This is a genomic window from Nonomuraea composti, from assembly GCF_012034275.1.
Classification (GTDB): Bacteria; Actinomycetota; Actinomycetes; order Streptosporangiales; family Streptosporangiaceae; genus Nonomuraea; species Nonomuraea composti.
In genome coordinates this window covers 169,989-224,350 of record NZ_JAATEP010000013.1, presented here as the reverse complement: position 1 = coordinate 224,350, position 54,362 = coordinate 169,989, and the positions used below count along the sequence as shown (strand labels likewise).

The following is a 54,362-nucleotide window of genomic DNA, read 5'->3' as shown; positions in this document are numbered from 1 at the left end:
CTGCTCGATCGCCACCCACGACCCCGACCTGCTGACCGAGCTGCAGCCGCACATGCGGCCGGGCACCGGCGCGTACGAGGTCGAGACGCTGCTGGGGCTCGACGCCGGCCGGCTGGCGGCGATGCGCGACCGCGGGCATCCCACCAGGCAGTACATCGTGTTCGGCACCCAGTGGTGGCTGTACGTCTGCAACCGCGTCGCCGAGGACCCGCTCCGCCTGCTGCAGGCCCTGATCGACGCCACCCGCGCAGGCAGTGAACTGACCAGTGGCGGCCTCGCCTGCGGGGCGGTCACGACTGCTGAGCCCTGACGCCTCTCGCCCTCTGACGCATCTGCGCAAGGTCTTCGCCAAGCTCGGCATCGCCTCCCGCAAGCAGATCCGCATCGCCCTGCTCGACAACACGGCGGCCACGGCATGGCGCTGAACGGTGCAGCCGATGTCGGACCCGCCTGCCATACTCACCCGTGATCACGGAAGGCGGAACCAGGGAGATCGACGCGGAAGATCATGCCCGCGGACTACGCGTGGGAGGAGGCATGGGAGGAGATCTACACCGTCACCTTCGTCCGTGGCCTGGACGAGCGTGAGACGCTGCGCCGGTTCGGCGTGGTCGACGGCAACGTCCATGTGGTGGCCGATGAGGAGGTCATGGAGCGCGTCGAGGAGACCGGCGGCCGCTGCGACATGGTGCTGGTGACCCGGGCCGGCGGCTGGACGATCGCGTTCGAGTACGGCGGCTGGGAGGGGACCCGTCCCGAGACCCTGCGCGAGCTGACCCGTGGTGGTGGTGAGGCCGTGTCCGTCATGCGGCACGACTACGCGGCTTCGCATGCCTTCGGACACGCCGCGGACGGCCGGGTTCGGACGGCCTTCCGCCCGCAGACGCCGCAGGAGCGCTGGGGCAGCCACCCCGACGCGCTGAACGAGGACCTGCGCGAGCTGGGTCTGGATCCCGACCCGGAGGGGGAGTTCCCGTACCTGTCCGGCTCCGTTCCCAAGGCCCTCGCGCTGGCCAGTCGTATCTCCGGCGTGCTGTTCACCCCCGCGCTGCTGGAGGGGCCGCTGCTGGGCGGGGTCATCACCGACGCGGCTCCCGACGATCTCCGGGAAGGGGACCCGCTCGCCCGGCACGCCCTGCGGGTCATCGATCGGCAGCTCGCCGAGGCCATCGACCATGCCCCGCCGGACCTGCGGCGGCGAGCCGCGGTCGCCGAAGCCCGGCGCCAGTGCGAGCTGGCCGGCGTGGCCGACCACCCGGTGCTCGCCGCCGCGCTGGCTTCGGCCGAGCGCGGCGAGACGGGCCCGGTCGGGCACGACTCGCCGCTCGCCGAGCTCATCCGCGGCTACGAGTCGCAGCTGACCGGCCATCCGATCGACGAGACCACCGGCGAGTGGCTGGCCGGCCCATTCGCGGATCCGCACCGCCGCCCGGACGTCAGGCGCAACATCTTCTCCGTCGACACCGCGACCGGCATGCCGGCCTGCCCGAGCTGCAGGTGGCATCACCGCCCGGGCGAAGCGGAGCGGGAGGCGGTCCGGCCACGCTGGCAGGCGGCGAGATCAGTACGGCACGCCCTGTCACCCGACGCCAGGACGGCCGCCTACAACACCCACTTCCCGCTGGTCCACGGAGATCAGCTCATGGCCGACCCCGACCACGCGGCGGCCGTCGCCGCGACACTGCGCGCGACCCCGACATAGCGGGCCCCGATTCCCCGGCTCAGGAGACAGGAAACGCGTGGCCCTCGACCACCACGGGTCATGAGCGATGGTGACGGGCGGCTGGTGCGGGCTTCGTCGTGACAACGTTGAGATCTTCATGCGCGAAGATCTTCCCAGCCTCCGTTCCGGACGGCACGGAACCGAGCGGGGGAGCAGCAGGGCATGGGGCGACGGACGATCGGGCTGACTGCCGTGCTGGCCGTATCGGTCTCGGTCATCGGCGCACCCGCCGGAGCCGTCACCCGTCCTGATCCGGTCGCGGCGCTGAAGCGGCAGCTCGACGGTCACGGCGGCGTGCGGCTGAACGCGGTGTATCGCATCGTCTGGGGGCCGAAGAAGGATCATGTCTCCAGCCGGTCGCGGGCCGTCTACAAGTTCGGCGGGGGCGGGATCGTGGCGATCGACGTGCGCTACTCGAAGTTCTCGCCCGGCGACTCCCGGAGCATCATCTTCCCCGACCGCGCCTACGGCTGGGAACGCGAGCACCCCGCCTATATGCCGGCGGGCAAGTCCTGGTTCTTGGAGACCAAGAAGAACGACCTGGAACTGGTGTGCGGGCAGATCAGGCTGAGCGATCCCGCCACGCTCCGGCACGTGCTGGCCACCACGACGGTCAAGCGGCCCGCCGGCGTCTACGACGGCACGCGCACCACGCTCTACGAAGGCAGCACCACCATCGGCGACCTGTACAAGCTGAACCCGGGCCTGCGGGTGGACGGCTTCGAGAAGCCCACGGGGCAGTACGCGAGCTACACCAAGCTGCCCGTGACGTGGCGGCTGTGGCTGGGCTCGGATCAGCTCGTCCGCAGGTGCCAGACGCGCTATGACGAGCCCGACTCGCTCTGGAACACCAAGGACCGCAGTGTCTCGACCGCCGACGTGCGGCTCTCCGGCTGGGGCGAGGCCGTCGACATCAAGCCGCCTCCTGCCGAGCTGGTGGCGACACGCGATGAGCTGGTTTTCCCCGACGACGACTGATAGGCGGGAACACCCCACGACGCAACTGGTGACCGCCCCGTGATCCCTCCGGCGGGCGGGGAAGCGGGAAACGCCTGCTCGGACGCGTCCGGGCAGGCGTTTCGTGCGGCTACTTGAGGCTGTCCGGGACGCCGGACTTGTCGCCGAGGCTGGTGAGATGGTCGGCGTACTCCTTCACGTTGTCCTTCGTGACCAGCTCGCCCCGCAGCGTCTCGTCCGGCTGCACCTGCTTGCCCCCCAGCACGTCACCCGCCAGGGAGATCACCTTCTGTCCGAGGGCGAAGGGCGACTCGGCGTTGGTGGCGTACATCTGGCCCGCCGCGACGGCGGCCAGCGCGTCGGCGATGCCGTCGTTGCCGACGACCTTGACCTTGCCCACCAGGTTGCGGGCCTTGAGTGCGGCCAGCACGCCCATGGCCATCTCGTCGTTGGCCGCGTACACGCCGTCGATGTCGGGGTTGGCCTGCAGCACGTTCGTCATCACGTTCAGGGCCTTGGCGCGGTCGAAGTCGGCCGCCTGCGTGGCGACGACCCTGATGTCCTTGTGGGTGGCGATCTGCTGCTGGAAGCCCTTGCTGCGGTCCTGGGCGACGTTGGTGCCGAGGATGCCCTGGATCTCGACGACCTTGCCCTTGCCGCCGTACGGCTTGCGGTCGAACGCCATGACGGGGATGCCGGCCGCGTTCGCCTGCGTGACGGAGCTGCCGGCGGACTGGCTGCCCACGGGGTCGAGGATGAGGATGCCGGTCTGCTTGGAGATGGCGGTCGTCGCCCTGGTTGAGGAAGGTGGCGCCCGAACCGGCCCGCTGCGATTAGACCAAGCGCTTGGTTGGAGATATCGTGACCTCATCAGCAAGCCCGGAGCCAGGACGTGAGGTCGGCGTGGTCGAGCAGCAGCGCAACAGGACGACGGCAAGGGCCCGGCTCAGCGCCGCGCTGCGCCCGTTCTTCCAGTGGCTCGCGGGCACCAGGGGTTTCGCCCTGGTCGCACCCAAGATCGTGCCGCCGCTCGACCGCCTCGTCAACCGGCTGAGCGGCGGCCGGGTGCTCATGGGTGATCAGCTGCTCCCGCACCTGCTGCTCACCACCACCGGCAGCAAGACCGGGCAGCCCCGCCAGAGCCCGCTGGCCTGCATGCCGCAGGACGACGGCTCGTTCCTCGTGGTCGGCAGCAACTTCGGCCGCGACCGGCATCCCGCGTGGAGCGGCAACCTGCTCAAGACCCCGCAGGCCACCGTGAACTTCCGCGGCCGCGTGACACCGGTGACGGCGACCCTGCTGACCGGAGACGAGCGCGAACAGGCGTGGCAGGCACTCGTCCGCTTCTGGCCCCTGTACCAGGGCTACACCGAGCGCTCCGGCCGCGAACTGCGAGTCTTCCGCCTGTCTCCACGCCAGACCTGACCTGCGGGACGAGCCCCTGTTCCGGCCGCTGTACGCGGCGCCCATGCCTGCCCCGCTCGTCACTCGCCTGCGTGACCGGTAGATGTCCGGACAATGCCCTGGGACCGGACCGGGCGGAGTGGCATCCACCAGTACCGCGTTGCCCAGCGGTCTCCACCGGCCAGGCCGGCCCGCGCGGCCTGGCCATGACGCCCGATGGACGCTTCCTGTTCGTCAGCCACGGCCGCCCGGCGATCACCCCGGAGGACACCGAGCCGCCCGGCTTCGTCGTCGTCTTCGCGGTCGGCCCGACGGGCACGCTGAGCAGGGTCGGCGAGCCCGTACCGGTCGAGCGCGGCGGGCTCGGCATGTCGGTCACCCCCGACGGCCGCCACCTCTACGTGGCCTGCGAGGCGCTGACCAGCGTGTCGGACCGCCAGCTCTTCGGCTTCTCCATCGGCGCGCACGGCTCGCTCACGCCCGTCCCCGGCTCGCCGTACAGCGCACCCGACGTACCGATCGGCACGGCCATCACCCCTGACGGCAGGCACCTCTACGTCACCAGCGGCGGCCTGAACGTCAACCCCGGCCTCGCCACCAAGGTGTGGGGCTTCACCATCGCCGCCGACGGCTCGCTGCGGCCCACCCCGCATGCCCCGTTCGAGGCGGGACGCGGCCCGGTCGGCATCGCGCTCAGCGCCGACGGGCGACGGGCCTACGTCAGCACGCTGCGCGCGGAGCTGTTCACGTTCGCCGTCGAGACGGACGGTGACCTGAGACGGATCCACGGCCCGATCACGACCGGCGGCGTGCGGCCGCTCTTCCAATCCGTGTCGGTCGGCCGGCCGGCCCGACCGGCCCGGTAGCCGGCCGGCGTCAGGCCACGGGCGGGCGTCGGCGGGCGAGGGCGAGGCTGGTCAGTGTCGTGATCGCCATGGCGGCGATGCCGGCCAGCGCCGCCGTGGTGTAGGCGCCGTCGTCGGGGAAGAGGTGGCCGGGGCCAGTGCCCGCGGCGAGGATCAGGCCGCCGAGGGCGCTGCCCAGGGAGTACCCGACGCTGCGGACGACGTAGTTGACGCTCATGGCGCTCGACGTCTCGCTCTTGGGGGTGACGGCCAGGATGACGCCGGGCATCGCGGCCGAGAAGCCGCCGACGCCGAAGCCGAGCACGCCCATCGCGACGAGCAGTTCGGCCAGGTTCGAGCGGGCCGCGGCGAACAGGGCGAACCCGCCGCCGACCACGACGGCGCTGCCGGCCAGGAGCACGGGGTCGGCGATCCGCGTCCGGACCCGCGGCGTGAGCTTGCCGGCGACGAACCCCAGCCCCGAGAACGGGACGAGGACCAGCCCGGCGACGAAGGTCGTCAGCCCGAAGCCGTAGCCGGCGCCGTGCGGCGTCTGCGCGTACCGGGTGATGAGCGTGAGCAGGAGGTACATGCCGATCCCGCCGACGAACGTGGCGAGGTTCGCCCCGGCGACCGCCGGGTGCCGCATCGCCCGCACATCGACCAGGGGCGTCGTGGCGCGCAGCTCGATGACGGCCCAGACGCGGAGCAGCACCACCGCGACGACGGCGAGGCCCGCCGCCACGGCGAGGTGCCCGCTCCACAGACTCCGTTCGCCGGCGAGGAACAGCACCAGGAGCAGCGCGGCGGCCAGGACGACCGCGCCTGCCACGTCCACGCGGGCGGAGCGGCCTTCGGGGGCTTCGGGGATGGAGCGCCAGGCGGTCAGCAGGGCGGCGGCGGTGACGGCCAGGCCGAGGCCGTAGGCGGCCCGTACGCCGCCGAGCTCGGCGAGCAGGGCGGCCAGCGGGTAGCCGACGCCGGCCCCGATGATCGAGACCACCGAGATCAGGGAGATCACGGCCGCGCCGCGCTCCTCGGGGAGGTGGTCCCGGGCCACGCCCATCATCAGCGCCGTCAGCCCGAGCCCGACGCCCTGGGCCGCCCGGCCGGCCAGCAGCCACGCGAACGGCAGCGGCAGCACGGTGAGCGCGCTGCCGGCGACGACGACCGCCAGTGTGGCGAGGATCGCGGCGCGCCGGTGCGGGCCGGCTCCGAGCCGGCCCAGGACCGGCGTGGCGACGGCGCCGCTGAGCAGCGCGACGGTCAGGGTCCACTGCGCGCTGCCGAGCGAGACGTGGAACGAGGTCGCCACGCTGGTGATGAGCGGCGTCCCGAGGCTGGCGACCGCCGCCACGACCAGCGCGATGAAGATCAGGGCCGGGACCAGCAGCCGCGTCTCGGAACGCGCCACCGGGAACGCCTTCACCGCGGCCGGCCGGCCGGCTGCCCGGTCACCGCCTCGGCCCTTCGCGGTCCTGGCTTTCGAGCTCCGCCAGATGCCGCAGCGCCGGAAGGGCCGCCACCAGCGCCTCGACCTCGTCGGCGGCGAGCCGGCCGATCAACCGCTCGAACGCGTGGACGCCCGCCTGGCGCCGCGTCCGGACGTAGGAGGCGCCGGCCTCGGTCAGGCACACCAGCGTGACCCGCTTGTCGGACGCGTCGCCCCGCCGCTCGACCAGGCCGGACTTCTCCATCACCCGGACCAGGGCGGTCATCGCGGGCTGGGTGACGCCCTCGACCGCGGCCAGGTCGGTGATGCGCCGCGGGCCGGTGCGGTCCAGGGTGGCCAGGGTGGCGGCGGACGTCAGGCTCATGTCGCGGGGCAGGCGTCTCGCGGCCCTGGTGGCCAGGCCGTAGAGGGCCGCCGCGATGGCGGCGCCCGCGCCAGGGCCGGAGTCGTGACGGCTCACGCGGGAAGCATAACAGTTTTATATTCATAGTTTATGTAAAGGCATCGCGGTGGGCTGGAACACGTCGAACTGCTGCCCGGTGAACCCGCTTCGTGGTCGAGTGGTTGCTATGGGGCATAATGCGGGCTGCTGCGGGCAGAAGAGGGACAGCAACCGCGAGCACAGCCCGGGGCGCGAGGCGCCCGACGGCATCGCGGACGGCGGCCGAGAACGGGCCGTACCGCTTCGTCGGGGGCGAGATCGAGCCGCTGACGAAGCCGACCCCTGGCTCCCCGGGTCCGGCGCGCGTACGACAGCCCGGCTCAGGACCGTCACGAGCGGCGGCCCGGCTTACCTCTGCTGGAGTGTCATGACGTCCCCGAGTAGTGACAGCGTTGCCCGGATCACGCTCATGGTGCACCCCTGCGGGCTGCGCCTGGGCGGCGAGATCGACCGCGCCGCCCACCCCCGGCTGGCCCGCGCGCTGGCCTGGGCGGTGGCCGTGTGCGGCGGAGACGTCCGTCTCGATCTGGGCGGGCTGCACTTCATCGACGCCGGCGCGCTGCGGCTGATCGGCCAGGTCGCCGCCGGGCTTCCGGCGCCGCGCAGGCTGATCGTCGATGCGGTTCCGCCGCTGGCCCGCAGGCTGCTGGGCGTGCTGGGCTGGAAGGTGGGTCAGGGCAATCGCCTGTGCCCGGCCCGCAACGGTCACGCCCGCCCTGGCCCGAAGGACGCCGCGCCACCCGAGCCCATCCCCTGATGGCCGCCGCTTTCACCCGGTGGAGTGGCTGTCCTCCAGCACGTCGTACAGGTTGACGGGGTGCTGTTCGGTGCGCGTCAGCGGCTGCTCGGTCCAGACGCATTTGCCGGTGGCGGTGTAGCGGGTGCCCCAGCGGTGGGCGATCGCGGAGATGAGCTGGAGCCCGCGTCCGCCCTCGTCGGTGGCGCTGGCCCGGCGGGGGCGGGGGGTGGTGAGGCTGCCGTCGGAGACTTCGCAGGTGAGTACGTTGCTGCGGAGCAGGCGCAGCCGGATGGGGCCCTTGGCGTGGCGTACGACGTTGCCGACCAGCTCGCTGGCCAGGAGCTCGGTGGTCATGGACAGGTCCTCCAGGTGCCAGGCGCTGAGCTGGGCCCGGACGTGCTCGCGGGCCTGCCCCGCCGCCTTGGGGTCGTCGGGCAGGGGCCAGGAGGCCATGTCGGCGGCCGGCAGCGCGTGGGTTCCGGCGATCAGCAGCGCGGTGTCGTCGGCGGTGCCCTGCCTGGTGGGCAGCAGGGTGCCGGTGAGGTTGTCGCACAGGGCTTCGAGGCAGGCGGCGCAGTGGTCGCCCGAGCTGTCCGGGAGGGCCGCGTGCTCCCGGCACGGCGTCGAGCGCAGTGCCGCGGGGGCCATGTCGCCGAGCGCCGCGGCGAGGTCGGCCATGCCCTGGTCGATGTCGAGGGTGGCGCTTTCGACCAGGCCGTCGGTGTAGAGGACCAGGAGGCTGCCGTCGGGCACCTCCACCTCCACGGTGTCGAAGGGCGGGGTGGCGGCGCCGAGCGGCGAGTTCGGGTCGGAGTCGAGGAAGTGCACGCTGCCGTCGGGGTGGACGACGGCGGGCGGGGGATGCCCGGCGCGGGTCAGGTCGCAGGTGCGGGTGGTGGGGTCGTAGACCAGGTACAGGCAGGTGGCGTAGAAGTCGTCGCCCAGCTCGCTGACCAGGTCGTTGAGGTGGGCGAGCAGCTCGTCGGGCGGCAGTTCCAGGTCGGCCAGGGTGCGGACGGCGGTGCGCAGCCGGCCCATGGTGACGGCCTCGGCCACGCCGTGCCCCATGACGTCGCCGATGACCATGGCGACCCGGTCCGCCGACAGCGGGATGACGTCGTACCAGTCGCCGCCCACCTCCATGTCCTTGCCGGCGGGCAGGTAGCGGGCCGCGGGGGTGACGGCGGGCAGGCTGGGCAGCTCGCGGGGGAGCAGCTCGCGCTGCATCTGGTGGGCGCGCATGTGCTCCTTGTCGTACAGGCGGGCCCGTTCCACGGCCTGGGCGACGAGCCCGCTGAGCGCGGTGAGCAGGGTACGCTCCTCGCCGGTGAACTTGTGCGGCTCGGCGAAGGAGACGACGCACGTCCCCACGGGGCGTCCTGAGGCGATCAGCGGAAGGAACGCCCACGCCTGCTTGCCGCCGGCGGCCGGAAGGTCGGCCACGACGGGGTAGCGCTCCATGTACTCCTCCGCCGAGCTGATGAACATCGGGGTCCGCTCGCGCAGGACCTGCGCGATCGTGAGCTTGCCCGAGGCCGGTATCCGCGTGATCCGGTCGATGAACTCCTGCGTGTAGCCGCAGAACGCGACCGGCCGCAGGTGGTCGCCCTCGACGAGGGCGACGATCAGCCCGACGGCGCCGAACAGCGGCAGGATGTGGGCGGCGGAGGCGTCCGCGACGTCCTGCACGGTGATGGCCTCGGCCAGCGCCCGGGTCAGCCGGCCGATCCCGGCGGCCCGTTCGGCGTCGGCCCTGGTCACGGCGGCGGGTTCGGCCGCCCGCGCCGGCGGTTCGGAGACGGTGTCGATGGCGTCGTGGATGGCGCTGATGTCCATCAGGGTGCCGACCATGCGGGCCGGCCGGCCGTTCTCGTCGGTCATGGAGCGGCCGCGGGCGCGCACCCAGCCGGACGTCCCGTCCGGGCGGCAGATCCGGTACTCGCTGCCGTACATCCGCCCCGTCTGGATCGCCTCGTCGATGTCGGCCAGCACCCAGGGCAGGTCTTCCGGGTGGACGATGCTGGTCCAGGTCTCGATCCGTTCGTCGAACGTGCCGGGGTCGACGCCGAGGATGGCGAGCGTCGCCGCGTTCCACGTGATCCGGCCGGTCCTGATGTCCCAGTCCCACGTGCCGACCGTCGGCAGGTCCTGCCGCAGGTGCGAGCCGGCGGGCTGGTCCCGCCGTCCCGGCCCGGCCGGGCCCGGCGGCGGCGCGGGGTATCTGCTCAGGTGCTCGCCGGCCCACCGGCCCAGCATGCGGAGGAAGGACCGTCGCCGGGCGGGCGGCTCGTGCGGGGAGAGCGTCACGACCGACAACGCGCCGGCCGGCCCTGCGGGGCCGAGCAGCGGAACGGCGGCCATCGCCGTGCCGGCGGGCCAGGACCAGGCGCCGTCCCCCTGCCGCCTGCCCGCGCGTTCTCCGGCGGCGGGGTCCGTCAAGGGTTCCCACACGAACGCGGCATCCCGGAGCGCTCGCGCCGGGACGAGCGGGGCGTCCCGGTCGATGCGCTCCCACGCCTGGGCGAAGGCCGCGGGCAGCCCGCTGGCCGCGACCAGGCGCAGCGCGCCGCCGTGGCCGGGGCCGCACAGGTGCACCATGCCGCCCAGCCCGGACAGCTCGGCCACCGCCTGCTGGAGCGTGAACCGCAGGAGCTCGGTCCCCCACAGCTCATCGCCGACGGCCGCCAGCAGCCGTTTCCGCTCCTCGCAGACCCGGTCCGCCCACGTGGTGCGCAGGCTGCGCGCATGCCGTCCGCTCATCCTCATCCCCCTCTCCAGGACGCGTGTGCGGCATCGGTCCGGGAGGAATCCATAGGTATGGGTTCATATGTCCGAATTGGACTACCCGGAGAATGCGGGTTCGGCGCACGGCCGAGACCGATTTGACCAAAGGCTGACCCGCCACCGCGGCCCGCGACCGCCTCCCTGACCTGCGCAGTCTGGCGCTCGTTGCGGGGGTCACCTCGGTTTTGCGTTCGAGCGCGCTCGAAGGCATACCGTCCCTGCCATGACGACACAGACCTGGATCATCACCGGCGCGTCCCGCGGTTTCGGACGCGCACTGGCGGACTCGGCGCTCGCGGCGGGCGACAACGTGGTGGCGGCGGTGCGCCGGCCCGAGAGCGTGGCCGATCTGGAGGCGAAGTACCCGGACAATTGCCTGATCGCGACGTTCGACGCCCGGGACGTCGCCGCGGCCACGGACCTCGTGCGCGCCACCCTCGACCGCTTCGGTCAGCTCGACGTGCTGGTCAACAACGCGGGCCGGGCCGTGGTCGGAGCGGTCGAGGAGGTCGGCGACGCGCAGTTGCGCGAGTTGATGGAGCTGCACCTGTTCGGCCCCGCCGCCCTCGTCCGGGCGGCGCTGCCCGCGATGCGTGAGCGGGGCAGCGGGACGATTGTCCAGATGAGCAGCCAGGGCGGGCGGATGGCGTTCCCCGGCGTGTCGGCGTACTGCGCGTCGAAGTTCGCCCTCGAAGGCTGGTCCGAGGCCCTGGCCGGGGAGGTCGCCCCGTTCGGGATCCGGGTGATGCTCGTCGAGCCCAGCCGGTTCAGGACGGGCTTCAACCGGGGCGACGTGCTGGAGTTCGCCGAGCCGTCCGCGACCTACCGCGACCTGCTCGCCGACGTCCGCGCGGACATGGCCGGGACCGACGGCCGGCAGGAAGGCGACCCGGTGCGGGCGGCCGAGATCATCGTGTCCCTCGCGCACGGCGACGAGGTGCCGCTGCGGCTGCCGCTCGGGCGCGAGGCGGTCGAGCGCATCTCGCGCGCCTACCGGCGCGGCCTGGACGAGGTCGAGCGGTGGGCCGAGACCGCCCGCGGCGCCGACTTCGACGATGTCCCTCCATCGGTACGGCCGGTCTAGGCTCGTGGTCATGGCCACCGACGATCTCATGACCAGGGCGCTCGAAGCGCTCGGTGACGACGGCCCCCTGTCGGTCGAGGCGATCCACCGCCTCACCGACGTGCCCGACCTGCCCGAGACGATGACCATCGCCGAGGTCGCCGACCTCCTCGACCTCTCGCCCCACACGCTGCGCTACTACGAGCGGGCCGGGCTGGTCGAGGTGGCCCGCGACGGCAACGGTCACCGCGTCTACGACGCCGACGCGGTTCGGCGCCTGGTGTTCCTCACCCGGATGCGGCTGTCCGGCATGGCGATGCGTGACCTGCAGCACTACGTCGCACTCGCCGACGCCGGAGAACACACGGTGCCGGAGCGGCTCGACGTGCTGGTCGAACACCGCGACACCATCCGCCGCCGGATCCGCGAGCTGACCCTTTCCCTCGCGGCGGTCGAATACAAGATCGCCACGTACGGGGGCGCGACCGGGCCGGACGTGCACGCCCTCGGCACCACCACCGGCACCACCACCGGCATCACCACCGGTGCCACCAGCACGGCGCTGCCGGACGAGCCGCCGCGACGGGCACTCCGGGCCGGGTGAGGGCCGCGCGGCGGCAGGCGGTCGACGACGCTTGTGTCCGCGTTGCGACCGCCCCACCCGCGCCTCGACAGAGGAGCGAGCTCAGGGGCGAGGCGGCTACGCGGCCCGGCCCTCCAGGCCCGCGATCGCGATCGTGCCGGAGCTGCCGCGCAGGCCGAAGCCGTACCGGTAGCCCTCGCGGGCCTGCGGGGTGGCCAGCGTGCCGCCGATGCCGGCCGTGCGCAGCCGCCGCCATTGCCCGCCGGTCAGGGCGAAGGAGGTGATGGTGTCGCCGGACAGCACCAGCGCGAACCGGTCACCCGGCTGGAGGTTCAGCGCCGCGTCGCCGGGCGTGTCGAGGAAACGGCCGCCGGCCCGCACGTTGATGCCGGACTGCTTGCGGGTGTGGTTGTACCAGGCGGTCACGTAGTTGTCGCGGTCCTTGACCCAGCCGACGAACACGCTGTCCTCCGGGCCGCCGGTCCCGGCGAACGTTGCGGCCGTCACGATGCTCACGGCGTCGGCCGACGACGGCCCGGACGGGCCCGCCACCAGGCCGAAGAACGGTTGCGCGGCGCTGCCCGCGAACCGGCCGCCGCCGGCCGCGATCGCCGGTTCCGCCTCGCCGTCGAAGGGCTGGTGCACGGTGTAGCCCGCCGAGGTGTCGGCGGTGAAGGCGTCCCGCGCCTCGACGTTCGCGTAGGCGGCCGGGTCGAGCGCCACCTCGACGTGCGCGTACGTGCTCGCCGCCCGCGCCGACCGGTCGTACGTGGCGAAGGCCCGCACCGGGTACAGGCCGGGGCGCGGCGACGCCCCCGGCGGCGGCGTGACCCGCCAGCGCGCCTCGAACGCGCCGCCGGGCCGCACCACCGGCGTCCCGGTGGGCCCGAGCGGCTCGGCCGCCCAGCCCGGCGGCACGGCCAGCGCCACCTTGAGCCCGGTGGCGGGTTTGCCGCCGTCGCGGGCGAACGTGGCCGTCACCGTGTGCCCGGTGACGGACGCGTCCAGCCGGGTGTCGCCCGCGGCGGGCGACCACGCCTGCAGTTCGGTGACGCCGACGTACGCGCCCGGCGGATTGCCGAACACCAGCCGGATCCGGGTCGTGGTCAGCGGCGGGAAGGTGATCCGGTTCAGCGCCGCACGGGGCTCGCGCGGCGTGCGTGCCTGGCCCGGCACCTCCCGCCAGGCCGCGCCGTCCCAGAACTCCAGCCGGTACGAGGCCGGCGCCCGCACCCCGCCCCCGTCGTCGTAGGCGTGGAAGCGCACGTCGCTCACCTGGGTCGGCACGCCGAAGTCCACGCCGAGATGGTCCTCCGGGTTCGGGGAGCGGTAGTTGGTCCACCGGCTGTGCGGGACGTCGTCGTAGAAGATCCGCCCGTCCACCGCGTCCCACACGTCGTCGATGCCGTTGGTGTACGACGCGAACGGCTTGGGGTAGCCGGCGCCGTACGGGTTGGCGGCGTCGTTGCCGGGACGCGAAGAGCGGCCGGGCGTGACGGCGGCCGGCACGCGGGCCGTCAGCTCGCCCAGCGCGGGCCGCGTGGCGACGGGCCGGCCGTCCACGTGGACGCGCAGCCCCTTGCCCTGGCCGTACCTGGTGCCGTCGCGGTCCCACAGCACCGTGACGTTGTGCCCGTGGTAGGGCACGTTCTCCAGCGCGAAGTACTCCCACCCGGCCGGGACCAGCGGGTTCACCACGACCGTGCCGTCCGGCTGCGGGCGGAGCCCGATCAGGCCGCTGATCACCAGGTCGTTGAAGGTGGAGTGGTTGTAGTGCTCGCTGTGCCCCCGGCCGTCGTAGATCCAGCGCGGCTCGTCGGGGTGGTGCGCCTCGGCCACGTACGGCCGGCCGTCCTTGTACTGGGTGAGCGCGTAGCCGCGCAGGACCTGGTAGTAGTCGGCGGCGGTGACCACGTCCTGGTCACGGTCGTTGAGCAGGTTCGCCAGGGCGGTGAGCGTGGTCGAGGTCGAGTACGGCCAGCTCGGGCCGTTCCAGCGGCAGCAGCCGCTCAGCGCGTCCCGCATGAAGAACGGGCTGCGCCGCTCGGCGGTGGTGGGCCCGTACGGCGCGGCGAACCCCTGCGGGTCCAGCAGCTGCTTCCACGCCTGCTCGGTGCCCGGCCCGGCCATCCCGAACGCCCACGGCACGAACCCGATCTGCTCCCTCGTGGACACCAGCCGCTGCCGCGGATCCAGGTCGGCGCGGGCCTTGTGGTAGAAGAACCGCCGCTCCGGGTCCCACAGGTGGCGGTGCAGCGCGTCCTTCAGCGAGGCGGCGCGTCGCTCGAACCTCCTGGCCAGAGCCCCGTCGCCGCGCATCCGCGCGATGGCGGCGATGGCTCTGGCGTCGCCGTACTGGTAGGCGTTGAGCGTGGGCCGGTAGCCGGCGCCGCCGTGGTAGGGGTTGGCCGGGTCGCTCTCGTAGGAGGAGGCGGTGTACTCCATCGCGTCCCACACGGGCACCGACCAGTACAGGCCGAGCTTCTCGTCGTACTGGCCGCCCCACTTGTCGTACTGGCGGACCAGGTCGGGCAGGAGGTCCTCGACGAAGGACGCGTCGCCGGTGACCAGGTAACGCTGGTAGGCGGCGTCGGCCGCCCACCAGGAGTACTCGTGGGCCCAGTCGTCGGTGTCCTTGTTGACGTACTCCTCCCGCGGCTTGGCGCTCGCGCCGGGGCCCCGCAGCCAGTAGGTGAGGTAGTCGTCCACCGGGCGGGTGTCGCGCAGCCAGCGGCCCTCGTACACGTGGTGGCCCGCCGCGGCGACGATGCCGCCGAGCGGCGCGGCGTAGCCGGGGGCGTTGTGGAACTCGGTGATGATGTGACCGGTCGCGGAGTCGGTGTAGCGGATGTGCCGCTTGTAGGTGCTCCATCGGTAGTAGTAGACGTCCTGGATCTCCTGGTCGGGCACCTCCAGGAAGGGGATGTTCGCCTCGTACCACTCCGGCTCGGCGTACCCGGACAGCAGCGCCCGGTGGTCGAGGACGGCGGTGCCCCGGCCGACCTCCGGGTAGACGGGTGGCGGCGCGGATGCGGCACTCGCCGGGGCGGGGGTCAGGGCGGGCTGCGCGAACAGCACCACGAGCATCGCGAACGCCGCAGCCGTGCGTCTCATGGTCACCTCAAACGTTCTCGGGGGGTGACGGCGGACCGGTAAAGACCGAACTCGACCGATGTTGACCACTATTGACCAGCCTCGAACGAAAGGCAAGATCCAGGAGTGCTACTGCTCGGCCAGGACACTCCCGTTTCCCTATCGAACTATGAAAAATGAAGTAGTGTACGAGGCATGGAACTAGGGATCGCGCTGCCCACGTCCGGCCCGCTGGCCGGACCGGCCAACATCGCCCGCGTCGCCCGGGAGGCGGAACGGCTCGGGTACGACTCGGTGTGGACCTACGAGCGGCTGCTGCGGCCCACCGCTCCCGTTTCGATCGCCGGCGGCGAGCCGCAGCCCGTGCCGGAGACGTACCGGGTCGTCTACGAGCCGCTGGAGACGCTGAGCTACGTGGCCGCGATCACCGAGCGCGTCAAGCTCGGCACCAGCGTCATCGACGCCCTGCTGCACCCGGCCGCCGTCCTGGCCAAGCGCTTCGCCACCCTCGACCAGTTCAGCGGCGGCCGCGCCGTCGCGGGGGTCGGCCAGGGGTGGATGCCCCAGGAGTTCGCCGCGGCCGGCGTGCCGATGAGCAGGATCGGGCCCGGCATGGACGAGGTGGTCGCCGCCATGCGGGCCTGCTGGGGCCCTGACCCCGTCGCCTATGACGGGAAGTTCACCCACGTCGCCGAGTCGGAGATCAACCCCAAGCCGGTCCAGGCCCACCTGCCGGTCCTGCTCGGGGCCATGACTCCCGGTGGCGTACGCCGTGCCGCGCGCATCGCCGACGGGCTCAATCCCGTGGCGCTCTCCCGTGACGCGCTCCTGGAGCTGACCAAGACCTTCCGCGCGGCCGTCGAGGAGTTCGGCCGCGACCCCGCCTCGGTCACCGTGGTGGCCAGGGCCAACGTGCCCCTCACCGCCGAGGCCCTGGGCGACGACCGGCCGTTCCTCGGCGGCTCACCCCGGCAGATCGCCGACGATCTGGCGGGCCTGGAGGGCACCGGGGTGGACCACGTGCTCTTCTCCACCTCGGGCCGCGGCCAGGACGACGGCCGCGACCCCGGGATCGAGGAGACGATCGCCCTCTACGCCGAGCTCATCGACCTCGCCCGCCGCTGATCCACCTGGCCGACCGGCTCCGCCGGGGGAGGGGCCCTGCGGCGGTCAGGGGGCGCAGTGGCCGCCGAGGTCGTTGCGATCGGCCCAGTCGCGCAGCTCCTGGAAGGCTCCGCGCAGATCCTCGCCGACAGCGGTGAGCTGGTAGAGGACCGCGGTCGCCGGGCCGTCGGCGAGGCGGCGCTCCACGAGCCCGGCCGCCATCAGCTCGCGCAGGCGGTCGGCGAGGATGCCGTCGGTGATCCCGGAGATCATCCTGGACAGCTCGCCGAACCGCGCGGGCCGCTGCATCAGGGCCACGATGATCATGCCGTTCCAGCGTTTGCCGAGCACCTTGAACACGTCCACGAACCGCACGTCGCACGAGTCGACGCGCGCGTCCGCGCTCGGGGCGAGGCTCCCGGAGACGTGTTCGGCCATGCGCATCAGCTTACCTCCCGGCGCTCCGCCCCTCGTTCTTCCGAAGCCCGCTAGGGGATGGCGAGCCGGTGACCTGGAGCTCCGTTCCCCGCCCACACCGCGGGGGTCCGGCCCGGCCACGGGATTGCTTGTTCGAGCTGCCCGGCGAGGCGGAAGAGCAGGTCCTCACGGCCGTAACCGGCGGCGAACTGCATCCCGATCGGCAGGCCCGTCTCCTGCCGGGCGCTGGCCAGGACGAACTCTTCCCAGCCCACCCCGAGGTCCACCTCGGCCTCCACCACCTGGTGGCCGAGGGATTCGAGCAGCCGCGCGGTGCGGGAGACGGGCGGAGTCCGGCGGCCGGCTCTACGGCGCGCTCGGCATCGGTCCTGACGACCACGCGGCGCGGGCCGCCTACGACGCCGAGAGTCTGCGCTTCTACGGGGCGCCGCACGTCGCGTTCCTGTTCGTCACCTGCGACGGCGGGCCCAGGCTGGCCGCGGACGTCGGCGCGTACATGCGGACGCTGCTGCTGGCGATGACCGCCTACGGCGTGGACAGCTGCCCTCAGGGGCTGCTGAGCTTCTACGCCGGCACCGTCCGCGCCGAACTCGGCATCACCACGGGAAAACGGGCTGAAGCGGCGATCAGCCAGGTGGTGGACGGCAGGACGCGCCGCGCTTCGAGCCGGCCGCGCGAGGCCATCCGGCTCATGACATCTGTCATGCATTCTCCCGTGCGCACGGGAGGGAAAGTCGTGACAGGTGGCACTGCCCGGCGAGCACGCGTTCCCCGAGGGTGGAGGCATGCATCCCACCGCAGAACGTTCCCGGCGCCCCGTCCCCCCGGACGTGCCGTACCACCTCGTGCTCGCCGGCGAGAAGCGCCGTGTCGGCCGCGGCATCCTCGCGATCGTGCTGCTGTACGCCGGCCTGTTCGGCAGCGGTCTCGCCTTCGCCTGGCTCGGCGATGAGGTCGACCGTCGGCTCGGTCGGGCCGGTGACGTCACGGCCGGCACCGGGCTGACGCCGGTCGGGATGGCCGTCACCTTGGCGTCCGTCGCGCTGATGATCCCGTGGAGCATGCTCATCCAGCGCGGGCTGTACGGCGTCCGGGGCAGCTCGCTCCACTCCGTGGCCTCGGTGTTCCGTCTCGCGGTATTCGGCCGGGCGGTCCTGTTCCTCGTCCCCGTCTGGGCGGTCTACCTGGCGGTCTTCTACACCGTCCTGGTGCCGTACCAGCCGGGTGAGTGGGCGGCCGGCGACGTGTTGTTCCTGTTCGCGGCCACGATCGTGCTCGCGCCGCTGCAGAGCGCGGGCGAGGAGTACGGGTTCCGCGGGTTGCTGTTCCGGGTCGCCGCGAGCTGGAGTCGTGGGCCGCGCACCGCGCTGACGCTCGGCGTCGTCGTCTCCGCCGTCCTATTCGCCGTGCCCCACCTCGCCACCGATGTCTGGTTGAACGTCTACTACCTCGGGCTCGGCTTGTCGTTCGCGCTCATCACGTGGCGCACGGGCGGCATCGAGACGTCGTCCGTCCTGCACGCGGCCAACAACGTCCTCGTGATCCTGCTGGTCCTGGCCTTGTGGGCCGATCTGAGCACCGGGGCGGGGATGGACCGCTCGGCCGGCGCCGGGTCCGCCGTCCTCCTGGTCCCGTGCGCGCTGCTGGCCGCGATCACCGCGGTGATCTGGTACCGCACCCGGCGCCGCGGCCCGTCGCTCACCCCGCCGGACGCGGCCGCGAGCGGGCCGTCCACGCCCGCGGCCCGGGTGCTGACGGCAGAATGAGGCGCATGGGCGATCGGTCGACGGTCAGCGAACGCCGGTACGAGACGTACGTCCGCTGGACCGTGTACATCACGGCGGTGGCACCGATCATCTCCCTCGCCGGCGGGGTGCTCGCCACCCGCGGGGCCGTCATGGCGGAAGGTCTCCCGCGGCTCACCGTCGCCTCCGTGCTGACGACGACCCTCGCCGCCGGGAGCGTCCTGGTCAGCCGGTGGGGCCTCAGCGTCCTCGCCGGGCGTCCCTCGCGGCTGCCCGCCGGCGTCGTCGTCGCCTGGTTGCTCGCCCTCGCGGGGCTCGTCGTGGTGGCCCTCGCCGTTCCCACAGGGGAGACGAGGCTGACGGCGGTGGCGGCCGTCGGGTCGGTCACCGCGAGCCTGGTGCCGGTGCTCGACGTGCGGCGCACGCTGTACCTCAACGCGGCGATCCTCGCCGCGGCCGCCCCGCTCGCCGCCTTCGGCGACCTCCGGCTCCTCCTGCGCGACGCGACGCTGGTCAGCGTGTACCTGTGGAGCTGCTGGTTCGGCACGTGGACGCTGCGGGTGCTGCACGAGCTGCGGCAGGCGCACGAGGACCGGGCCGCCCTCACGCTCGCGAACGAGCGCCTGCGCATCTCGCGCGACGTCCACGACGTGTTCGGCCGCACGCTCACCGCGATCGCGGTCAAGAGCGAGCTGGCCTCCGAGCTCGTCCGCCGCGGGAACGCGGCGCGCGCCGCCGCTGAGCTCGACGACGTCCGCAAGCTCGCCCAGGAGGCGGAGACCGTGGTCCGGCGCGTCGTGCGCGGCGAGGCCCGGGTGACCTGGGACGGTGAGGTGGCCGGCGCCCGCTCCCTGCTGGGCTCCGCGGGCATCCGCTGCACCGTGAGCGGTGATCCTGTTCCGGAGGACTGCGCGGAGGGGCTGGCGTGGGTGGTGCGCGAGGGCATGACGAACGTGCTGCGCCACTCGGCCGCCACGCGCGTCACGCTCGCCACGGCGAACCGGGACGGTCAGGTGCGGCTCACGATCGCCAACGACGGCGCGGGCCGCGTCCGGCCGGTCCCGGCGCGCGGCACCGCGCCGGACGGACCCGGCATGACGAACAGCGGCGGTGGCATCGCGACGGACGGACCTGGCGCGGTGAACCGCGGCGGCGGCACCGGGCTGCGTGCGATGTCCGAGCGGATCAGGGAGCTCGGAGGCCACATCGCGACGCGACGCGACGGAGACTGGTTCCTGCTCGACGCCACCGTTCCCCTCCCGGAGAGAGACCCCGCATGATCCGCATCCTCGTCGCCGACGACGAGAACCTCGTCCGTGACGCCATCGCCGGGCTGCTCGACCTCCAGGACGACTTCGAGGTCGTCGGGCAGGCCTCGTCCGGCGGGGAGGCGATCGCCGCGGCACTCCGGCTGCGGCCCGACGTGGCGCTGCTCGACCTGCAGATGCCCGAGCCCGACGGCATCGAGGTGGCGCGCCGGCTCGCGAGCGAGCTGCCCGAGTGCCGCTGCGTCGTCGTGACCTCCTACGGCCGCCCCGGCTACTTAAAGGCCGCCCTCGCCGCGGGCGTGCGCGGCTTTCTGCCCAAGACGGTGTCCTCCGCCGGCCTGGCGGAGGTCGTACGGAAGGTCGCCGGCGGCGGCCGGCACGTCGACCCGGAGCTCGCGGCCGAGGCGATCGGTGCCGGCGACTCCCCGCTCACCCCGCGCGAGACCGACGTGCTCGCCCTCGCGCGCGATGGCGCGCCCGTCGACGAGATAGCGCGGCGCGTCTCGCTGTCCCGGGGGACGGTGCGGAACTACTTGGCGGCCGCCATCGCCAAGCTCGGCGGCACGAACCGGCACGAGGCCGCGCGCATCGCCGCGGAGCACGGCTGGATCTGAGCGGTCCAGCCGCACTCCGAGGGGGCGTGACCGACGGAGTGGCCGCGAACCCGCCGGGCGCGTGGACCGCGTGGCAGGCCCGCGACCTCGACCCCACGCCATGCTGTGGACATACCACTGCCATACCGCCGGTCTTTAGCATTTTTCGCGGCGCTCCGATCACAGGTGGAGCGCCGGGAAATTCCCGTTACCGACAAGGACAGAATCTCATGCGAAAGCTCCGCCCCGCCAAAATGCTCGCCACCGTTGTCGGGATCTCTGCCGCCTTCTCCGTACTGACCCCGGCCACCACCGCCGGGGCCTCCAGCACCACTTCATCCAGCGTCTCTTCGGCCGGCTGCAAGGACAAGTGGAGCAAGCTGAACACCAAGGACGGCTTCGTCAGTTATGTTTTGCAGCTCTGCAGCAATGGCTACGGCGAGGCCCGCGGCAGCGTGACCGACACCAAGAATGACAGCTGGACGGCCGTGGTCGAGGTCTCCTTCAAGAAGAGCAACGGCGACGAGATTTACGGCGGGTACAAGGAAGCCGGCCGGAACAAGGGCCAGAAGAGCTTCAAATGGTCCACGACCCGCACCAACCTCGACCGGATCACGATCAGGGCCAAGCGCTGCCTGCCGAACACGATCGTGTGCAACAACACCAAGACCTACACGCTCTACCCCTGATCTGAGGCGGTTCCGGCGGTGCGCAATGCGCGTGCCTGGCTGGATGGAGACCACGCGGCCCCCGGCTCGCGTGGTCTCCATCCCCGCCGGAACCTCCTGGAAAGCCGGTCAGAAGTACGGTTTCCAGCCGGTGCTGACGGCGGTGGCCTCCGTGAGCTGGTTGCCGCCCTTGCCGTTCCAGATGGTCAGCGCCCCGGTCTCCGCGTGCACGGCGCCGATGTCGGGCAGCCTGTCGCCGTTGAAGTCGCCGCCGATGGGGCGGCTGAAGGCCTTCCAGCCTCCGCCGATCGGGTCGGCGGCTGCGAACTCGTTGTGGCCCTTGCCGTTCCAGATGGTCAGCGTCCCGGTGGCGGCGGAGAAGAGGTCGCCCACACCGTCGGCGTCGAAGTCCGGTGTGCCGGACATGCCCGTCCCGGCGTAGTGGGGGTTCTGCGCGTGGGTGAGGGTCTCCCAAGCCAGGAAGTGCGACATCCCGACCGGGCGCTTCTGCTCGACCCACTGCTTCGCGTACGGGAAGTCGTCGTAGCCGAGACGCTCGTGCAGCGCGTTGAAGCCGACTTCGAAGTGCGCCCCGAGGTCGCGGGTGACGTTGCCGCCGCACAGCCAGGACGGCACCGTGCCGCCCAGTTGGAGGCGGGCGTGCAGGTCCATCGCCCGGCGCAGCCGGTGCTTGGCCGTGGCGTACAGGTCCACGCCCTGGAGGGCGGCCGTCTCCGCGACGTGGGAGATCGCGGCGATGCCCCAGCCGGTGTGCCAGAAGTCCCGGCAGGTCTCCTGGGTCAGGCCGTCCGTGAACGTGCTCTGCCCGTGCCAGTAGTCGATGATCTCGGCTTTGGTGTCGTACGTGCTCTTCGGCGGCGCCTTGGGCAGCGAGCCGTCCGTCGTGAGGTAGATGTAGGCGGGGAGCCTGCCGCGCCAGGTCGCGATCGCGCGGTCGAAGGAGGCCCGGTCGTCCAGGTGCACGGCGATGCCGATGGCGGCATCCGTCATGATCAGCTCCCAGTTGCCGTTCTTGTTCGGCGCACCGGCGATCACGGTCGGCAGGTACACGGTGCGGAGCTTGCCGGCGAACCGGCTCGCCCGGTCCCAGCCGGAGTAGGTGTGCTTGATGAGCTCGGCGGCGCGGGAGAAGTTGGCGGCCGCCCAGCCGGTCTGGAGCGGCGCGTTGCTCCCGGTGTGACCGGTGATCACGGCAGACCACGCGTCCATGATCTGGATCGCCTTGACGGCGTGGCGGGAGTCCTTGGTCAGATACCACTGCAGGGCGTGCGTGTAGGCGGCGAGGGAGTCGTTGCGCTCGTCGGAGCAGCCCTCGTCGGGGTTCGACGACGGGCCGCAGTTCACGACGGCGCGGGGCCTGGCCGGGTAGGACAGCGCCGCGTGGGCACTGCCGCGCAGGGAGCTCCAGGCCGATTTCCACGGCTCGTTGCCGAGGTTGGCCCTGACGAAGTCGAGCTGGGCGCGGCTGACCAGGACGCCGGGATGCGTGAACACGGCCGCCTGCGCGGGCTGTGGCACGGATAAGGCGGCGGCCACGAGAGCGGCGACGGCGAGAGGGCGGGCGAAGCGCACGGGTTTCCTTCCGGAGTGAGGGGGAGGACGCCCATTCCGCCAGTCGCCCGTGCGGCTGTCAACGCCGGCGGGCCGCGAACGCGGCCCCGGCATACCGGCCGCATACCCGGGGGCCGAAATCGCGGCAATCTGCCGGGGAAGGAGCCTGCGAGCGAGGGATGTTGCCGAAGGAATCCGCTGGGTCGCTGGAATTCCGGACCTTCGCCGACGACAGGAGCGCTCGCGCGAGCCTGGAGATCAGGCTGCTCGGCCCGCTGGAAGTGGAGTCCGACGGCAAGGCGGTCAAGATCCTGGACAGCGCCGCCATACCGCCGGGAAGCGAGGAGGCCGCCGCCCGCTACCGCTCGCTCACCGCCGCGAGCGACCTGCTCGTCATCCTCGACAACGCCCGTGACGTACGCCAGGTCCGCCCGCTGCTCCCGGCCGGGCGGGGATGCCGGGTGCTGATCACCAGCCGGGATCCGCTGACCACCCTGAACAACGCCCGGCACCTGCACCTCGGCAGGCTCGACGACACCAACGCGGCCACGCTGCTCGCCCGGCTCGTGGGAGCCGGCCGCGTGGACGCCGAACCGCGGGCGGTGGAGGAGATCGTCCGGCTCTGCGGTGGTTTCCCGCTCGCCCTGCGCATCGCGGTCAGCCACCAGCAACTGCGCGAGGAGGCGGCAGGACAGGACGCGGCGCACCTGCTCCGCCTGCTCGGCCTGCTGGAGCTGCCCGTGTACACGCCCGTCGCCACGGCCGCGCTGGCCGGCTGGGCCGAGCACCGGCGCCTCCAGGAGGCCGTCGCGTGCCTGGAGAGCGGCATGGACTGCTGGGAACGCGCCGGACTGCCCGACCGGAAGGCGGGCATGCTCAACGAGCTCGGCGTCGTCCACACCCAGATGGGGCGTTACGACGACGCGCTCGCCGCGCTGGAGCGCGCCCTCGCCATCATCCGGCGGACGGGGCGCGTCGACCACGAATCGTACGTCCGCAACGACCGGGCGCAGGTCTACCTCCGCCAAGGACGAGGCGCGGAGGCCGTGGACGAGGCGCGGCTCGCCATGGCGATGTTGACACAGCAGGAGCGACGCAGCAGGAGCCGAGCGCCGGCGACCTGGACACCGCCCACGACACTCTCGCCGACTCCTTACGGGCCAAGGGCCTGCTCCAGGAGGCGGTCGACGAGTACGAGCAGGGGATCGCACTCCAGCAGGAGGCCGGCTGCACCATGGGCGTCGCCGTGTCCCACTGGTGGCTCGGCCACACCCTGAACGATCTGGGCCGGCACGAGGAGGGCAGGCAGTTCTGGCGGGTGTCGTTACGGCTCCTGCGCGAGGCCCGGCTCCTCATCCCCGGGGAGGAGGCCCGGTACCTCGCACAACCGGTCCCGGACACGCCGGAGGCGATCGGGAACCAGCTGTGAGCAGCATGCCGATGGCCTGGACGCCGAACGAGCATCAGTAGTCCTTGGGCTGCTCCAGCTCGTACAGGTCTTTGGGAGAAAGGCGCACGGAAACACTCAGGTCGCCCGCGTTGAAGTAGATCTCGTCCTCGGCGAGCAGGTCGGTGTCGAACAGCAGGGGACAGCCGTAGAGCCCTCCCAAAGGTGCCAGCTCGCCGAACGTGCAGCCCGTGTGCGTCTCCAGCTGCTCTTTCGTGGCCAGCTTCACCTCCCGCGCGTCCAGGAGTTTCGCGGCGCGTTGCGGATCGGCCCGCTTCTGCGCCTGGATGACCAGCACGGCGAAGCTCTTTTCGCCGTCGCGCTTCACCCGCAGGAAGATCGACTTCGCTTGCTGCTCGTACCTGGTGCCGACGACCTCGTGATACTCCTCGGCTGAGGCGGCCGGCTTGTGCCGGATCACGCTGTGCGCGATGCCGTTCCGGCTCAGGTAGCGCACGATCCGGTCGTGTGCATCATCCATAGGGTCCTCCATTCGCGGTCAGTGGGATGGTAGTCGCGGATGAGCGGGCAATGGCGCCGACTTTTGCGCGACATGCCGTGTGGAATGGTAAGAGTGATGCGCATGGACAGCCTTGATGGGAAAATCCTTGCAGAGCTGCAGCGTGACGGGCGGCTGACCGTGACCGAGCTGGCCGCGCGGGTGCGGCTGAGCGTGTCGTCCTGCCATCGGCGCCTGCGCGAGCTGGAACGAACGGGGGCCATCCGGGGCTACCGCGCCGTCGTCGACCCGAGTGCGTGCGGGCTGGCCTTCGAAGCTCTGGTGTTCGTCTCGATCACGTTGCAGAACCGCGGCACGGTCTTCGAATTCGAGCAGGCCGTAGCCGCCTTGCCGCAGGTGCACCAGGCGCAGCGCCTCTTCGGCGACCCTGACTACCTGCTGCGGGTACGCACCGCCGATCTGCCGTCCTTCCAGCGGTTCTGGGACGAGCATCTGGCCGCCCTGCCGGGCATCCATCGGGTGTCCTCGACCATCGTCATGAAAGAATTCGTCAGCGAACGGCCGATCCTGCACCAGCCGGGCTGATGTCATCCGCCCGGCGGCCTTGGTCCAGCACGACGGGTGGAACCGGAACGAACGCGAGCATCGGCACCGCGAGGAACCACCGACCGCGGGAGAGGCCGCCCACGACGATGAGCATCAGGTCGACCGAGGCCCTGGCGCGGCGGAGCGCCACGGCGAAGGGCTCGGGCGACGCGGGCGGTCTGCTGGCGCTGATCCTGCCGCTGCTGCCGGCCGGCTGGGTTGGCACCGGCGTCATGTAGGCGGCATGACTGATCTGCCCGAAGGCGCCGCCGTGGTCCGGCAGCGGGCGGCCGTCAAGAACGCGTCTGTCGTCGTGACAGCGCCCCTGTTAAGGTGGGCGCGGTGCGCCGGGAAGTCTGGTCGGCAAGATCGTGCAATCAGTTCCGACCGGAAGGCCGTTCCATGACGACCCCCATGTGGCGCCCCTGATGGGTGTGCTGCTGACCGCGTTCGCGTGCGTGCTCCTGCTGGCCGTCCTGCTGTCCGGCCTGGCCCACCGCACCATCCTGTCCACCGCCGCGCTGTTCCTGGTGGCCGGGTTCGTGCTGGGCGACGGCGTGCTCGGCGTCGTCTCGCTCAAGCCCGGCGACGACCTGGTGGCCACGCTGGCCGAGCTGGCGCTGTTCACGGTGTTGTTCACCGACGGGATGCGGGTCGGCTGGGCCGAGCTGCGCAGCGCCTGGCGGCTGCCCGGCCGGGCGCTCGGCTGGGGCCTGCCGCTGACCTTGGTCATCACCGCCGTCGGGGCGCACTACCTGCTCGGGCTGGGCTGGATCGAGTCGCTGCTGGTCGGCGCGATCCTGGCGCCCACCGATCCGGTGTTCGCCGCCGCGCTGGTCGGCAACGAGAAGGTGCCGCCCCGGCTGCGGCAGCTGCTCAACGTCGAATCGGGCGTCAACGATGGGCTGGCGCTGCCGTTCGTCATCCTCTTCCTCGCGGTCGCGGCCGGATCGGACGACCTGCACCTGGGCGAGCTGGGCCTGGAGCTCGGCCTCGGCGTCGTCATCGGGGTGGCCGTCCCGTGGTTGGCGATCAAGCTGGAGCAGACCCGCTGGTTCGCCGCCTCCACCCCGTACGAGCCGCTCAACGCGCTGGCCATCGGCCTGCTCGTGCTGGCCGTGGGCAAGGCCACGCACGGCAACCTGTTCCTGGCCGCCTTCTCCGCCGGGATCACCGTGGCCACGTTCGGGCCGCGGCAGCGCGAGTCGTTCGAGCACTTCGGCGAGCTGATCGCCGAGGTGTTCAAGCTGGCGGCGCTGCTGGTGTTCGGCGCGCTCATCACCCCGGCGCTGCTCGGCTCGGTCGGCTGGCAGGGGTGGCTGTTCGCGGTGCTCGCGCTGATCGTGGCCCGGCCGGTGGCGATCTGGGTGTCGTTCCTGCGCTCGGGGCTGGGCGTGCGCGAGCAGGCGGCGGTGGCCTGGTTCGGGCCCAAGGGGTTCGCCTCCGTCGTCTACGGGCTGCTCGTGCTGGGCTCCGGGATCGCCGCCGCCGTGCCGGTCTTCCAGCTCGTCGCCGTGACCATCGTGCTGTCGATCCTGCTGCACTCCTCCACCGACATCGTGGTGGCCCGCTGGTTCGACGACGAGCGCGAGGTCCCCGTCTGGTACGGCACCGTCACCCGCAAGATCCGCCGCCGGGAACGCCCCTTCCAGTGACTTTCTCGCCTGAGGGTAGACCTTCGCACGTGAGTGCCCTTCGCCTCAGGAGTGTGCGGTCGGCTCCGGCAGGCGTGGTGGCCGCCACCGCCAGGTGGCGTTGCCGTCGGCGGCGATGCCCTTGCGCCACAGCGGCGCGGGCATGAGCCGGATCATGGTGACCAGGGCCCGGTGCGCCGCCGCGGACGTGGTGCGGCGCCCGTCCGCGCGGGCGCCGCGCGCGGTGGCCTGGGTACGGGGACGGCGCTCGGCGTCGTAGCGGGTCAGCGCCGCCTCGACGCCGGATTCGGCGTGCAGGGCGGCGGCCAGCACGACCGCGTCCTCAAGGGACTGCCCGGCGCCCTGGCCGCGGTCGGGGCTCATCGCGTGGGCGGCGTCGCCGAGCAGCGCCACCCGGCCGCGGACGTAGGTGGGCAACGGGTCCAGGTCGCGGATGTCGATGTGGAGCACGGCCTCGTCCGGGGTGGCGGCGATCAGGTCGGGGATCGGCTGGTGCCAGCCGGCCAGGCGAGCGGCCACCTCCGCCTTCTCCTGCTCGTAGCGCAGGTCCGGCCGGTCGGCGGTGGTGACGAAGGCCCAGTAGACGCGGCCGCGGCTGATCGGGTGGATGAGGAAGTAGGCGCCGGGCCCCATCGTGATGCTGCCGGACAGCTCGCCGGAGTCGCTGGGGATCCCGCTGGTGTCCGCGACGCCGAGCCAGGCGGTACGGCCCAGGAAGCGGGGCGGTGGTGCGTCCGGCCACACCGCGCGGCGTACGGTGCTGCGGATGCCGTCCGCGCCGATCACCACGTCCGCGCTCAGCTCGCCGCCGTCCCAGACGACCGTCACGCCGCCGTCGCCCTGGCGCAGGCCGGTGACCTTGGTGCCGGTGCGGACCCAGCCGCCGGGCACCGCCTCCAGCAGCAGCCCATGCAGGTCGGCGCGGTGGAAGGCGAGCAGCGGGGTCGCCTCGCCCCGGCGGGCACGCTGCAGGTGACGGCCGTCGGGCAGGCGCAGGTTGCCGGCCGAGTAGGAGGGCACGCCCGTGGCGCGCGCCTGCGCGCCGACACCGAGCTCGTCCAGCGCCCGCAGCGCGTTCGGCGCCTGCGACATGCCGGCACCGATCTCACCCAGCTCCGGGGCGCGTTCCAGCACGGTGGCCCGCCAGCCGATCCGCCGCAGGGCGACCGCCGTGGCCAGCCCGCCGATGCCGCCGCCGACCACGATCGCGTGCCCGGTCATGCGTCCTGCCCCGGAAGTGGCGCGTTCTGGAACACCTTGGCCATCCATTCGAAGGTGGTGTGCGCCTGGCGGATGCGTTCGGCCCGGTCGTCGTCCGGGCCGACCAGGTCCAGGCCGTCGCGGGTGATGTCGAGGAACGAGGTCAGGCCGGCGATCTGCTTGCGCACCACGACCGCCCAGGCGTCCTCGGCCATGCGGTAGTAGACGGTGCGCTCGCCCGGCCGGGTGCGCCAGGTCAAAAACCCCATGCCGGTCAGCAGCCGCAGGTTGGAGGTGAGGGAGGCGCGGCTGGCGCTGATCGCGTCGCTGATCTGCCCGGCCGACTGCTCCGGCGGGTCGCACACCATCAGCCAGCCCAGCACCCGCCCGGCGATCGGCGGCACCCCGTCACGCGCCAGATACATGGCGACTCGTTCGACCCAATCCAGCAATGGATCCTGCTCGTTCACACCCACCCCTGTTGCAGTAGTTTCAGTACAAGCTAAACTTACTGTATCAAGTCAGAGGTGAGCCGGGAAGTCTGGTCGGCCCGCGTCGCTGGTCGCCGCGGAGAAGAGGAGAACTTCCCATGCCCTCTCGTGCTCTTCGGGCGCTGCTCGGCAGCGGCATCGCCGCCGGAGTGCTGGTGCCGGTGCTGCTGTGGGCCGACGGCGCCACCCGGCCCGGCTACAGCCTGTGGCACCACGGCGCCAGCCAGCTCGGCACCGGCGAGCGCGCCTGGCTGCAGACGATCAACTTCGTGCTCGGCGGGCTGCTCCTGGCCGCCTTCGCCCTCGGGGTGCGGCGCGTGCTGCGGCCGGGGCGCGGCGCCACGTGGGGGCCGATCCTGCTCGCCGCCACCGCGGCGGGCCTGGTGGTGGCCGGGCTGGTGCCCACCGACCCGGCGCTCGGCTACCCGCCCGGGCAGGCGAACATCGTCACCGCGAGCGGCCGCATCCACCAGGTGGCCGGCTTCCTGCTCTTCGCCGGGCTCAGCGGCGCCGCGTTCGCCCTGGCCGGACGGCTCGGCGAGACGAACCGCCGATGGAGAGCCCGCTCCCGGCTGGCCGGCGCCCTGGTCATCGTCCTCGCCTTCGCCGCCGGCATCGCCTACCGCCTCGACACGCTCGGGATCTGGCAGCCGGCCCCAGGGGGCCTGCTCGAACACCTCTCCCTGCTGACCGGCTTCGGCTGGATCGTCGCCGTCGGCACGTACCTGCTGCGCCGCCACGTGGCGTACACCACCGCGGCCGGCAGGACCGGCTGACGCGGTCGGGCCACGACTACCCTGCGGTGACGCCCGAGACGGCCCTGAGGAAGGCAAGTATCCCGGAGGCAGCCAGGTCGCGGCGCGCCTGATGACACGCCTTCTGCTGGGCGATCTCGAGAATGCGGTCGGCCAGGTGCAGGTAGTGATCCACCCTGTCACGCCGAGCTGTGCCGTCAAGTGGTGCGAATGACCCCCGAAATGCGGCGATCATCCGACCGAGTCTGCTGCGACCAACGCCGTCGTGACCAAGGTTGGGATCAGCACCGCGGAGACACTGCGCACCTGGGTCCGCCAGGCCAGATGGAGGGGAGCCAGGCCCATGGCAAGCAGGGGTTCCTCCCCTTATTTGCGTCTGAATCTCCCTAGGAAGAGTCGCATAACGATCGCGAGAGCCAAAACCGCCATGGCTAGAATCAGGAGCTCGTTCCATCCCATTCCTAGCATTGACACCTCCGGCAGCATACGCGCCCGATCCGGACGCTTCCTCGTACCAGCCTAGGCAGACCGTGCGAGCGCCCGCCGCCGGCGCAATTGAGCAGAGCAACCGATACCGAAGGCCACCACGTAGGCAAGGACACCCATCCGAAGCAGCAGCGCTCACGCTGCAACGGCTCTGTCGCAAATCCCGTCGCCAACTGCCGACCTCCGCCAGGGGATGGACCCTGAGCGCAGGACCAGCCAGTGTATGCCTGTACTACCTAACAGCATGCACGTGCGAGCGCTCATGCACGCCAGGTCGGCCCAGCGCCCCTCGCTGCTCGACAGCGGCAGGCCGGCCCGGCTGACGGCACGGGCCGCCATCAGGATGACGGTGCGGGACGGTACAGCCCGACCTGGCGGTAGACGCTCTTGAGGTAGTCGAGCATGCCGGCGGCGTCCGGCGGGTTCGGTTGCAGGACGCGCCAGGTCACCGCGCCGGCCATCATGTCGATCAGCACGTCGAGGTCGGCGTCGGCGGCCACGGTGCCGTCCTGCTGGGCGCGGCGCAGCAGGGCGGTGGCCAGCTCGCGGCGCGGCAGGACGTGGTGCCGCCAGTAGACCTCCATGAGCTGCGGATGGCTGACGGCCGCGCCCATCATCCGGGCGACCAGCGCGCGGAACGCCGGGCTCGCGGTCATCTGCGCCGCCGCCTCGATGACGCCTTCGATGATCTGCTGGGGGTCGAGTTCGGCGATGTCGGCGGGGGAGGGGACCAGGTCGGCGCTGACCGTCTGCTCGACCGCCTGGGCGATCAGGTCCTCCTTGGTGCTCCAGCGGCGGTAGACGGTGAGCTTGCCGACGCCGGCCCGTTTGGCGATCTGCTCCATGCTGGTGCCCTCGACGCCGCCTTCGATGAACAGCTCCAGCGCGGCGCGCAGGATCGCGGTGTCGGTCTCGGGGTCGCGGGGGCGTCCGCGTCCTCGGCGGTCGGTCAAGCGAGGGCTCCGTCCAGCCAGCGGGTGGGGTCGCCCGTGCAGGCCAGGTGGGCGTCCGGGCGTACGAGCATAGCGGGCAGCGCATCGGCCGGGCGCAGGTGGACGACGTGCTCGCCGAGCCGGCGGCGGGCGGTCTCGTACAGGTCGCGGTCGCCGAGGACCGCCCAGTGGCCGCGTAGTTCGGCGTGCAGCCGGGTGCGGGTGCCGTCGGGGCGTTCGCAGGCCAGGTCGGGGATGCGGTCGCCGGGCCGGGGCCGGCGGCCGCGTCCGCCGAGCGGGCCGCGCCGGTAGCTGACCCATAGCTGGGAGGTGGTGTAGGTGGCCCAGCGTTGCAGCGCTGGCAGGTTGAAGACCGGCACCATGACGCGGTCGCGCAGGAACCGGCCGGCGGGCCTGGCGGCGATGTTGACCTTGGTGGCGGCGGTGCTGCCGCGCAGGACCTGGGTGGCCAGCGGGCGCCGCTCGGCCTCGTAGGTGTCCAGCAGGTGCTCGCCTGCCCGGCCGTGCGCGAGGAGGGCGAGTTTCCAGGCGAGGTTCTCGGCGTCGCCGATGCCGGTGAGCATGCCCTGCCCGCCGAACGGGGCGTGCGCGTGCGCGGCGTCGCCGGCCAGCAGGATCCGGCCTTGGCGGTAGGTGTCGGCCAGGCGGCGGTGCACGCTGAACAGCGACGCCCAGGACGTCTCCAGCAGCCGGCCGCCTTGGCCGCCGGTGCGTTCGGGCAGGATGCGGCGCATCCGCTCGGCGATCCGCTCCTGGCTCGGCTTGTCGTCGGTGAAGGCGGGGTCGTAGGCGAGCAGCCGCCACTGCCCGCCGGGCATCGGCATGGCGCCGAGCATGCCGTCGGGGTGCACCCAGCCGCTGGTGCCGGAGCGGTCGAGGGTGGTGTCGAGGGTGGCGTCGACCAGCAGGAAACGTTCGCTGACCTTGACGCCGGGGAAGCCGATGCCGGCCAGCTTGCGGACGGTGCTGCCGGTCCCGTCGCAGCCGACCAGCCAGCGCGAGCGCACGGTACGGCCGTCGCCCAGCACGGCGGTGACGCCGCCGGCGTCCTGGTCGGCGGCCACCAGGGCGCGGCCCCATTCCGGCCGGCCGCCCAGCTCGGCCAGCCGCTCGCGCAGCCGCGCCTCGACGCGGGCCTGGGAGATGACCATCGGGGGAGCGGCGGTGTGCAGGCCGGGGTCGCCGAACCGGATGCGCATCATCGGGCGGTCGCCGGCGTAGGTGGTGATGGTCATCGCCCGCACCGACTCCTCGGGCAGGCCGGTGAGCGCGTCCAGCCGGTCGAGGACCTCCGAGCCGCGCGCGTGCACGAAGTTCGCCCGGGACGTGGTGGCCGGGCCGGGCGCCTTGTCGATCACCCGTACCGAGACGCCGTGCTGCAGGAGAGCGCATGCCAGGGCCAGGCCCACCGGTCCGGCTCCGGCGATGAGAACGTCGGCTTCCATGGCATCCTCCATATTATTTACGAAACGGTACCGTAAATAATTTAGCGCGCGGACTGCCGGAGGGTCCAGGTCCCCGCCCATCTCGCTCCTGTTGCCATAGGGCGCGTTGGGCCGGGAGGTCTGGGCGGCAGGCTCGCTCCCAGGTGATCGTCACCGGCTTCGGAGCGGCTGTCCTGCGCGGCGCCGCCCTGCTCGCCGGTCAACGATCTCACGCTCCTTCGGTGGCGAGCCGGACGCCGGTACCGGCGCCGGGGTCACAGGTAGCGCAGCCACAGGTACGGCACGCACAACGCGATCGTGACCACGGTCACCACCAGGCCGTACTTGGTGAACTGCCAGAAGCTGATCGGGGTGCCGTTGCGGGCGGCGATGCCGAGCACGACCACGTTGGCCGCCGCCCCGACGGCGGTGGCGTTGCCGCCGAGGTCGGCGCCGAAGGCCAGCGCCCACCACAGCACCTGCGCCGGCCCGTTGCCGCCGTTGGCCTGGACGAGGTCGGCCACGATGGGGCTCATGGTGGCCACGTACGGGATGTTGTCCACGATCGCCGACAGCCCGCCCGACACCCACAGCAGCAGCATCGTGGCCAGGCCGAGCTGTCCCTGGGTGACCTCGGCCGCCGCCTTCGACAGCTGCGGGATCACGCCGGTCTCCACCAGCGATCCGACCATGACGAACAATCCGGCGAAGAACACCAGCGTCGGCCACTCGACCTCGCGGATCGCCTCCTCGGCGGTGACCCGGGTCGCGGCCACCAGCACGCCGGCGCCCAGCACGGCCACCACCGACGGCTCGTAGTGCAGCACCGGGTGCAGCACGAACGCCGCCATGACCAGCGCCAGCACGGCCAGCGACTGCCACAGCAGCCGCCGGTCGGCGATGGCCTCGCGCTCGTTCAGCGCCATGACCTCCGCCGCCCGCTCCGGGTCGTAGACGAAGAACCTGCGAAACAGCAGCCGGCACAGGCCGATGAACACGATCATCAGCACGAGCACCATCGGCGCCATGTGCACGAGGAAGTCGTTGAAGCTCAGCCCGCCCCGGCTGGCGATGATGATGTTCGGCGGGTCGCCGACCAGGGTGGAAGCGCCGCCGATGTTGGACGCCATCGCCTCGGCGATCAGGTACGGCGCCGCCGGCAGCGCCAGCCGCTCGCACACCAGGAACGTCACCGGCGCGATCAGCAGCACGGTGGTCACGTTGTCCAGCAGCGCCGACGCCGACGCGGTGATCACGACCAGCAGCACCATCAGCCGGTACGGCCGCCCGCGCGCCCGCTTGGCCGCCCAGATCGCCAGGTACTCGAACACGCCGGTCTGTTTCAGCACGCCGACGATGACCATCATGCCGAGCAGCAGGAAGATGACGTTCCAGTCGATGCCGGTCTCTTCGGAGAAGAACGCGGAGCCGGCGTCGGTGGCGTGGATCAGCAGCATGATCCCGGCCCCGCCGAGCGCCGCCGCCACCCGGTGCACCTTCTCGCTGGCGATCAGCGCGTACGCGAGCAGGAAGACCGCCACCGTCACCCAGGCGAGCACCGTCACGCCGGCACCGCCCGCTCCAGCAGCGCCTGCAGCGTCACGGCGCCGATGAGCACGCCGTCGTCCACCACCGCCACCAGCGGGCTGCGCGTGCGGGCCATCAACGCCGCCACCTCCAGCAGCGTGGCGCCGGGATCGGTGAGGGGAAGCTCGCGGGGCCGTGGCGGCAGCGCGTCACGGACCGTACGGCCGGCAACCGAGCGCAGGAACCGGTCGGCGTGCTCCTCGTCCACCACCCGCGCCAGCGCCGGATCCTCCTGGCAGTAGTCCGGCACCGCCAGGCGCAGCACCTGCGTGCCGGGCAGCACGCTCAACGGTCTTCCCTGCTCGTCGACCACGATCAGGCCGGGCAGCCGCTGCCGGGCCAGCAGGCGGGCCGCCGCCGCGATGGACGTGTCCGGGGTGACCGTCGGCAGGTCGGTGATCAGGTCGCGCGCACGCATCGGGAAGCCTCGCTCGGGAACGACGACAGGAACTCGCCGACCAGACTTCCCGGCACACCTCTGACAACCTATCAAGAACCGTCCGAACCAGGCGCCTCGCGCTCACCCCCGGGCGTCCGCGATGCCGGCACTCACGCTGACGGTGACCATGGTGACCACGACGGCCGGTGCCCGATGGGTGGTCAAGGCGGCGATGGCGCCGCCGCCGAGACTGTTGCTCACGTCGGCGCTCAGCAGGATGCCGGCGACCAGGTCGCCGTAGCCTTGCCGCTGCGCCCGAGGCGTGCGGAGCAGCGCGGCCGTGACGGCCCCGAGCCAGAGCAGCGGTCCGAGGTCCAGCGGCTGGCCCAGGGCTCGCGGCACACGCATCGCGATCCCCGCCGGCGTCCACGCGGCGGGCACCTGCACCAGCACTGCGCCGGCGACGGCCTACAGCGCCCTACAGCGCCCTGCTGCGCCCAGCCCAGCGGAGACAGCCAGGCGAGGGTGTCCACGTTCGCGGCGTCGCGCCGAGCGCGCGCAGCAGGAAGGCCAGGCCGAGGGCCCCGGCACTGAGCAGACCGCCCAGTTGCGACGCGGCTGAGCCAGCGGGCGGCCCTCCGGAGTGCGGACGCCCGGTTGGCGGCGGCCGGGGACGTTCAGAAGCGGGCGCCGAGGTCGGCGCCGTTGCTGGGGCGCAGGAAGGAGGACGACGGGATCGAGCCGTCCGCGGCGCGCGGGCCGGTGAACGTGCTCGCGTCGGTGCTCGTGAACGTCCAGGTGCCGCCGAGGTCCCAGGAGTTGCCCGAGCCGGACGACGAGCCGAGCGCGGCCTGGGTCCGGTTCGCCACCGACAGGTTCCTGGTCAGGACGGAGACGGAGTCGGCGTAGTCGAAGCCGGTGCCGCCGTTGCGCCAGGCGGTGCTGCGGTCGGTCACCAGGCGGCCCGGGTTGCCGTTGTCGGTGAAGCCGTCCACCGCGTTGTCGTAGGCGATGGAGTTGCGGACGACATGGCCGACCGCCGGGTCCGGGTCGCCGCCGCCGAGCTTGAAGCCGTTGCCGTCGCCGGTGTAGTCGGGCAGGTTCCACCGGTTGAAGCCGTTGCCCCAGGCCACGGACGACTCCACGGTCACCGCTCCGAGGAACATCCAGAAGTCCAGGCCGTCGTCGGAGTTGTTCCAGAGCCGGGCGCCGCGGATCACGTTGCCGCCGCCGGAGCCCTCCTTGATCGCGACGCCGTCGGCGCTCTCGCCGTTCTTGCGCGGGTCGCGGTTGCCGTAGCTGTCCAGGTTGAGGATCAGGTTGTCGCTGGAGGCGCCCTGAAGGTGCAGCCCGGACTCGTAGTTGTCCCTGGTGATCAGGCGGTCGAAGACGCTGCCGGCGGCGTCGAGGCCGAAGATCCCGTACGGGCCGTGCACGATCTCCAGCCCGGCCAGCCGCCAGTGGTCGCCTTCGATGTGCACCGCGCCGCGCTCGGCGCGCGGGATGCTGGAGCCCACCGCGCCCGGCGTGTACGGCATGTTCTCGCCGTCGATGACCACCCGTTCCCTGTTGTACGCGGTCATGGTGATCGGCTGGCCGGGCGTGCCGTTCTTGAGGAGCTGGATGTTCGTGCTGGGCGCGTACGTGCCGCCGCGGATGAAGATCGTGTCACCGGGTTGTGCCAGGTCCACGGCGCGCTGGATGGTGCGCAGCGGGGCCGCCAGGGTGCCGGGGCCGGTGTCGTCGCCGTCGGTCGCCACGTAGAGCGCGCTCGCCTGCTGCTGGCCGCCCGCCTCGACGTCGAGGTGGTCGAGGTTCGGCAGGCCGGCGGAGCCGGTCGGGTCGAGCGTGATGGTGTTGGAGCCGGCCTTCAGCTGGACGGTCGCGGTCTTGGTGGCCCAGGCCGACCAGGCGCCGGTGCCTTCGAAGGACAGGCTCTGGACGGTGGAGCCGTTGACGATCAGGCCGGCGGGGCGCGACGTGGTCGTTCCGTTGGCGAAGCGGATCCCGAGGGTGGCGGCGCCGGCGGCGGAGGCGTTCACGGTGAACTGGACGTGGGCCCCGGTGGCGTTGTCGGCGTTGCAGAAGCCGGTGCCGGAGTAGCCGGCCCAGTTGGACTCGATGGCGCCGGTGCAGACCGCCGGCGACGCCTCGGCCTCGTACCGGGTCGGCGCGGCGGACGCGGGCGAGGGTGACAAGGCGGCGTAGCAGCCGGTCACCAGGCCGGCGCACGCGAGGACAGCGGTGAGGTGCATCGCCCAACTCCTTGGTAAGCGCTTTCCGGAACGGCGCCGAGTCAAGCACAGCACGGCCGGGCACGAGAAGGGGGACTGCGACCCGGCTGCGACCTGGCTGCAACCCGTGCGCAGGCCGCCCCGCCCGGACCGCGCCCGCCGTCGGCCCGGAGCGGATCGGCGCAGCTCGGCACCGACGCCGGCGCTGCCGCCCGGGCCGGCGCTCCGCGGGGCCGCCGCGATGAAACTTTCACCCGGGGCCGGCGGGTCAGGAGAAGAGGCGGTGCGGGTGCACGCCGTCCACCAGCCCCAGGTCCGGTGGATGGATGCTGTAGCCGAGCATGCGGCGGGCCCGGCTGCTGAGCTGCCGCGCCACGTGCCTGCCGGGGGAGAGGGCGAACGCCTCCCGGGTGCGCAGCCACGGCTCGCAGTAGTGCGCGGTGATGGTGAGACTCGTCGCCGGTTGTGGCGGGCGGGCGTGCCAGAGGGTGCCCAGCAGGATGGCGCAGGAGCCCGGCGGGGGAGCCAGGGGCACGCCCGGCGCGGCGGGATCGCCCGCGGGCCAGCGATGGCTGCCCGGCCACACGGTGAGGACGGTGCCGGCGTCGAGCGTCCAGAGGGCCGCGACGGACAGGGCGGGGCGGGGACGCGGCAGCGGGTACGGCTGGTCGTCATAACCGGGCGGACGGGCGGGGGCCCCGCGGCCCACCTCGACGACCTCCAGCTGGGACAGCAGGTAGTTGGGCAGGAGCAGCCGGTCGAGCAGGGCGAGCACGCGCGGGTGGTCGATGAGCGGGTCCGCGGCCCGGGTGTTGTGCAGGACTCCGTACACGCGGCGGACGTGACGCGACCGGAACGGGTCGCGCCCCGCGGGGCCGAGCAGCGGCGTCAGCTCGGCGCGCATCCGGCGGCGGTCGCCGGGACCGAGCACGTCGTGGAGGATGAGGTAGCCGTCCCGGTGCAGCGCGGACAGGGCACCTCCCGCCGACGCGCCTTCGGGCCGGCCGCCACCGGCCGAGGTGCGCCTTTCGCCGGTCGTGGTGGTGACGCGGTCGTCGCCGGCGGTCGTGATGTGCTCGTCGCCGGTCATGGCGCGGCGCTCGCGGGCCTGGCGCCGAGCGCGGCGGTGGTGAACTGCCAGATCTCCTCCAGGACGGCGGCCCGCTCCGGGCGGGGATCCTGGTCGAGCACCACAGCCAGGACCGATCGCATGCCGCCGACGACGGCCGCCGACATGAGCTCCGGATCCCGCCCCCGGGTGACGGCGCCCTCGGCCTGCCCCGCGGCGACGTGTTTGGCACCGAGGGCGATGACCTGCCGGGCGCAGTCGGCCTCCATGGCGGCGACCCTGGCGTCCCCGACCATGCGCCCGAGCACGACCGGGGCGAGCGGCTCGTCGTACACCCAGTCGACCCACCGGGTGAGCTGGTCCCGCCAGCGTTCGAGCCAGGTGCGGCCGGTGAAGTGGCCGAGCACGGTCTCGGAGACGAGCCGGTCGTAGAAGTCGGCGAGCAGGGCGCTCATCAGGCCGCTGCGGGTGCCGAAATAGCGGTACGGCAGGCCGACGCTGAGCCCGGCGCGGCGGGCGACGGCCGCGACCTCGATGTCGCCGGTCTCCGCGAGCTCGGCGGCGGCGGCCTGGAGGATGCGGCTCCTGGTGGCGGCGGCACGTTCGGACAAGGGCTCCACCCCACCCATGTTAGTTGAGTTCAACTCAACAATGAAGACGCCTCCGGAGCTTCAGGGCGGCCACAGCCCGGCCGCGCTCAGGCCGCCCGTTTTGGCAGTGTCTTTGCTATCGCCCGAATGCCGCTCGGGTACATGCTCCGCTAGCCACAGATGACAGCACCGGATGACGCATGCTCCGCCGTTCCCGCAGTCATCGCCGAAGACCGGCTGGCATCGACACAGAGGAGTTGCACGATGGCCGAAGAGGCATCCTGCGTGCTCGTCCGGGCGAGCGACGTGAGCATCGACGACGCGGGCAGGGTCACGATCGAGAACCCGGAAACCGCGCAGGCCCTGATGGCGCTGGCCAGGTACACCCCCAACCCGAGTCATCAAGGTCACGTCACCAACAACTGCCACGGCGGCAACTGCTCGAGCGGCTGCGCCCCCAAATGAACGGAGCCGCCCTTACGGACATTTCCGCCTTCGACCGGGAAATGGTCACCTCGTTCCGCAGCGACCGGCTGCACCTCATCCTGCTCCCCACCGAGCAGTGCAATTTCCGGTGCACCTACTGCTACGAGGACTTCGCCATCGGACGCATGCGTCCCGAGGTCGTCGAGGGCGTGAAGAACCTCATCGACCGGCGCCACGCGGAACTGTCGCACCTGCAGATCTCGTGGTTCGGCGGCGAGCCGATGCTGGCCCGCTCCGTCATCGAGGAGGTGGCCTCCCACGCGAGCCAGGCGCAGCGGCGGACACCGGGCCTCGGGTACGGCAGCGACATGACCACCAACGGCTACCTGCTCGACCACGCGGCGGCGGAGCGCCTGGCCGGGCTGGGGATCCGCAGGTTCCAGGTGTCGCTGGACGGGCCCGCCCGCCACCACGACCACACGCGTGTGCGGGCCGACGGGCAGGGCACGTTCGAGCGGATCTGGCGCAACCTCCTGTCGATCAGGGACGGGTCGGTGGACGCGCACGTACTGCTGCGCGTCCACCTCACTCCCGGCAACCTGGACGTGATGCCGGCGTTCCTCACCCAGGTGAGGGACACGTTCCTGGACGACCGCAGATTCCGGGTGTTCCTCAAGCGGGTGGTGCGACTCGGCGGCGCCGGCGACGCGTCGATGGAGGTGCTCGACACCGAGGACGAGCGGATCGCCGCGCTGGAGGAGATCGTCGTCCGGGACGGGCAGGGCGAGAGCCTGTTCGAGGCGGAGCCGGTGTGCTACGCCGCCCGTGCGAACTCGCTGATGGTGCGAGCGGACGGTCGGCTCGGCAAGTGCACCGTCGGCCTGTCCGAGCCCGGCAACACCGTCGGGCGCCTGCTCCGCGACGGCACGCTGGAGGTGGACGCCCCGCGGTTCCGGCGCTGGCTGCAGGGCTGGGAGTCACGCGATCCCGAGCTGACCGCCTGCCCGTACGAGGCGTTCACCCGGCAGGGCCCGAAACTGCTGCAGCTGACGGCACGCCCCGGCTCCTAGCGTGCCGCCCGCACCGCCACATCCCGCCCGACGGCTCTACTCCGCCGCCGGGCCGGCGTGCCGTTCCCGAGCCGCCTCGATCAGCGGGCCGGCCCCCGCCTCCGCGGGGTGGGAGCCGGCCCGCCGGTCGCCGGAGTGGGTCAGCCCACGTTCCAGACGGAGGAGATGCGGTCGTTCCAGCCGCTCGGGACGAGGGTGGGCACGTCGGTGTTCGGGGCGATCAGGATGGAGCTGCCGCCGAAGTTGATGTGCTCGTAGTAGCGGACGGTGCAGTTCGTGCCGCCCAGGGAGCTGATCTCGTCGTTCCAGTCGTGCGCGTGGAACGGTCCATGGTGGACGCCCGTCAGGTCGTTGTACGCCTGCCGCGCCCCCAGCCAGAACCAGTCGCCGCCGTAGTCGACGTGCTCGAACATCTGGACTTCGCCCTGCGTCGGCGGCCGGGGGTCGCCCGTCGCCGTCCGCGCTCCCCGCAGCTGTGAGGCCGCCCAGAGCGCGCCGTTGAGCGCGGTGTCGTCGGTGAGCGCGACCAGCTCGTGCGCGCCGTAGATGAAGGTCAGCGGCCTGCCGTCGTAGCGCGACAGGTCCTGCGGGTCGTGCTCGACCCCGTCGAGGACGACGGCCATGGACGGCGGCCGGTGCCGGACGGGCCCCGCCTGGGGGGAGCGGGCCAGCGCCCGGATCGGGTCCACGCCGACGGGCGCGGCCGAGCGGGGCGCGGCGAGCGCCTTGCCGACCAGCGCCTCCAGGGTGGTGATGCCCTGCTCGCGCAGCAGCGCCAGCACGTCGTCCTCCTGCAGCCCGCCGACGTGTGCCGAGAAGTCCAGGAACCGCTCGACCTGGCGGCGGGTCTGGGGGGAGATGGTGGTGTTCGACATGGTCGCCCTTCCTGCTGGTGTCCGTTGTGACTCCTTCATGGTGGGAGGGCGACGCCTGCCGGGCAGCCCCCCAACCTTGGGGATGGCCGGCAGCGCGGCAGGCGGCCAGACTGGCAGGTGCGTCAGGCGGTGAAGGCGGCCATCAGCTCGTCCCTGCCGCCCGCGCCGGTCTTGCGGAACAGCGCCTTGAGGTGGTCGTGGACGGTGTGCGCGGACAGGCCGAGCAGCCGCGCCACCTGCTTGGGCGCCGCTCCCCGGCACAGCAGCTCCAGCACCTGGCGCTCGCGCGGGGTCAGCGCGTACCAGTCGCAGAAGGACGGCAGCACGAGCGCGGCCGCGGGCGACTGGATGACGACGGCGACGTCACCGGTGCCGTGCGCGTCCAGGGCCTGCCCTTCGATCATCAGCCATCGCCCGAAGCCGGCCGGCGGGGCGCAGACGAGCGAACGGCCCGCCCCGGCTGCGGTTCCCCCTGCGGTGGGGCAGGCCGTCCGATGGACGTTCGCGCGGGCGTCCAGGGCGAGGGCCGTCACCACGGCGGGCATGAGCCAGCCCGGCGTCCCCTGGCGGCCCAGCAGGTTCAGCCACGCCTGGGCCTGCGGCGTCACCGTGCGGATCGCCTGCCCGGCGCTCACGGTGATCACCCCTGCGGGTAGCGCGGGGATGGTCGGTGCGAGCGGCGCCGCCGTGACGTGCCGGCGCAGCAGCGTCATCAGCGCCGGCCCGAGCTGGACGGCCCGCCGCACGTCGTCCTCGCGGAACGGCCGGGCGTCGCCCGCGCGCACCAGCCCGAGCAGCCCCCACACACCCCGGCCGTCCCGCAGCAGCACCCGCAGCTCGCCGCCGCCGCCCTCCGCCCCGCGCGCCACCGCGGCCGGAACCCGCTGTCTCGCCAGCGCCGCCGGGCGGCAGGGGTCGCCGTGGCCGGTGGAGCGGCGGGCCAGCAGCGAGCGGACGAGCTCCTCCTCGTAGCGGTGCCAGAAGCTGAACGACCCCTGCCCCAGCCCTGTGGCCGGGCTGGTGCCCACCAGGCGCAGCGCGTCGTGGGGCAGCCACGGCCCGATGGCGGCGGAGATCGCCGCGCCCAGTTCGGCGACGCCGATCGCCAGCAGCGGCAACGCGCGCAGCTCGTGGGCCGCGCGCTCCTGACCGTCCTTCACATCGCCACGACAACACGTGGAGTGATGGCTTGCAAGCGCAATGTAGTCAACGGTCATCCGTCCATGCGCGGGCCCGGCGCTGCTGTGAATCTACAACGTAAAGGAGCGTGCCCGTGACAAGCACCTCGACAGGCTGCCGAGCAGAACCGCGCCTGCTGCGAGATCAGGAACCGGACGGGTCCTGCGTGGCGGCGGTGCTGTGGCGCTGGTAGTGACGTGCCGCACGGGCGCGGTTGCCGCAGGACGGCTTGCACCACTCCTGCCGCCCATGGCTGCCAGGCCCTCCCCGTCCTCCTCGGCACGGTCAGCGGCTTGTACGCGCACGCGGCCCTGGCCATCGCCGGCCTGTCAGCCCTCGTCATGCACTCCAGCCAGGCCTTCGCCGCCGTCAAACTCCTCGGCGCGGCCTACCTCGTCGGCCTCGGCCTGTGGACCTGGTACTCGACCACCCTTCCCCCAACTCCCGCGCCCCAGCCGAAACGGCCGGGCTCCGTCTACACCCAAGCTCTGCTCGCCAACGTCCTCAACCCCAAGGCCGCCTCCATCTACCTGACCCTGATCCCGCAGTTCATCCAGCCCGGAGACCCCCTCGGCGGGCAGATCCTCACCCTGGCCACCGCCCACGCCCTGCTGATGGCGGTATGGCTGCTGACCTGGACGACGCTCCTCCACCGAGGGGCGCACCTCGTCCGCAAGGTCCGCTTCAAGCGTGCGATCGGCAAGGTGGCCGCGGTGGCGCTCGTCATCCTCGGTGTCCGAGCAGCCACCACGTAGGCGGCAGCGAGAATCGGCCCGGTGATCACCGGACCGGTGGTGTGTCCGTCGCGCCGGATCAGGGTGCCGGCACCTCGGCAGCTCCGGTCGATGGGGTGTCCGGGGCGACAGGGCCGAGCGTCTTCCAGCTGTCGGTGCGCTTGCCCTGTAGGACGATGCGTTCCCACCCGTGAGCGGCGCAGACGCAGCGGGCGCCCTGCTCGCGCAGGGCGCGGTGGAGGCCGGCGCGCTTGACGGTACGGCTGACCGTGCCGTCCGGCAGGGCCGGGCCGTGCGGTGATCGGCCGATCCGCCTGCCGCGGGGTCCGCAAGCCGAGCCGCGTGCTGAGGTGATCCACAAGCCTCGCACCAAGCGTGGGGACACCACAGGAACGCCGATCCACCGCCCGGGCTGCGCGGCCTCTGGGACCTGCTGGACTATCCGGCCTGGAACGCGTGGTGCCACGCCCCGTGGCGGATGCTGCGCGCCCACACCTGGATCGTGCACCTGCCCGGCACCGGGCCGACCGATCACCGCCAACCAGCTCGCCTAAACCGACCGCGCCCTGGCCGCCCCGCACGCCACCGGGCTCGCCGAAGCCGACAAGGTGCAGATCGTGCTGCGCATCGCCACCTGCATCCAGGCCACCGCGCGACTGGCCGCCGAACTGGGCCAGAGCACCCGCGGAGAGTCGATCGCCGCATCCAGCGCGCTGCCCGGCGAGCTGGTGGACGGCCGGCGCTTCCCCGCGCGCTTCGCCTTGATGTTTCCCTTGTCGCGTCGATCAGGGCCATCCGCTCCGCGGAGAAGCAGGGTGGGTCATGAGTGCTGGAGCAGGCCGATGAGGGCGAGCAGGTCGGCGTGCGCCTGGGGGGCGGGCGCCGCCCGGTCCAGCCGATCGCGGGCTTGGGCGGTGGCCTGGTGTATGGCGGCCTCGGTACGTTCACGCCCGCCGCACCGTTCGATCGCCTGGACCAGGTCGTCCAGGTCTTGTCCTCCAGGTGCGCCCCGGGGTGCTGGGCTGATGAAAGCCGGGGGCGGCCGTCATGGTGGTGGCGGCGGAGGTTCGGATCAGGCGAAGAACCGGGTCAGGTGCTCGACGACGATCTCGGGCTGTTCCTCCGGGATGTAGTGGCCGCTGCCGGGCACCTGCACCACCTCGACGTCGGTGCCCTTGTCCGGCAGCACCGCCCGCAGGAGCATGTGGCCTGCTTCGCCGCCACCCAGGCCGAGCAGGGGCGTGGTGACCTCGCCGTACGTCTTCTCGTCCGCGATGTCCTGGCCGAACGCGCGGTACCAGGAGTTGCCGGCGCGGATCGCGTCCGGTGTGGAGTAGGCGTGGGCGTAGATGGCGCGGTCGCGGTCGCCGATGGCGGCCGGGTCTTCGATGAGATAGTCGCACATCCAGTCGATCAGCTCGCGGGAGCGGCCCGCGAGCAGCCGCTCGGGCAGGCCGGGCACCTGGTTGAACGCGAACCACCACAGGAAGCGGCCCGGGCCGGCGTGGATGTCGCCGTCGATCTGCTGCCGTCCGGGGCGAGGGAGCAGGGAGTGGTTGTAGAAGCGCTCGTCGGGGTGCGCGATGTCCAGCAGCGCGATGCGCCGGGCGTGCGCGGCGTGGTTGGCGGCGAAGGCGTAGGCGACCATGCCGCCGATGTCGTGGCCGGCGATGTCGACGCGGTCGTGGCCGAGGTGACGGACGAGCCCGAGGATGTCGGCGGCCATCGTCTTCTTGTCGTAGCCGTCGCGGGGCTTGTCCGAGCCGCCCATGCCGCGCAGATCGACGGCGATCACCCGGTGGCGTTCGGCCAGCGCCGGCATGATCTTGTGGAACTCCCACCATGTCTGCGGCCACCCGCCGAGCAGGAGCAGGGGCTCGCCGTGCCCGCCCGCCACGTAGTGCAGACGGGTTCCGTTGACGTCGGCGTACCTGCTGACGAATCCGCCCTCGAGCGAGCGCGCCAACTCGGCGTCGGACGGTACTTCTGCCACGATGATGTCTCCTTCGTCGTCGATCTCAAAGCGATCTCAAAGCGATCTCAAAGCGCGGTGGCGCCGAGCCGCCTGCCGAGCAGCTCTTCGTCCCCGGTCACGCGGAATGGCCCGGGGCGCCGGGTCGTAGCCGCGCGTAGGCCGGCAGCGGCGGCTCACCGGTTCTCCGATCCGCGGTTCTCCAGGAACTCGCCCATGTGGTGCTCGGTCAGATCGGCGAGTGTCCAGCCGGCACAGGTGGACACCGGTGTCCGCGGATCCGCACGCGCCAGGAGTCCGACGAAGCGCGCGTCCACGGCCTCCACCCGCGTCGCAGAGCTGCTCGTACATCAGGCGACTCATGAAGACGGACGTGACCTCCCATTGGCCGGCCTGGATTCCGGCACCGGTTCTACTGCTGTGACGGCCAGGGAGGATATGCCTTGACACCAGCGTCAAGGTCAAGATCTGCGCGGCTTCGCCAACGGCCTCGGACGCGACCGCGACGCCGCTCTGACCCCTCCGCACTTCAACCGCCGGATCGGCAGCCAGGGTTGCCGAAGGCCGCGGATGGGACCACGGTGCGCGCCTGCTATGACGGAAGCTGCGAGATCATGGTCACCGAACGGGGTGAAGATCCCGTTGCACCCCCGTTTCGGCCCCGCGCCGCGCGGCAAGCAGAGCATCGACATGGCCGTGGTCGTCTCCGAGGGTTCCAAGGCCGTCATCTCGCTGCGTCCTGGCAAGTGAGCGTGGGGAACACCGCCTCTCCAGCCGGAGAAACGGGTTCGGCCGGCGCGCCTGCCGACTTCTTGAGGCCACGGGCGCACATCGCGTAGTGGTCCCGCACTCGCAGAATGGCCGCCGATGGTGAACTGGCGGTTGAGGCATGCGGTCCAGATGCCCGCGGTCTGTGTCTTGCGCGGAATCCTGCCGCCCGCGGACTCCTTGAGGGGCAACGCTTTCATGCCTGGCTGCGCCGCCACACGTTGCTTACCTCAGGCCGCTTGAGGGAGGACCGGCGCCGCGTACGGGTAGCGCGAAGACATTGTCCCGATATCGTCGCTGGTGCCCGCTCTCGTGGGCGCGGCGGCGCGAGCGTGGGGAAGACCAGCGCCATGACGGACCTGTCCATCGACGTCCAGCGCTTGCCGAGCTGTCATGTCGTGCACCTGGAAGGCGAGCTCGATCGCATGACCCAGCCGCCGTTGGCCGAGGAGCGCGGAGGCGCCCTGCGGCTGATCGGCGTGCACGGCGCCCTGGCGCGGCTGCTGACCATCACCGGGCTGGTGCACCTGTTCCCGCCCTGTCGCGACTTCGCCCAGGCCACCACCTGGGCGGGACCGTGCGGACGGTCCAGGTGATCGCGGGTCACAACGGCGGGGACGGCGCGGGGTCGGGCCCCTGCGGATCGGTCACGTCCGTCTCCGGGCGCAGCCGCTGGGCCGCATCCAGCCGCCAGCCGAGCAGGGCCAGCAGGCCCGGCACGCTGGCCGGCGCGTGCCGCAGGACCAGCGCGCGGTGCGGCGGCAGCCCGGCGGCCGTCTGCGCGATCAGCCGCAGGCCGGCGGCGTCGATGAAGGTCAGCTCGGATAAGTCCAGGTGGATGTCGGACTTGCCGGTGCGCAGCGCCCAGGCCAGCGCGCGGGCCAGGAGGGGCCGGCCGGCGCGGTCGATGTCGCCGCGTACGCGCAGGCCGAAGGGGTGCACCATGGCAAGCACGTCGGCCCCGCCGTTACCGGGACCGTTGCCGGGATCGTCGCCGGGGCCGCGGCGGTCGTCGCTTCGGTCGCTCATCGCACTCCACGCCACAAGGGGCTGCTCGGGGCGGAGCCGAACCGCCCCGGCCTGCTCTCGCGGGGCAGGTCCACGGCAGGGCGGGTCAGGACGAGGGCGCACGCAACGAAGGGCGCCGCGAGGCGATCGCCGAAAGCAACAGCGCCCGGCGCGCCGCGCGAGCGCTCAGCTGCGGCACATCGGGCGAAGGGGAGAGCAGATGTCGGGCGATCAACCTTTCCCGCCAGGCACCGGCCAGGCCGTCGCGCCGGCCGCGGATCAGGCAGCGGCGGGCGTTCTGACCAGGGGCGCGCCCGGCTCGGCTCGCTTACTCGGACACTTCACCTTCTGCCCTCACTCGTGCGCTTTAGGCCAGCACCCTCCCGACCCGGAGGTGAGGTAGCCGTGCAGGCCTCCGTCCGGCTGCAGTGCCCCATCACCTACGACCTGGCGCTCATCCGCGACCTGATCCGGGTCTACGCCCGCCATGCGGGGCTGCGCGGCGCGCGGGGAGACTACCTGGTGGTCGCGGTCAACGAGGCCGTCACCAACGTTCTCGAGCACGGCGGCAGCGGCGGCACGGTGAGCGCCTACACCGGCCCGACCGGCGTCATCGTGGAGATCTGCGACCACGCCGGCCGGCTGCGGGCCGAACACCTGGCCGTCGTCGACTCTCTGTCCTCGCCCCCGGCCGACACCGAGAAGCTGGGCCTGTGGCTGATCCACCGCCTGTGCGACGAGGTCAGCCTCGACCACCCGGACGGCCACAGCCGCCTACGGCTGCGCATGGATCTGCCCCTGACCGCGTACCTGCGGCCGTGGCGAGGCGGAGATCCCTCCTCAGCGGCCAGCTGAAGTGAGAATGTCCTTACGCTGCTCCAGTGCCCGCCGGCTCATCGGCGGGCGTCGTCCGAGGCGCTGGTTCCTCTCGCCGAGGCCGTCGCGACAAGCCGGCCGTGCCGCCTTGACCCTACCGGCCCCTCGGCCTCGCCACCGCGGGCGTCCGCCTCGCCTGGTCTCTTGGGCGTCAGTCCGGCAGCCAGTGCAGCTCGTGCGCCAGGGCTTTGGCGACGGTACGGACGCGGCGGTGCAGTGGCGACGGCTCGCGCGGGAGGACCAGGTGGATGGTCAGGCCGGGCGCGCCCCGCAGCGGTCGCCAGGTGAGACCGGCCGGTTGCGCCGTGGCCGCGGCTTCTCCGGCCGGGGCGAGGGTGACCCCGTCGCGCAGGTCGCGCTGGGACATGTCGACAGAGAGCGCGGGGGTGTGGAGTTGGGCGTGTGGCCGGGTGTCTCGGAACAGTGCGGACAGCTGATCGTGGACCACGGGGTTGGCGGTGCGGTCCGGGAGTCGCAGCGGGTACGCGGCCGCGTCGGTGATCTCGATCTCCGGGTGGCCGGCCAGCGGATGGTGCTGCGCCAGCTGGACCCCGACGCGCATGCGCCGGAGCAGGAACCGGCGCACGCCGCGGCCCGGCTGTTCACCGCGGGTGATGCCGGCGTCGAGGCGGCCGTCGGCGACCGCGGGGGTGATCTCCGGTGTCGCCATCGGGGCCGCGCGGACCTCGAGTGCCGGGCTGCTGCGCATCAGCCGGTCCACCAGGGCCGGTGCCGTCTCGGCCCCGGTGCTGAGGCTGTATCCGATGCGCAGCGTGCCGCGTTCGCCGGCCGCCGCGCTCCGGGCGGTGTCCCACGCCCGGTCCAGCGCCGCCAGCGCGGGCGGCGCGGACTCCGCCAAGGCGGCACCGGCCGGGGTCAATGCGACGCTACGCGTGTTGCGGACCAGCAGGGGCGTACCGAGGTCCGCCTCCAGTCGGCGGATCCGGGCGCTGAGCGCGGGCTGGGCGATGCCGATCCGTGCGGCCGCGCGGGTGAAGTTCAGCTCCTGCGCCAGCACCAGGAAGTAGCGCAGGCTGACCGTGTCCGGCGCCACGTGCCCTCCCTGCCGATGGATGCCGATGGATGCTGATTAATGCTGATTAATGCCGATTGATAACGATGCGTTCTGAGTCTATCCCGTACTGATCTTTCCCTCGACCGCGCATCAAGCTCTAACCTGCGCATATGACGATTCAACTGATCGCGCTACCTGGGGCCGGGATCGATCGATCCGCGTGTCCGTGCGAAGCCGGACGTGTCCGGCCCCAGACGGGAGGTTTCCATGGCTAAGGGCTACTGGGTCAGTGTCTACCCCACCATTTCCGACCCTGAGATGCTGACCGCCTACGACAAGCTGGCCGGTCTGGCCGTCCAGGCTGCGGGCGGGCGCCTGCTGTCCCGGATCCCGTCCCGTGGCGGTCGAGTGGTCGCCCACGAGGCCGGAATGACGCAACGCGTCGTTCTGATCGAGTTCGACAGCTTTGAACAGGCGGTCGCGGCATACGAGAGCGAGGCGTACCAGAAGGCGCTGGTGGCCCTGCCCGACGACTTCGAGCGCGACTTCCGCATCATCGAAGGCGCCGACTGACCGGCGGGCCCGGCCATCGTGGTGCATGGTCATCATCCACTGTCCGGTGCGGGACGGCGCCGGACGAGGCAGGACGGTACGCCCCGGGACGCGTTCGCTCGGCCGGGGCGGCCAGGTACGGCCATCGGCGGAACGCCGTTCGCGGTGGCCGGTTCGTTGAGCGGCGAAGGAGGGGCGATGTCCTGGCCGGAGGTCACGGTGGTCGATGCGTGCGTGCGGCGCGACGGCCGGGGCGGCAGCCCCACGGCCGTCACCGACGACGATCCGGCGGCGACGGACGCGGACCGGCGTGCGGTCGCCGCCGCGGCCGGCACCTCGCACGCGGCGTTCCTCGGCCCGGGGCGGACGCCGGACGGCGGCCGGCCGGTCCGGTTCTTCACCGCCACCGCCGAATTGTCCGGCTGCGGCCACGGCACCGTCGCCGCGCAGGCCGTCCGGTTGACCCGCACCGGGCTGGACGAGCTGAACGACCGCCAGCACACCGGCGGGCGCACGTTCGACACCCTCGCGATCCGCCGCCCCGCCGGTATCGAGGTGTGGTTCGACCAGGGCCTCGTCACGCTGCGGCACCCGGTGCCGGACGAGCGCGCCGCGATCGTCGCCGCGCTCGGGCTCACCGCGGACGACCCGCATCCGGCCGACGCGCCGCGGATCGCCGCGGCCGGCGCCCCACGCATGCTGGTGCCGGTCCGCGACCGGTCGGCGCTGCTGCGCGTCCGCCCGGACTTCGGCAGGCTGGCAGCGGCGTGCCTGCGGTACGGGCTCCTGGGCTGTTTCGTGTACGTACCGCCGGCAGGCGACCGGCCGGGTGCGGCGCGGATGTTCGCGCCGGCGATCGGGGTCGACGAGGACGTCGCCAACGCCAACAGCACCGGCTGCCTGGCCGCCCACCTGCTCGACACGACAGGGGCACAGACGGTCGCGATCGAGGTGGAGCAGGGGGACGCCCTCGGCCGGTCGGCGGGCGTGCTCGCTTCGGCCCGGCGCGGGCCGGCGGGCATCACGACCCGGGTCGGCGGGTTGGCGGTGGTCCGCGACGGGCACTGACCCGGAGACAGTCCCGATGGCCGGCTTGCCTGCTTCGTGCCGGGCGTGTGAGCCCGTCCCATGATCCGGGCACCGTCCATCTCTGAGCGAGCGGCCTGTCACTGCTCTGACCTGGTGAATTGCTGGTTCTGGCCGCCGTTGCACGGATACTGCTTGAGCTGGACGTCGTTGGCGGTGGACGAGCCGGGCAGGTCCGCGCACTTGCCCGAGTGGCGGGCCACCAGGCGGACGTAGCCGCCGCCCGCGTCCTGCAGCGTCCACTGCTGGTTGGTGCCGGTGCCGCAGCTGTACTGCTGCAGGGCGGCGCCGTCGGCGGTGCTGTTGCCGTTGACGTCGAGGCACTTGGCGGAGTTGCGGGCGATGATCTGGACGTGGCCGCCGCTGATCGACTGGACGCGCCACTGCTGGTTGGTGCCGCCGTTGCAGTCGTACTGGATGACGGGGGCCAGGTTGGCGGTGGAGCCGTTGCGGACGTCGGCGCACTTGCCGGAGTGGCGGACGGTGAGGCGGTCGTAGCCGGTGCCGGTCGGGGTGATGGTGCCGGCGGCGGTGTCGATGGTGAGCTGGCGGGCGTAGGTGAGGGTCATGGTGGTGCCGGTCGGGAACTGGAGGGGGAGCCAGACGTAGCGGGAGTCGTTGACGGGGCCGCCCCACCCGCCGGCCCAGCGGTCGCCGAGGTAGAGGTAGGACGTGCCGGTGGTGCCTTGCACCGGGAGGACGAACGCCGGTTGGGAGCCGTAGGTGAGGGGGTCGCCGACGTTCTGCCAGGCGGTCCAGGGGCCGGTGATGCTGGTGGCGGTGGCGTACTGGGCCTGGTTGGGCTGCCAGCCGGTCGCGGCGGAGGTGAGCAGGAAGTAGACGCCGCCGCGCTTGAACAGGGCGGGCGCCTCGCGGTGGTCGCCGGCCCACATGCGCACGAGCGTGGTCACGTCGGTGAAGTCGGCGCTCAGGCGGTAGACGTGCAGGTCGTAGTTCTCGTTCGCGGCGGAGATCATGTAGCCGGCGCCGTCGGTGTCGACGAACGCGGTGATGTCGCGGGACATGTGGCCGAGCGGGCGGAAGCTGCGCAGGTAGGTGTAGGCGCCGTCCACGGTGCTGGAGACGGCGACGGCGGCGCGGGCCTCGCCGTAGTCGCGGCCGTTCTCCTTGTGCATCCACATGACGAAACGGCCGGTGGCCGCGTTGTAGACGACCTTGGGGCGTTCGATGTTGGCGACCTGCAACTCGGCGGCGCTCGACTGGGTCAGGACGTGGTTGCGGAACTCCCACGTGCGCAGGTCCGTCGAGCGGTAAGCGGAGACGTAGCGGAAGGTGCCGTCGGCGTTGCGGTTCTCGCCGAACCAGTAGTAGGACGAGCCGACTTTCAGGACGCCGCCCCCGTGGGCGTGCAGCAGGTTGCCTGCGGTGTCAGTGAACTGGGCTCCTACGGGCACGGTCACGGGAGCGGTCCCCGTAGCGGGCAGGAGGCCCAGGACGAGGGTGGCCAGCAGGGTCAGGATGCGCGGCATGAGGGTGCTCCTCTCAGCCTTCGTTTCGACCGGTGATCAGCCTTTGATACCGGTGAGCAGGACGCCCCTGACGATCCACCGCTGCGCGATGAGGAAGAGGGCGACCAGGGGCAGGATGGCCACGAGCGCCCCGGCGAACAGGGCCGGCAGGTTGACCGCCTGCTGGTTGAGGTTCGTCGACAGCGCCACCTGCACCGTCCAGAACTCGGGGTCCTGGCCGATGACCAGCGGCCACAGGAACGCGTTCCAGTGCTCGATGAAGGACAGGATGCCGAGGGAGGCGAACAGGGCGCCCGAGTTCGGGAGCGCGAGCCGCCCGTACAGGCCGAGGTGACTGAGCCCGTCCACGCGGCCCGCGTCCTCCAGCTCGCGCGGGAAGCGCAGGTAGAAGCCGCGGAACAGGAGCACCGCGAACGCGCTGAACAGGCCGGGCACGATCAGCCCCCACAGGGTGTTGACGCCGCCGAGCGAGCCGACCACCACGAACGTGGGGATGAACGTGGCCGCGCCCGGCACCATCATCGTGGCGATGATGAAGAAGAAGACCGGTTTCGAGGCGGCCACGGGGATGCGGGCCAGCGCGTACCCGGCCATGGAGGCCAGCAGCGTCGACAGCGGGGCGCTGATCGTGGCGATCAGCGCCGAGTTCCACAGGGCGTGCGCCAGCGGCACGGCGTCGTTGCCGAACGCGTCCGCGAAGCCCTGGAAGCTGATCGTCTCCGGCCACCAGTGCCAGTCCAGCGAGCCCAGCTCCCGCTTGCTCATCAGCGCGTTGCGGATGAGCAGGTAGAACGGCAGCAGGAACGGCACCGCGAAGACGATCACCGCCACGTACGAGCCCAGGTGGCGCCTTCTCATCAGCCCTCCTCCTCGGCGGTCCTGCCGAACCCGGCGAAGCGGCCCTGCAGCAGCGTGAACACCACGATCAGCATGGTCACCACGAACGCCCCCGCGGACCCGGCGCCGTAGTTCTGCTCGCCGAGCGCCGTCTGGAACAGGTAGATCAGCGGGGTACGGCCGTCCGCGCGGCCCAGCCCCGACAGGTTGGAGGCCAGGATGTTGTAGAACTCGTCGAACGCCTGGAACGCGTTGATGATCAGCAGCAGCACCACCGCCACGGACGTGTTGCGCAGCATCGGCCAGGTGATGTGCCGGAACAGCCGGCCCTCCGACTCGGCGCCGTCCACCCGGGCCGCCTCGTAGAGCTGGGCGGGGATCTGCTGGATGCCGGCCAGGAACAGGATCATGTAGAAGCCGGTCTGCAGCCACAGCCGCACGGTGACCAGCACGATCCAGTACAGCGGCGGGTCCACGGCCGCCACCCAGCCGATCGCGTCGTCGTGGCCGAGCAGGTACGCCAGGCTGTTGGCGACCCCGGACGGCGTGCCGCTGAACAGGCTCATCTTCCACACGAGCGCGCCCACCACGTAGGAGACGGCCGCCGGGATGAAGAACGTGGTCCGGAACAGCGCCCGGCCCCGGCGCAGCCGGTTCACCAGCACCGCCAGGCCCAGCGACAGCGCGAACGTCACCGGCACGATGAACAGCGTGAACAGCAGGATCGTGACCAGCGAGCGGGTGAAGGCGGGGTCGCCGAGCAGCCGCCGGTAGTTGTCGAGGCCGTTCCAGTCGCCGAGCGCGATGGTGCCGCGGGCGTCGTTGAAGCTGAGCAGAAACCCCCAGCCGATGGCGACGTACTTGAAGACGAACAGCCCGGCCACCATCGGCAGGGTGAGCAGCAGGAACGCGCGCCAGGCGGGCCAGCGTGCGGCCCGCCGCCCGCTCGGGCGGCGCGAGCGCCCGGCGGCGGGGCGGGCCGGGGCCGTGGTCGTCACAGCACCGGCACCTTGTCGAGGAGGTCCTGCGAGCGCTTGGCCGCGGCGGCGAGCGTCTTGCGCGCGTCGGCGCCCTTCTTGACGATGTCGGTGATGGCGTCCTCCCACGGCTGGCGCACCTCGGGCGTCCACAGCGCGGGCTGCTTGATGCCGTGCGCGGCCACGGCGTCCATGACGGTCTTGGCCGGGCCGGAGGTCAGCTTGTCGGCCTTGGCGGCGGCGCTGTTGCGGGGCGGGATGTGGAAGCCGTAGGCCAGGCTCCAGTCCGTCTGCGCGGCGGTGTTGTCCACCCACAGCCAGCGCACGTACTTCTTGGCCGCCTCCAGGTTGCGGCTCTTGCCGTTGACCACCTGCACCCAGCCGCCCATGTTGACCACGGCCCGCCCGCCGGGGCCGAACGGCGGCAGCGGGAAGGCGTCGAAGTCGTCGCCCAGCGCCTCGGTCAGGCCGGGCACGGCCCACAGGCCGACCCACTGCATGGCCGCCGCCCCGTTGATCAGCGCGCCGGGGTCCCACCAGTCGGTGGAGTAGCCCTGCAGCATGGCCTTGCTGTCGTAGAGGTCCTTGACGGCGGTCAGCGCCTCGGCCACCTTGGGGTCGTCGTAGGTGATCGTGCGGTCGTCCACCAGGAGGTTCCCGCTCGACCAGGCGGTCATCTGGCCGAGGTCGCCGATGCCGTCGTTGCCGACGAACAGGCCCTTCTGCTTGCCCTGCGTGAGCTTCTTGGCCGCCGCGGCGAACTCGGCGAAGCTTTTCGGAACGCTCACCCCGGCCTTCTGGAACAGCGACTTGCGGTAGAAGACGAGCATCGGGTCGATGATCATCGGGACGGCGTAGACCTGGCCGCCCCACGTGTACGGCTGCAGCACCTTGGGGTTGAAGTCGGCCTTCTCCGCCCCGAGCACGTCGTCCAGCGCGGTGACCTGGCCGGCCTTGACCATGTTCGGGCTGACGTCGTTGACCTCGTACACGTCGGGGCCGTCGGGGGTCAGCACGGCGGCCGTCCACTTGGTGGCGTAGTCGCCGGGGATCCAGGAGACCTTGACCGCGATGTCGGGGTTGGCCTTGGTGAAGTCGGCGGCGTACTTCATGGCCGCCTGCTGCGTGCCCTCCTCGCCGTACTCGTGGTACCAGTGCGTCAGCGTGATCTTCGCGCCGCTTCCGGCGGGTGCCGACGTGCCTTTGGCCAGCGGGTCTCCGGTGGAGCACGCGGAGACGGCGGCGCCGGCGACGAAGAGCACGGATCCCTTGAGCAGTCCGCGCCGGGTGAGTGGTCTGTCCATCGGGGCCACCTCTCGTGGGGGGAGTGAGTCGGGGCCGATGTCAGGTAACCGGTTACTTCAGACGTCGTGAGCCGGACGCTAGACGCGGATCTCCGGTGGCGTCAATGCGCTGTTAACTTTTCGTTACAAACGTGCTGGGGCGGGGTTGACGGGTCCGGCGGGATCTCTTAGCGTCCTGGGCATTGCTCAAGTAACCGATTACCTGACCCGGCGCTCACCTGGGAGAGACCGCATGACCACACCCCGACGCGTCACCATCAGGGACGTGGCCAGGAAGGCCGGAGTCTCGGTCGCCACCGTCTCGCGCGTGCTCGGCGGCGACTACCCGGTCCTCGCGGTCACCCGCAACAAGGTCATGCGTGCCGTGCGCGAGCTCGACTACGTCCCCAACGCCCACGCCCGCG

At 71.9% G+C, this 54,362-nt stretch carries 57 protein-coding genes and 3 pseudogenes (2 of these 60 cut by a window edge); 28 read left to right on the top strand and 32 right to left on the bottom strand.

Translation table 11 applies throughout. The features are described 5' to 3' along the window. The 3 genes from HCN51_RS20585 to HCN51_RS20575 form a co-directional block, all read left to right on the top strand. On the top strand, positions 1 to 310 hold the final stretch of the coding sequence (locus HCN51_RS20585; protein ID WP_240973035.1) for a proline dehydrogenase family protein. It extends 680 nt beyond the left edge of the window; only the last 310 of its 990 coding nucleotides appear in the window; the start codon falls outside the window, past its left edge; it ends in the stop codon at positions 308 to 310. A gap of 198 nt (positions 311 to 508) precedes the next feature. After that, a complete protein-coding gene (locus HCN51_RS20580; RefSeq protein ID WP_168011142.1) occupies positions 509 to 1,702 on the top strand; it encodes a DUF6461 domain-containing protein in 1,194 nt (397 codons plus the stop codon). 183 nt (positions 1,703 to 1,885) lie between these two features. Continuing rightward, a complete protein-coding gene (locus HCN51_RS20575; protein WP_168011141.1) occupies positions 1,886 to 2,701 on the top strand; it encodes a hypothetical protein in 816 nt (271 codons plus the stop codon). A gap of 109 nt (positions 2,702 to 2,810) precedes the next feature. On the opposite strand, the gene HCN51_RS20570 is transcribed toward HCN51_RS20575, so the two are convergent. After that, complete coding sequence (locus tag HCN51_RS20570; RefSeq protein WP_168011140.1) at positions 2,811 to 3,425, bottom strand: substrate-binding domain-containing protein; 615 nt, start codon at positions 3,423 to 3,425, stop codon at positions 2,811 to 2,813. A 116-nt stretch (positions 3,426 to 3,541) separates the two neighbouring features. Here HCN51_RS20570 and HCN51_RS20565 point away from each other — a divergent pair, with 116 nt between their 5' ends. After that, a complete protein-coding gene (locus HCN51_RS20565) occupies positions 3,542 to 4,105 on the top strand; it encodes a nitroreductase family deazaflavin-dependent oxidoreductase (RefSeq protein ID WP_346433723.1) in 564 nt (187 codons plus the stop codon). A 185-nt stretch (positions 4,106 to 4,290) separates the two neighbouring features. Continuing rightward, a complete protein-coding gene (locus tag HCN51_RS20560; RefSeq protein WP_168011139.1) occupies positions 4,291 to 4,950 on the top strand; it encodes a lactonase family protein in 660 nt (219 codons plus the stop codon). Between the two features lie 10 nt (positions 4,951 to 4,960). Here the strand turns inward: HCN51_RS20560 and HCN51_RS20555 are convergent, their stop codons facing one another. Both HCN51_RS20555 and HCN51_RS20550 read right to left on the bottom strand, forming a co-directional pair. Next, complete coding sequence (locus HCN51_RS20555) at positions 4,961 to 6,343, bottom strand: MFS transporter (RefSeq protein ID WP_206067304.1); 1,383 nt, start codon at positions 6,341 to 6,343, stop codon at positions 4,961 to 4,963. Between the two features lie 40 nt (positions 6,344 to 6,383). Beyond that, the gene (locus HCN51_RS20550) at positions 6,384 to 6,842 is read right to left on the bottom strand and encodes a MarR family winged helix-turn-helix transcriptional regulator (protein WP_346433722.1); all 459 of its coding nucleotides are present in this window, start codon (positions 6,840 to 6,842) and stop codon (positions 6,384 to 6,386) included. Between the two features lie 349 nt (positions 6,843 to 7,191). Here HCN51_RS20550 and HCN51_RS20545 point away from each other — a divergent pair, with 349 nt between their 5' ends. After that, on the top strand, positions 7,192 to 7,581 hold the full coding sequence (locus HCN51_RS20545; protein ID WP_168011137.1) for an STAS domain-containing protein: 390 nt from the start codon (positions 7,192 to 7,194) through the stop codon (positions 7,579 to 7,581). 12 nt (positions 7,582 to 7,593) lie between these two features. Here the strand turns inward: HCN51_RS20545 and HCN51_RS20540 are convergent, their stop codons facing one another. Beyond that, entirely contained in the window at positions 7,594 to 10,323 is a 2,730-nt protein-coding gene (locus HCN51_RS20540) for a SpoIIE family protein phosphatase (protein WP_168011136.1), read from the bottom strand. Positions 10,324 to 10,570: 247 nt separating this feature from the next. On the opposite strand from HCN51_RS20540, the gene HCN51_RS20535 reads away from it, so the two are divergent. After that, complete coding sequence (locus tag HCN51_RS20535) at positions 10,571 to 11,431, top strand: SDR family NAD(P)-dependent oxidoreductase (protein ID WP_168011135.1); 861 nt, start codon at positions 10,571 to 10,573, stop codon at positions 11,429 to 11,431. Positions 11,432 to 11,441: 10 nt separating this feature from the next. Next, a complete protein-coding gene (locus HCN51_RS20530; protein WP_168011134.1) occupies positions 11,442 to 12,014 on the top strand; it encodes a MerR family transcriptional regulator in 573 nt (190 codons plus the stop codon). A 96-nt stretch (positions 12,015 to 12,110) separates the two neighbouring features. Here the strand turns inward: HCN51_RS20530 and HCN51_RS20525 are convergent, their stop codons facing one another. Further along, complete coding sequence (locus HCN51_RS20525) at positions 12,111 to 15,107, bottom strand: MGH1-like glycoside hydrolase domain-containing protein (protein ID WP_168011133.1); 2,997 nt, start codon at positions 15,105 to 15,107, stop codon at positions 12,111 to 12,113. Positions 15,108 to 15,281: 174 nt separating this feature from the next. On the opposite strand from HCN51_RS20525, the gene HCN51_RS20520 reads away from it, so the two are divergent. Next, a complete protein-coding gene (locus tag HCN51_RS20520; RefSeq protein ID WP_168011132.1) occupies positions 15,282 to 16,211 on the top strand; it encodes a TIGR03619 family F420-dependent LLM class oxidoreductase in 930 nt (309 codons plus the stop codon). A gap of 45 nt (positions 16,212 to 16,256) precedes the next feature. Here HCN51_RS20520 and HCN51_RS20515 read toward each other — a convergent pair whose 3' ends face one another. Both HCN51_RS20515 and HCN51_RS62325 read right to left on the bottom strand, forming a co-directional pair. Next, on the bottom strand, positions 16,257 to 16,628 hold the full coding sequence (locus HCN51_RS20515) for a winged helix-turn-helix transcriptional regulator (RefSeq protein WP_206067302.1): 372 nt from the start codon (positions 16,626 to 16,628) through the stop codon (positions 16,257 to 16,259). A gap of 50 nt (positions 16,629 to 16,678) precedes the next feature. Then, a complete protein-coding gene (locus tag HCN51_RS62325) occupies positions 16,679 to 16,894 on the bottom strand; it encodes a hypothetical protein (RefSeq protein ID WP_168010973.1) in 216 nt (71 codons plus the stop codon). Positions 16,895 to 16,923: 29 nt separating this feature from the next. Between HCN51_RS62325 and HCN51_RS62320 the strand changes: the two are divergent. Beyond that, positions 16,924 to 17,190 (top strand): annotated as a pseudogene (locus tag HCN51_RS62320) (nitroreductase family protein); the annotation flags it as partial. 2 nt (positions 17,191 to 17,192) lie between these two features. Here the strand turns inward: HCN51_RS62320 and HCN51_RS20500 are convergent. Beyond that, entirely contained in the window at positions 17,193 to 17,333 is a 141-nt protein-coding gene (locus HCN51_RS20500; protein WP_168011130.1) for a hypothetical protein, read from the bottom strand. 80 nt (positions 17,334 to 17,413) lie between these two features. Here HCN51_RS20500 and HCN51_RS20495 point away from each other — a divergent pair, with 80 nt between their 5' ends. From HCN51_RS20495 to HCN51_RS20480, 4 genes are all read left to right on the top strand, one after another. Continuing rightward, a complete protein-coding gene (locus HCN51_RS20495) occupies positions 17,414 to 18,394 on the top strand; it encodes a CPBP family intramembrane glutamic endopeptidase (protein ID WP_168011129.1) in 981 nt (326 codons plus the stop codon). A gap of 5 nt (positions 18,395 to 18,399) precedes the next feature. Next, entirely contained in the window at positions 18,400 to 19,653 is a 1,254-nt protein-coding gene (locus HCN51_RS20490; RefSeq protein ID WP_168011128.1) for a sensor histidine kinase, read from the top strand. Next, the gene (locus tag HCN51_RS20485) at positions 19,650 to 20,255 is read left to right on the top strand and encodes a response regulator transcription factor (RefSeq protein ID WP_168011127.1); all 606 of its coding nucleotides are present in this window, start codon (positions 19,650 to 19,652) and stop codon (positions 20,253 to 20,255) included. Before HCN51_RS20490 ends, HCN51_RS20485 begins: the two co-directional genes overlap by 4 nt. A gap of 209 nt (positions 20,256 to 20,464) precedes the next feature. After that, positions 20,465 to 20,923 carry a hypothetical protein gene (locus HCN51_RS20480; RefSeq protein ID WP_168011126.1) on the top strand — a complete coding sequence of 153 codons (459 nt, stop codon included), beginning with the start codon at positions 20,465 to 20,467 and terminating at the stop codon, positions 20,921 to 20,923. 108 nt (positions 20,924 to 21,031) lie between these two features. Here HCN51_RS20480 and HCN51_RS20475 read toward each other — a convergent pair whose 3' ends face one another. Next, a complete protein-coding gene (locus HCN51_RS20475) occupies positions 21,032 to 22,495 on the bottom strand; it encodes an alginate lyase family protein (protein ID WP_206067299.1) in 1,464 nt (487 codons plus the stop codon). Positions 22,496 to 22,653: 158 nt separating this feature from the next. Between HCN51_RS20475 and HCN51_RS20470 the strand changes: the two genes are divergently transcribed. Further along, positions 22,654 to 23,751, top strand: a complete 1,098-nt coding sequence (locus tag HCN51_RS20470; RefSeq protein WP_168011124.1) for a tetratricopeptide repeat protein — start codon at positions 22,654 to 22,656, stop codon at positions 23,749 to 23,751. Beyond that, entirely contained in the window at positions 23,721 to 23,903 is a 183-nt protein-coding gene (locus HCN51_RS20465) for a hypothetical protein (RefSeq protein WP_168011123.1), read from the top strand. Before HCN51_RS20470 ends, HCN51_RS20465 begins: the two co-directional genes overlap by 31 nt. 34 nt (positions 23,904 to 23,937) lie before the next feature. On the opposite strand, the gene HCN51_RS20460 is transcribed toward HCN51_RS20465, so the two are convergent. Continuing rightward, entirely contained in the window at positions 23,938 to 24,402 is a 465-nt protein-coding gene (locus HCN51_RS20460; RefSeq protein WP_168011122.1) for an aminoacyl-tRNA deacylase, read from the bottom strand. Positions 24,403 to 24,498: 96 nt separating this feature from the next. Here HCN51_RS20460 and HCN51_RS20455 point away from each other — a divergent pair, with 96 nt between their 5' ends. From HCN51_RS20455 to HCN51_RS20450, 3 genes are all read left to right on the top strand, one after another. After that, entirely contained in the window at positions 24,499 to 24,966 is a 468-nt protein-coding gene (locus HCN51_RS20455) for an Lrp/AsnC family transcriptional regulator (RefSeq protein WP_240973034.1), read from the top strand. Positions 24,967 to 25,073: 107 nt separating this feature from the next. Further along, complete coding sequence (locus HCN51_RS61415; protein ID WP_277350044.1) at positions 25,074 to 25,205, top strand: hypothetical protein; 132 nt, start codon at positions 25,074 to 25,076, stop codon at positions 25,203 to 25,205. A gap of 189 nt (positions 25,206 to 25,394) precedes the next feature. Then, positions 25,395 to 26,621 carry a cation:proton antiporter gene (locus tag HCN51_RS20450; protein WP_168011121.1) on the top strand — a complete coding sequence of 409 codons (1,227 nt, stop codon included), beginning with the start codon at positions 25,395 to 25,397 and terminating at the stop codon, positions 26,619 to 26,621. Positions 26,622 to 26,666: 45 nt separating this feature from the next. On the opposite strand, the gene HCN51_RS20445 is transcribed toward HCN51_RS20450, so the two are convergent. Beyond that, the gene (locus HCN51_RS20445; protein ID WP_168011120.1) at positions 26,667 to 27,842 is read right to left on the bottom strand and encodes an FAD-dependent monooxygenase; all 1,176 of its coding nucleotides are present in this window, start codon (positions 27,840 to 27,842) and stop codon (positions 26,667 to 26,669) included. Then, a complete protein-coding gene (locus tag HCN51_RS20440) occupies positions 27,839 to 28,246 on the bottom strand; it encodes a GbsR/MarR family transcriptional regulator (RefSeq protein WP_206067290.1) in 408 nt (135 codons plus the stop codon). The genes HCN51_RS20445 and HCN51_RS20440 overlap by 4 nt, the downstream gene beginning before the upstream one ends. Before the next feature lie 164 nt (positions 28,247 to 28,410). Here HCN51_RS20440 and HCN51_RS20435 point away from each other — a divergent pair, with 164 nt between their 5' ends. Next, positions 28,411 to 29,088: a DUF998 domain-containing protein gene (locus HCN51_RS20435; RefSeq protein ID WP_168011118.1), complete on the top strand. Its 678-nt coding sequence runs from the start codon at positions 28,411 to 28,413 to the stop codon at positions 29,086 to 29,088. Between the two features lie 16 nt (positions 29,089 to 29,104). Here the strand turns inward: HCN51_RS20435 and HCN51_RS20430 are convergent, their stop codons facing one another. From HCN51_RS20430 to HCN51_RS20390, 9 genes are all read right to left on the bottom strand, one after another. Further along, positions 29,105 to 29,242: a hypothetical protein gene (locus HCN51_RS20430; RefSeq protein WP_168011117.1), complete on the bottom strand. Its 138-nt coding sequence runs from the start codon at positions 29,240 to 29,242 to the stop codon at positions 29,105 to 29,107. A 649-nt stretch (positions 29,243 to 29,891) separates the two neighbouring features. After that, positions 29,892 to 30,506, bottom strand: a complete 615-nt coding sequence (locus tag HCN51_RS20425; protein ID WP_168011116.1) for a TetR/AcrR family transcriptional regulator — start codon at positions 30,504 to 30,506, stop codon at positions 29,892 to 29,894. Then, complete coding sequence (locus HCN51_RS20420) at positions 30,503 to 31,951, bottom strand: FAD-dependent monooxygenase (protein ID WP_168011115.1); 1,449 nt, start codon at positions 31,949 to 31,951, stop codon at positions 30,503 to 30,505. Before HCN51_RS20420 ends, HCN51_RS20425 begins: the two co-directional genes overlap by 4 nt. 254 nt (positions 31,952 to 32,205) lie before the next feature. Continuing rightward, entirely contained in the window at positions 32,206 to 33,495 is a 1,290-nt protein-coding gene (locus tag HCN51_RS20415; RefSeq protein WP_168011114.1) for a sodium:proton antiporter, read from the bottom strand. Then, entirely contained in the window at positions 33,492 to 33,935 is a 444-nt protein-coding gene (locus tag HCN51_RS20410) for a CBS domain-containing protein (RefSeq protein WP_168011113.1), read from the bottom strand. The genes HCN51_RS20415 and HCN51_RS20410 overlap by 4 nt, the downstream gene beginning before the upstream one ends. A gap of 102 nt (positions 33,936 to 34,037) precedes the next feature. Beyond that, on the bottom strand, positions 34,038 to 34,304 hold the full coding sequence (locus tag HCN51_RS20405) for a hypothetical protein (protein ID WP_168011112.1): 267 nt from the start codon (positions 34,302 to 34,304) through the stop codon (positions 34,038 to 34,040). A gap of 269 nt (positions 34,305 to 34,573) precedes the next feature. Then, positions 34,574 to 36,151, bottom strand: coding sequence for a right-handed parallel beta-helix repeat-containing protein (locus HCN51_RS20400; RefSeq protein WP_168011111.1), 1,578 nt, complete (start codon positions 36,149 to 36,151; stop codon positions 34,574 to 34,576). Between the two features lie 247 nt (positions 36,152 to 36,398). Next, complete coding sequence (locus HCN51_RS20395) at positions 36,399 to 37,220, bottom strand: phytanoyl-CoA dioxygenase family protein (RefSeq protein WP_168011110.1); 822 nt, start codon at positions 37,218 to 37,220, stop codon at positions 36,399 to 36,401. After that, on the bottom strand, positions 37,217 to 37,819 hold the full coding sequence (locus tag HCN51_RS20390) for a TetR family transcriptional regulator (protein WP_168011109.1): 603 nt from the start codon (positions 37,817 to 37,819) through the stop codon (positions 37,217 to 37,219). Before HCN51_RS20390 ends, HCN51_RS20395 begins: the two co-directional genes overlap by 4 nt. A 234-nt stretch (positions 37,820 to 38,053) precedes the next feature. On the opposite strand from HCN51_RS20390, the gene HCN51_RS20385 reads away from it, so the two are divergent. Next, entirely contained in the window at positions 38,054 to 38,254 is a 201-nt protein-coding gene (locus HCN51_RS20385; protein ID WP_168011108.1) for a hypothetical protein, read from the top strand. A gap of 41 nt (positions 38,255 to 38,295) precedes the next feature. After that, the gene (locus HCN51_RS20380; RefSeq protein WP_206067287.1) at positions 38,296 to 39,285 is read left to right on the top strand and encodes a radical SAM protein; all 990 of its coding nucleotides are present in this window, start codon (positions 38,296 to 38,298) and stop codon (positions 39,283 to 39,285) included. A 140-nt stretch (positions 39,286 to 39,425) separates the two neighbouring features. On the opposite strand, the gene HCN51_RS20375 is transcribed toward HCN51_RS20380, so the two are convergent. The 3 genes and pseudogenes from HCN51_RS20375 to HCN51_RS20365 all read right to left on the bottom strand — a co-directional run. Beyond that, complete coding sequence (locus HCN51_RS20375; protein ID WP_168011106.1) at positions 39,426 to 40,160, bottom strand: hypothetical protein; 735 nt, start codon at positions 40,158 to 40,160, stop codon at positions 39,426 to 39,428. 122 nt (positions 40,161 to 40,282) lie between these two features. Continuing rightward, positions 40,283 to 41,320: a LuxR C-terminal-related transcriptional regulator gene (locus tag HCN51_RS62315; RefSeq protein ID WP_206067285.1), complete on the bottom strand. Its 1,038-nt coding sequence runs from the start codon at positions 41,318 to 41,320 to the stop codon at positions 40,283 to 40,285. Positions 41,321 to 41,483: 163 nt separating this feature from the next. Continuing rightward, a pseudogene (locus HCN51_RS20365) lies at positions 41,484 to 41,585 on the bottom strand (CGNR zinc finger domain-containing protein); the annotation flags it as partial. A gap of 23 nt (positions 41,586 to 41,608) precedes the next feature. Between HCN51_RS20365 and HCN51_RS20360 the strand changes: the two are divergent. Further along, positions 41,609 to 42,094 (top strand): annotated as a pseudogene (locus HCN51_RS20360) (LysE family translocator); the annotation flags it as partial. Positions 42,095 to 43,145: 1,051 nt separating this feature from the next. Here the strand turns inward: HCN51_RS20360 and HCN51_RS20355 are convergent. Both HCN51_RS20355 and HCN51_RS20350 read right to left on the bottom strand, forming a co-directional pair. Beyond that, on the bottom strand, positions 43,146 to 44,066 hold the full coding sequence (locus tag HCN51_RS20355) for an alpha/beta fold hydrolase (protein ID WP_346433720.1): 921 nt from the start codon (positions 44,064 to 44,066) through the stop codon (positions 43,146 to 43,148). Positions 44,067 to 44,221: 155 nt separating this feature from the next. After that, positions 44,222 to 44,362: a maleylpyruvate isomerase N-terminal domain-containing protein gene (locus tag HCN51_RS20350; RefSeq protein ID WP_168011103.1), complete on the bottom strand. Its 141-nt coding sequence runs from the start codon at positions 44,360 to 44,362 to the stop codon at positions 44,222 to 44,224. Between the two features lie 783 nt (positions 44,363 to 45,145). Here HCN51_RS20350 and HCN51_RS20345 point away from each other — a divergent pair. Then, positions 45,146 to 45,409, top strand: a complete 264-nt coding sequence (locus HCN51_RS20345) for an STAS domain-containing protein (protein ID WP_168011102.1) — start codon at positions 45,146 to 45,148, stop codon at positions 45,407 to 45,409. Positions 45,410 to 45,416: 7 nt separating this feature from the next. Here HCN51_RS20345 and HCN51_RS20340 read toward each other — a convergent pair whose 3' ends face one another. After that, on the bottom strand, positions 45,417 to 45,842 hold the full coding sequence (locus HCN51_RS20340; protein WP_168011101.1) for an STAS domain-containing protein: 426 nt from the start codon (positions 45,840 to 45,842) through the stop codon (positions 45,417 to 45,419). Positions 45,843 to 46,226: 384 nt separating this feature from the next. On the opposite strand from HCN51_RS20340, the gene HCN51_RS20335 reads away from it, so the two are divergent. Then, on the top strand, positions 46,227 to 46,676 hold the full coding sequence (locus HCN51_RS20335) for an ATP-binding protein (RefSeq protein ID WP_168011100.1): 450 nt from the start codon (positions 46,227 to 46,229) through the stop codon (positions 46,674 to 46,676). Between the two features lie 172 nt (positions 46,677 to 46,848). Here the strand turns inward: HCN51_RS20335 and HCN51_RS20330 are convergent, their stop codons facing one another. Continuing rightward, positions 46,849 to 47,751, bottom strand: a complete 903-nt coding sequence (locus tag HCN51_RS20330; RefSeq protein ID WP_168011099.1) for a LysR family transcriptional regulator — start codon at positions 47,749 to 47,751, stop codon at positions 46,849 to 46,851. A gap of 228 nt (positions 47,752 to 47,979) precedes the next feature. Here HCN51_RS20330 and HCN51_RS20325 point away from each other — a divergent pair, with 228 nt between their 5' ends. Together HCN51_RS20325 and HCN51_RS20320 are read left to right on the top strand one after the other, a co-directional pair. Further along, positions 47,980 to 48,285, top strand: a complete 306-nt coding sequence (locus HCN51_RS20325) for a DUF1330 domain-containing protein (RefSeq protein WP_168011098.1) — start codon at positions 47,980 to 47,982, stop codon at positions 48,283 to 48,285. Between the two features lie 177 nt (positions 48,286 to 48,462). Continuing rightward, positions 48,463 to 49,332 (top strand): PhzF family phenazine biosynthesis protein, encoded by an 870-nt coding sequence (locus HCN51_RS20320; protein ID WP_168011097.1) that lies wholly within the window; start codon positions 48,463 to 48,465, stop codon positions 49,330 to 49,332. Between the two features lie 98 nt (positions 49,333 to 49,430). Here the strand turns inward: HCN51_RS20320 and HCN51_RS20315 are convergent, their stop codons facing one another. Genes HCN51_RS20315 through HCN51_RS20300 form a run of 4 tightly spaced genes read right to left on the bottom strand, consistent with a single transcriptional unit; the run spans position 49,431 to position 53,958 of the window. Continuing rightward, on the bottom strand, positions 49,431 to 50,840 hold the full coding sequence (locus HCN51_RS20315; RefSeq protein WP_168011096.1) for an RICIN domain-containing protein: 1,410 nt from the start codon (positions 50,838 to 50,840) through the stop codon (positions 49,431 to 49,433). 36 nt (positions 50,841 to 50,876) lie between these two features. Further along, positions 50,877 to 51,698, bottom strand: a complete 822-nt coding sequence (locus tag HCN51_RS20310) for a carbohydrate ABC transporter permease (protein WP_168011095.1) — start codon at positions 51,696 to 51,698, stop codon at positions 50,877 to 50,879. Beyond that, positions 51,698 to 52,675 (bottom strand): carbohydrate ABC transporter permease, encoded by a 978-nt coding sequence (locus HCN51_RS20305; protein ID WP_080039102.1) that lies wholly within the window; start codon positions 52,673 to 52,675, stop codon positions 51,698 to 51,700. The genes HCN51_RS20310 and HCN51_RS20305 overlap by 1 nt, the downstream gene beginning before the upstream one ends. Beyond that, a complete protein-coding gene (locus tag HCN51_RS20300; RefSeq protein ID WP_080039101.1) occupies positions 52,672 to 53,958 on the bottom strand; it encodes an ABC transporter substrate-binding protein in 1,287 nt (428 codons plus the stop codon). Before HCN51_RS20300 ends, HCN51_RS20305 begins: the two co-directional genes overlap by 4 nt. A gap of 232 nt (positions 53,959 to 54,190) precedes the next feature. Between HCN51_RS20300 and HCN51_RS20295 the strand changes: the two genes are divergently transcribed. Further along, positions 54,191 to 54,362, top strand: the 5' portion of a protein-coding gene (locus HCN51_RS20295; protein ID WP_080039100.1) for a LacI family DNA-binding transcriptional regulator. Its footprint extends 863 nt past the window's final position; only the first 172 of its 1,035 coding nucleotides appear in the window; the start codon lies at positions 54,191 to 54,193; the stop codon falls past the right edge of the window.

Coding starts and splice junctions, on each gene's coding strand:
- HCN51_RS20580 (WP_168011142.1), top strand. CDS start 509: ATGCCCGCGGACTACGCGTGGGAGGAGGCATGGGAGGAGATCTACACC.
- HCN51_RS20575 (WP_168011141.1), top strand. CDS start 1,886: ATGGGGCGACGGACGATCGGGCTGACTGCCGTGCTGGCCGTATCGGTC.
- HCN51_RS20560 (WP_168011139.1), top strand. CDS start 4,291: ATGACGCCCGATGGACGCTTCCTGTTCGTCAGCCACGGCCGCCCGGCG.
- HCN51_RS20545 (WP_168011137.1), top strand. CDS start 7,192: ATGACGTCCCCGAGTAGTGACAGCGTTGCCCGGATCACGCTCATGGTG.
- HCN51_RS20540 (WP_168011136.1), bottom strand. CDS start 10,323: ATGAGCGGACGGCATGCGCGCAGCCTGCGCACCACGTGGGCGGACCGG.
- HCN51_RS20535 (WP_168011135.1), top strand. CDS start 10,571: ATGACGACACAGACCTGGATCATCACCGGCGCGTCCCGCGGTTTCGGA.
- HCN51_RS20530 (WP_168011134.1), top strand. CDS start 11,442: ATGGCCACCGACGATCTCATGACCAGGGCGCTCGAAGCGCTCGGTGAC.
- HCN51_RS20525 (WP_168011133.1), bottom strand. CDS start 15,107: ATGAGACGCACGGCTGCGGCGTTCGCGATGCTCGTGGTGCTGTTCGCG.
- HCN51_RS20520 (WP_168011132.1), top strand. CDS start 15,282: ATGGAACTAGGGATCGCGCTGCCCACGTCCGGCCCGCTGGCCGGACCG.
- HCN51_RS20515 (WP_206067302.1), bottom strand. CDS start 16,628: ATGGCCGAACACGTCTCCGGGAGCCTCGCCCCGAGCGCGGACGCGCGC.
- HCN51_RS20500 (WP_168011130.1), bottom strand. CDS start 17,333: ATGACAGATGTCATGAGCCGGATGGCCTCGCGCGGCCGGCTCGAAGCG.
- HCN51_RS20495 (WP_168011129.1), top strand. CDS start 17,414: ATGCATCCCACCGCAGAACGTTCCCGGCGCCCCGTCCCCCCGGACGTG.
- HCN51_RS20490 (WP_168011128.1), top strand. CDS start 18,400: ATGGGCGATCGGTCGACGGTCAGCGAACGCCGGTACGAGACGTACGTC.
- HCN51_RS20485 (WP_168011127.1), top strand. CDS start 19,650: ATGATCCGCATCCTCGTCGCCGACGACGAGAACCTCGTCCGTGACGCC.
- HCN51_RS20480 (WP_168011126.1), top strand. CDS start 20,465: ATGCGAAAGCTCCGCCCCGCCAAAATGCTCGCCACCGTTGTCGGGATC.
- HCN51_RS20470 (WP_168011124.1), top strand. CDS start 22,654: ATGTTGCCGAAGGAATCCGCTGGGTCGCTGGAATTCCGGACCTTCGCC.
- HCN51_RS20460 (WP_168011122.1), bottom strand. CDS start 24,402: ATGGATGATGCACACGACCGGATCGTGCGCTACCTGAGCCGGAACGGC.
- HCN51_RS20455 (WP_240973034.1), top strand. CDS start 24,499: ATGCGCATGGACAGCCTTGATGGGAAAATCCTTGCAGAGCTGCAGCGT.
- HCN51_RS61415 (WP_277350044.1), top strand. CDS start 25,074: ATGAGCATCAGGTCGACCGAGGCCCTGGCGCGGCGGAGCGCCACGGCG.
- HCN51_RS20450 (WP_168011121.1), top strand. CDS start 25,395: ATGGGTGTGCTGCTGACCGCGTTCGCGTGCGTGCTCCTGCTGGCCGTC.
- HCN51_RS20445 (WP_168011120.1), bottom strand. CDS start 27,842: ATGACCGGGCACGCGATCGTGGTCGGCGGCGGCATCGGCGGGCTGGCC.
- HCN51_RS20440 (WP_206067290.1), bottom strand. CDS start 28,246: ATGTATCTGGCGCGTGACGGGGTGCCGCCGATCGCCGGGCGGGTGCTG.
- HCN51_RS20435 (WP_168011118.1), top strand. CDS start 28,411: ATGCCCTCTCGTGCTCTTCGGGCGCTGCTCGGCAGCGGCATCGCCGCC.
- HCN51_RS20420 (WP_168011115.1), bottom strand. CDS start 31,951: ATGGAAGCCGACGTTCTCATCGCCGGAGCCGGACCGGTGGGCCTGGCC.
- HCN51_RS20410 (WP_168011113.1), bottom strand. CDS start 33,935: ATGCGTGCGCGCGACCTGATCACCGACCTGCCGACGGTCACCCCGGAC.
- HCN51_RS20405 (WP_168011112.1), bottom strand. CDS start 34,304: ATGCGTGTGCCGCGAGCCCTGGGCCAGCCGCTGGACCTCGGACCGCTG.
- HCN51_RS20400 (WP_168011111.1), bottom strand. CDS start 36,151: ATGCACCTCACCGCTGTCCTCGCGTGCGCCGGCCTGGTGACCGGCTGC.
- HCN51_RS20395 (WP_168011110.1), bottom strand. CDS start 37,220: ATGACCGGCGACGAGCACATCACGACCGCCGGCGACGACCGCGTCACC.
- HCN51_RS20385 (WP_168011108.1), top strand. CDS start 38,054: ATGGCCGAAGAGGCATCCTGCGTGCTCGTCCGGGCGAGCGACGTGAGC.
- HCN51_RS20380 (WP_206067287.1), top strand. CDS start 38,296: ATGGTCACCTCGTTCCGCAGCGACCGGCTGCACCTCATCCTGCTCCCC.
- HCN51_RS20375 (WP_168011106.1), bottom strand. CDS start 40,160: ATGTCGAACACCACCATCTCCCCCCAGACCCGCCGCCAGGTCGAGCGG.
- HCN51_RS20340 (WP_168011101.1), bottom strand. CDS start 45,842: ATGAGCGACCGAAGCGACGACCGCCGCGGCCCCGGCGACGATCCCGGC.
- HCN51_RS20325 (WP_168011098.1), top strand. CDS start 47,980: ATGGCTAAGGGCTACTGGGTCAGTGTCTACCCCACCATTTCCGACCCT.
- HCN51_RS20320 (WP_168011097.1), top strand. CDS start 48,463: ATGTCCTGGCCGGAGGTCACGGTGGTCGATGCGTGCGTGCGGCGCGAC.
- HCN51_RS20315 (WP_168011096.1), bottom strand. CDS start 50,840: ATGCCGCGCATCCTGACCCTGCTGGCCACCCTCGTCCTGGGCCTCCTG.
- HCN51_RS20310 (WP_168011095.1), bottom strand. CDS start 51,698: ATGAGAAGGCGCCACCTGGGCTCGTACGTGGCGGTGATCGTCTTCGCG.
- HCN51_RS20300 (WP_080039101.1), bottom strand. CDS start 53,958: ATGGACAGACCACTCACCCGGCGCGGACTGCTCAAGGGATCCGTGCTC.